This is a genomic window from uncultured Paraglaciecola sp. (assembly GCF_963977085.1).
Taxonomy (GTDB): Bacteria; Pseudomonadota; Gammaproteobacteria; order Enterobacterales; family Alteromonadaceae; genus Paraglaciecola.
In genome coordinates, this window is the sequence record NZ_CAXBNC010000010.1 from 1 (window position 1) to 57,671 (window position 57,671).

Annotated in this window: 56 protein-coding genes and 5 tRNA genes; 33 read left to right on the forward strand and 28 right to left on the reverse strand. The window is 39.8% G+C overall.

Going from position 1 to position 57,671, the window contains the following annotated elements:
* From AAC000_RS12815 to AAC000_RS12830, 4 genes are all read right to left on the reverse strand, one after another.
* Positions 1-75 (reverse strand) — tRNA-Gln (locus AAC000_RS12815).
* Positions 76-234: 159 nt separating this feature from the next.
* Positions 235-309, reverse strand: a tRNA-Gln gene (locus tag AAC000_RS12820).
* A gap of 15 nt (positions 310-324) precedes the next feature.
* A tRNA-Leu gene (locus AAC000_RS12825) sits at positions 325-409 on the reverse strand.
* A gap of 27 nt (positions 410-436) precedes the next feature.
* Positions 437-513 (reverse strand) — tRNA-Met (locus AAC000_RS12830).
* 343 nt (positions 514-856) lie between these two features.
* On the opposite strand from AAC000_RS12830, the gene AAC000_RS12835 reads away from it, so the two are divergent.
* The 5 genes from AAC000_RS12835 (at position 857) to AAC000_RS12855 (ending at position 4,607) form a co-directional block, all read left to right on the forward strand.
* The gene (locus tag AAC000_RS12835) at positions 857-1,315 is read left to right on the forward strand and encodes a DUF3465 domain-containing protein (protein WP_339723188.1); all 459 of its coding nucleotides are present in this window, start codon (positions 857-859) and stop codon (positions 1,313-1,315) included.
* Between the two features lie 99 nt (positions 1,316-1,414).
* Positions 1,415-1,681, forward strand: coding sequence for a hypothetical protein (locus AAC000_RS12840; RefSeq protein ID WP_339723189.1), 267 nt, complete (start codon positions 1,415-1,417; stop codon positions 1,679-1,681).
* A 267-nt stretch (positions 1,682-1,948) separates the two neighbouring features.
* Positions 1,949-2,299, forward strand: coding sequence for a DUF805 domain-containing protein (locus AAC000_RS12845; protein WP_339723190.1), 351 nt, complete (start codon positions 1,949-1,951; stop codon positions 2,297-2,299).
* A gap of 339 nt (positions 2,300-2,638) precedes the next feature.
* Positions 2,639-3,313, forward strand: a complete 675-nt coding sequence (locus tag AAC000_RS12850) for a hypothetical protein (protein ID WP_339723191.1) — start codon at positions 2,639-2,641, stop codon at positions 3,311-3,313.
* A 271-nt stretch (positions 3,314-3,584) separates the two neighbouring features.
* Positions 3,585-4,607: an alpha/beta hydrolase gene (locus AAC000_RS12855; protein ID WP_339723192.1), complete on the forward strand. Its 1,023-nt coding sequence runs from the start codon at positions 3,585-3,587 to the stop codon at positions 4,605-4,607.
* A 53-nt stretch (positions 4,608-4,660) separates the two neighbouring features.
* On the opposite strand, the gene ychF is transcribed toward AAC000_RS12855, so the two are convergent.
* From ychF to lolB, 7 genes are all read right to left on the reverse strand, one after another.
* Entirely contained in the window at positions 4,661-5,752 is a 1,092-nt protein-coding gene (gene ychF / locus AAC000_RS12860) for a redox-regulated ATPase YchF (RefSeq protein ID WP_339723193.1), read from the reverse strand.
* Positions 5,753-5,822: 70 nt separating this feature from the next.
* The gene (gene pth / locus AAC000_RS12865; RefSeq protein ID WP_339723194.1) at positions 5,823-6,422 is read right to left on the reverse strand and encodes an aminoacyl-tRNA hydrolase; all 600 of its coding nucleotides are present in this window, start codon (positions 6,420-6,422) and stop codon (positions 5,823-5,825) included.
* Positions 6,423-6,427: 5 nt separating this feature from the next.
* On the reverse strand, positions 6,428-7,075 hold the full coding sequence (locus AAC000_RS12870; protein ID WP_339723195.1) for a 50S ribosomal protein L25/general stress protein Ctc: 648 nt from the start codon (positions 7,073-7,075) through the stop codon (positions 6,428-6,430).
* A gap of 227 nt (positions 7,076-7,302) precedes the next feature.
* Positions 7,303-8,250, reverse strand: coding sequence for a ribose-phosphate pyrophosphokinase (locus tag AAC000_RS12875; protein WP_339723196.1), 948 nt, complete (start codon positions 8,248-8,250; stop codon positions 7,303-7,305).
* A 105-nt stretch (positions 8,251-8,355) separates the two neighbouring features.
* A tRNA-Gln gene (locus tag AAC000_RS12880) sits at positions 8,356-8,430 on the reverse strand.
* Between the two features lie 6 nt (positions 8,431-8,436).
* Complete coding sequence (gene ispE / locus AAC000_RS12885; RefSeq protein WP_339723197.1) at positions 8,437-9,306, reverse strand: 4-(cytidine 5'-diphospho)-2-C-methyl-D-erythritol kinase; 870 nt, start codon at positions 9,304-9,306, stop codon at positions 8,437-8,439.
* The gene (gene lolB / locus AAC000_RS12890) at positions 9,299-10,021 is read right to left on the reverse strand and encodes a lipoprotein insertase outer membrane protein LolB (protein ID WP_339723198.1); all 723 of its coding nucleotides are present in this window, start codon (positions 10,019-10,021) and stop codon (positions 9,299-9,301) included. Before lolB ends, ispE begins: the two co-directional genes overlap by 8 nt.
* Before the next feature lie 37 nt (positions 10,022-10,058).
* Between lolB and hemA the strand changes: the two genes are divergently transcribed.
* The 6 genes from hemA to AAC000_RS12920 all read left to right on the forward strand — a co-directional run bounded on the left by hemA (position 10,059) and on the right by AAC000_RS12920 (position 16,359).
* A complete protein-coding gene (hemA, locus tag AAC000_RS12895; protein WP_339723199.1) occupies positions 10,059-11,321 on the forward strand; it encodes a glutamyl-tRNA reductase in 1,263 nt (420 codons plus the stop codon).
* A gap of 30 nt (positions 11,322-11,351) precedes the next feature.
* Positions 11,352-12,437: a peptide chain release factor 1 gene (prfA, locus tag AAC000_RS12900; protein WP_339723200.1), complete on the forward strand. Its 1,086-nt coding sequence runs from the start codon at positions 11,352-11,354 to the stop codon at positions 12,435-12,437.
* A 21-nt stretch (positions 12,438-12,458) separates the two neighbouring features.
* Positions 12,459-13,310: a peptide chain release factor N(5)-glutamine methyltransferase gene (gene prmC / locus AAC000_RS12905; RefSeq protein ID WP_339723315.1), complete on the forward strand. Its 852-nt coding sequence runs from the start codon at positions 12,459-12,461 to the stop codon at positions 13,308-13,310.
* Positions 13,311-13,449: 139 nt separating this feature from the next.
* A complete protein-coding gene (locus AAC000_RS12910) occupies positions 13,450-14,997 on the forward strand; it encodes a DUF3369 domain-containing protein (RefSeq protein WP_339723201.1) in 1,548 nt (515 codons plus the stop codon).
* A gap of 33 nt (positions 14,998-15,030) precedes the next feature.
* Complete coding sequence (locus tag AAC000_RS12915; protein WP_339723202.1) at positions 15,031-15,405, forward strand: SirB2 family protein; 375 nt, start codon at positions 15,031-15,033, stop codon at positions 15,403-15,405.
* 135 nt (positions 15,406-15,540) lie between these two features.
* Positions 15,541-16,359: a tetratricopeptide repeat protein gene (locus AAC000_RS12920; protein ID WP_339723203.1), complete on the forward strand. Its 819-nt coding sequence runs from the start codon at positions 15,541-15,543 to the stop codon at positions 16,357-16,359.
* Positions 16,360-16,375: 16 nt separating this feature from the next.
* On the opposite strand, the gene bioA is transcribed toward AAC000_RS12920, so the two are convergent.
* Positions 16,376-17,650 (reverse strand): adenosylmethionine--8-amino-7-oxononanoate transaminase, encoded by a 1,275-nt coding sequence (gene bioA / locus AAC000_RS12925; RefSeq protein WP_339723316.1) that lies wholly within the window; start codon positions 17,648-17,650, stop codon positions 16,376-16,378.
* A 108-nt stretch (positions 17,651-17,758) separates the two neighbouring features.
* Here bioA and bioB point away from each other — a divergent pair, with 108 nt between their 5' ends.
* The 5 genes from bioB to AAC000_RS12950 all read left to right on the forward strand — a co-directional run bounded on the left by bioB (position 17,759) and on the right by AAC000_RS12950 (position 22,455).
* Entirely contained in the window at positions 17,759-18,868 is a 1,110-nt protein-coding gene (gene bioB, locus AAC000_RS12930; protein WP_339723204.1) for a biotin synthase BioB, read from the forward strand.
* Complete coding sequence (locus tag AAC000_RS12935; RefSeq protein ID WP_339723205.1) at positions 18,868-20,070, forward strand: 8-amino-7-oxononanoate synthase; 1,203 nt, start codon at positions 18,868-18,870, stop codon at positions 20,068-20,070. The genes bioB and AAC000_RS12935 overlap by 1 nt, the downstream gene beginning before the upstream one ends.
* Complete coding sequence (locus tag AAC000_RS12940; protein WP_339723206.1) at positions 20,067-20,891, forward strand: methyltransferase domain-containing protein; 825 nt, start codon at positions 20,067-20,069, stop codon at positions 20,889-20,891. The genes AAC000_RS12935 and AAC000_RS12940 overlap by 4 nt, the downstream gene beginning before the upstream one ends.
* A 27-nt stretch (positions 20,892-20,918) precedes the next feature.
* On the forward strand, positions 20,919-21,704 hold the full coding sequence (gene bioD / locus AAC000_RS12945) for a dethiobiotin synthase (protein WP_339723207.1): 786 nt from the start codon (positions 20,919-20,921) through the stop codon (positions 21,702-21,704).
* A gap of 307 nt (positions 21,705-22,011) precedes the next feature.
* Positions 22,012-22,455, forward strand: a complete 444-nt coding sequence (locus AAC000_RS12950) for a hypothetical protein (RefSeq protein ID WP_339723208.1) — start codon at positions 22,012-22,014, stop codon at positions 22,453-22,455.
* A gap of 95 nt (positions 22,456-22,550) precedes the next feature.
* Here the strand turns inward: AAC000_RS12950 and AAC000_RS12955 are convergent, their stop codons facing one another.
* The 4 genes from AAC000_RS12955 to pepE all read right to left on the reverse strand — a co-directional run bounded on the left by AAC000_RS12955 (position 22,551) and on the right by pepE (position 26,431).
* The gene (locus tag AAC000_RS12955) at positions 22,551-23,330 is read right to left on the reverse strand and encodes a hypothetical protein (RefSeq protein WP_339723209.1); all 780 of its coding nucleotides are present in this window, start codon (positions 23,328-23,330) and stop codon (positions 22,551-22,553) included.
* A gap of 133 nt (positions 23,331-23,463) precedes the next feature.
* The gene (locus AAC000_RS12960) at positions 23,464-23,838 is read right to left on the reverse strand and encodes a GntR family transcriptional regulator (RefSeq protein ID WP_339723210.1); all 375 of its coding nucleotides are present in this window, start codon (positions 23,836-23,838) and stop codon (positions 23,464-23,466) included.
* Positions 23,839-24,147: 309 nt separating this feature from the next.
* Complete coding sequence (locus AAC000_RS12965; protein WP_339723211.1) at positions 24,148-25,494, reverse strand: MATE family efflux transporter; 1,347 nt, start codon at positions 25,492-25,494, stop codon at positions 24,148-24,150.
* A gap of 250 nt (positions 25,495-25,744) precedes the next feature.
* The gene (pepE, locus tag AAC000_RS12970) at positions 25,745-26,431 is read right to left on the reverse strand and encodes a dipeptidase PepE (RefSeq protein ID WP_339723212.1); all 687 of its coding nucleotides are present in this window, start codon (positions 26,429-26,431) and stop codon (positions 25,745-25,747) included.
* A 141-nt stretch (positions 26,432-26,572) separates the two neighbouring features.
* Between pepE and AAC000_RS12975 the strand changes: the two genes are divergently transcribed.
* The 4 genes from AAC000_RS12975 (at position 26,573) to AAC000_RS12990 (ending at position 30,787) form a co-directional block, all read left to right on the forward strand.
* Positions 26,573-27,049 (forward strand): low molecular weight protein-tyrosine-phosphatase, encoded by a 477-nt coding sequence (locus AAC000_RS12975; RefSeq protein ID WP_339723213.1) that lies wholly within the window; start codon positions 26,573-26,575, stop codon positions 27,047-27,049.
* A 131-nt stretch (positions 27,050-27,180) separates the two neighbouring features.
* Positions 27,181-28,524 carry a 3-deoxy-7-phosphoheptulonate synthase class II gene (locus AAC000_RS12980; protein WP_339723214.1) on the forward strand — a complete coding sequence of 448 codons (1,344 nt, stop codon included), beginning with the start codon at positions 27,181-27,183 and terminating at the stop codon, positions 28,522-28,524.
* Between the two features lie 109 nt (positions 28,525-28,633).
* The gene (locus AAC000_RS12985; RefSeq protein WP_339723215.1) at positions 28,634-28,864 is read left to right on the forward strand and encodes a FeoA family protein; all 231 of its coding nucleotides are present in this window, start codon (positions 28,634-28,636) and stop codon (positions 28,862-28,864) included.
* Positions 28,865-28,972: 108 nt separating this feature from the next.
* Complete coding sequence (locus AAC000_RS12990; protein ID WP_339723216.1) at positions 28,973-30,787, forward strand: ferrous iron transporter B; 1,815 nt, start codon at positions 28,973-28,975, stop codon at positions 30,785-30,787.
* A gap of 1 nt (position 30,788) precedes the next feature.
* Here the strand turns inward: AAC000_RS12990 and AAC000_RS12995 are convergent, their stop codons facing one another.
* Positions 30,789-31,262 carry an NYN domain-containing protein gene (locus AAC000_RS12995; RefSeq protein WP_339723217.1) on the reverse strand — a complete coding sequence of 158 codons (474 nt, stop codon included), beginning with the start codon at positions 31,260-31,262 and terminating at the stop codon, positions 30,789-30,791.
* 449 nt (positions 31,263-31,711) lie between these two features.
* Between AAC000_RS12995 and AAC000_RS13000 the strand changes: the two genes are divergently transcribed.
* The gene (locus tag AAC000_RS13000; RefSeq protein WP_339723218.1) at positions 31,712-31,882 is read left to right on the forward strand and encodes a hypothetical protein; all 171 of its coding nucleotides are present in this window, start codon (positions 31,712-31,714) and stop codon (positions 31,880-31,882) included.
* Positions 31,883-32,095: 213 nt separating this feature from the next.
* Here the strand turns inward: AAC000_RS13000 and AAC000_RS13005 are convergent, their stop codons facing one another.
* The 4 genes from AAC000_RS13005 to AAC000_RS13020 form a co-directional block, all read right to left on the reverse strand.
* A complete protein-coding gene (locus AAC000_RS13005; RefSeq protein WP_339723219.1) occupies positions 32,096-33,682 on the reverse strand; it encodes an ABC-F family ATPase in 1,587 nt (528 codons plus the stop codon).
* A gap of 143 nt (positions 33,683-33,825) precedes the next feature.
* On the reverse strand, positions 33,826-35,916 hold the full coding sequence (locus AAC000_RS13010) for a DUF3488 and transglutaminase-like domain-containing protein (RefSeq protein WP_339723220.1): 2,091 nt from the start codon (positions 35,914-35,916) through the stop codon (positions 33,826-33,828).
* Between the two features lie 2 nt (positions 35,917-35,918).
* Positions 35,919-36,968 carry a DUF58 domain-containing protein gene (locus AAC000_RS13015; RefSeq protein WP_339723221.1) on the reverse strand — a complete coding sequence of 350 codons (1,050 nt, stop codon included), beginning with the start codon at positions 36,966-36,968 and terminating at the stop codon, positions 35,919-35,921.
* Between the two features lie 8 nt (positions 36,969-36,976).
* Positions 36,977-37,897: a MoxR family ATPase gene (locus AAC000_RS13020; RefSeq protein ID WP_339723222.1), complete on the reverse strand. Its 921-nt coding sequence runs from the start codon at positions 37,895-37,897 to the stop codon at positions 36,977-36,979.
* Positions 37,898-38,073: 176 nt separating this feature from the next.
* Here AAC000_RS13020 and AAC000_RS13025 point away from each other — a divergent pair, with 176 nt between their 5' ends.
* The 8 genes from AAC000_RS13025 to AAC000_RS13060 all read left to right on the forward strand — a co-directional run bounded on the left by AAC000_RS13025 (position 38,074) and on the right by AAC000_RS13060 (position 47,591).
* The gene (locus tag AAC000_RS13025) at positions 38,074-38,640 is read left to right on the forward strand and encodes a Negative modulator of initiation of replication (protein ID WP_339723223.1); all 567 of its coding nucleotides are present in this window, start codon (positions 38,074-38,076) and stop codon (positions 38,638-38,640) included.
* An 18-nt stretch (positions 38,641-38,658) separates the two neighbouring features.
* The gene (gene pgm / locus AAC000_RS13030) at positions 38,659-40,311 is read left to right on the forward strand and encodes a phosphoglucomutase (alpha-D-glucose-1,6-bisphosphate-dependent) (protein ID WP_339723224.1); all 1,653 of its coding nucleotides are present in this window, start codon (positions 38,659-38,661) and stop codon (positions 40,309-40,311) included.
* Positions 40,312-40,536: 225 nt separating this feature from the next.
* Positions 40,537-43,008 carry a glycogen/starch/alpha-glucan phosphorylase gene (locus tag AAC000_RS13035; RefSeq protein ID WP_339723225.1) on the forward strand — a complete coding sequence of 824 codons (2,472 nt, stop codon included), beginning with the start codon at positions 40,537-40,539 and terminating at the stop codon, positions 43,006-43,008.
* A gap of 242 nt (positions 43,009-43,250) precedes the next feature.
* On the forward strand, positions 43,251-44,558 hold the full coding sequence (locus AAC000_RS13040; RefSeq protein ID WP_339723226.1) for a bifunctional diguanylate cyclase/phosphodiesterase: 1,308 nt from the start codon (positions 43,251-43,253) through the stop codon (positions 44,556-44,558).
* Between the two features lie 108 nt (positions 44,559-44,666).
* Positions 44,667-45,734, forward strand: a complete 1,068-nt coding sequence (gene astE / locus AAC000_RS13045; RefSeq protein ID WP_339723227.1) for a succinylglutamate desuccinylase — start codon at positions 44,667-44,669, stop codon at positions 45,732-45,734.
* Positions 45,735-45,742: 8 nt separating this feature from the next.
* Positions 45,743-46,165, forward strand: a complete 423-nt coding sequence (locus AAC000_RS13050; protein ID WP_339723228.1) for an HIT family protein — start codon at positions 45,743-45,745, stop codon at positions 46,163-46,165.
* A complete protein-coding gene (locus AAC000_RS13055; protein WP_339723229.1) occupies positions 46,162-46,488 on the forward strand; it encodes a heavy metal-binding domain-containing protein in 327 nt (108 codons plus the stop codon). Before AAC000_RS13050 ends, AAC000_RS13055 begins: the two co-directional genes overlap by 4 nt.
* Before the next feature lie 434 nt (positions 46,489-46,922).
* The gene (locus AAC000_RS13060) at positions 46,923-47,591 is read left to right on the forward strand and encodes a hypothetical protein (RefSeq protein WP_339723230.1); all 669 of its coding nucleotides are present in this window, start codon (positions 46,923-46,925) and stop codon (positions 47,589-47,591) included.
* 34 nt (positions 47,592-47,625) lie between these two features.
* Here AAC000_RS13060 and AAC000_RS13065 read toward each other — a convergent pair whose 3' ends face one another.
* From AAC000_RS13065 to AAC000_RS13090, 6 genes are all read right to left on the reverse strand, one after another.
* Positions 47,626-48,429: a formyl transferase gene (locus tag AAC000_RS13065; RefSeq protein ID WP_339723231.1), complete on the reverse strand. Its 804-nt coding sequence runs from the start codon at positions 48,427-48,429 to the stop codon at positions 47,626-47,628.
* A gap of 31 nt (positions 48,430-48,460) precedes the next feature.
* On the reverse strand, positions 48,461-48,616 hold the full coding sequence (locus AAC000_RS13070; RefSeq protein WP_339723232.1) for a DUF2897 family protein: 156 nt from the start codon (positions 48,614-48,616) through the stop codon (positions 48,461-48,463).
* Positions 48,613-49,287 (reverse strand): M15 family metallopeptidase, encoded by a 675-nt coding sequence (locus tag AAC000_RS13075; RefSeq protein ID WP_339723233.1) that lies wholly within the window; start codon positions 49,285-49,287, stop codon positions 48,613-48,615. The genes AAC000_RS13070 and AAC000_RS13075 overlap by 4 nt, the downstream gene beginning before the upstream one ends.
* On the reverse strand, positions 49,284-50,411 hold the full coding sequence (gene dapE, locus AAC000_RS13080) for a succinyl-diaminopimelate desuccinylase (RefSeq protein WP_339723234.1): 1,128 nt from the start codon (positions 50,409-50,411) through the stop codon (positions 49,284-49,286). Before dapE ends, AAC000_RS13075 begins: the two co-directional genes overlap by 4 nt.
* A complete protein-coding gene (locus AAC000_RS13085; protein ID WP_339723235.1) occupies positions 50,408-50,755 on the reverse strand; it encodes an ArsC family reductase in 348 nt (115 codons plus the stop codon). The genes dapE and AAC000_RS13085 overlap by 4 nt, the downstream gene beginning before the upstream one ends.
* Before the next feature lie 105 nt (positions 50,756-50,860).
* Entirely contained in the window at positions 50,861-51,382 is a 522-nt protein-coding gene (locus AAC000_RS13090) for a PTS glucose transporter subunit IIA (RefSeq protein WP_339723236.1), read from the reverse strand.
* A gap of 490 nt (positions 51,383-51,872) precedes the next feature.
* Between AAC000_RS13090 and AAC000_RS13095 the strand changes: the two genes are divergently transcribed.
* A complete protein-coding gene (locus tag AAC000_RS13095; protein ID WP_339723237.1) occupies positions 51,873-52,940 on the forward strand; it encodes a patatin-like phospholipase family protein in 1,068 nt (355 codons plus the stop codon).
* Between the two features lie 60 nt (positions 52,941-53,000).
* On the opposite strand, the gene AAC000_RS13100 is transcribed toward AAC000_RS13095, so the two are convergent.
* The gene (locus AAC000_RS13100; RefSeq protein ID WP_339723238.1) at positions 53,001-54,662 is read right to left on the reverse strand and encodes a diguanylate cyclase; all 1,662 of its coding nucleotides are present in this window, start codon (positions 54,660-54,662) and stop codon (positions 53,001-53,003) included.
* A gap of 329 nt (positions 54,663-54,991) precedes the next feature.
* Here AAC000_RS13100 and AAC000_RS13105 point away from each other — a divergent pair, with 329 nt between their 5' ends.
* The 3 genes from AAC000_RS13105 (at position 54,992) to AAC000_RS13115 (ending at position 57,658) form a co-directional block, all read left to right on the forward strand.
* The gene (locus AAC000_RS13105; RefSeq protein ID WP_339723239.1) at positions 54,992-55,414 is read left to right on the forward strand and encodes a universal stress protein; all 423 of its coding nucleotides are present in this window, start codon (positions 54,992-54,994) and stop codon (positions 55,412-55,414) included.
* Between the two features lie 29 nt (positions 55,415-55,443).
* Positions 55,444-56,754 carry a glucose-1-phosphate adenylyltransferase gene (gene glgC / locus AAC000_RS13110; RefSeq protein ID WP_339723240.1) on the forward strand — a complete coding sequence of 437 codons (1,311 nt, stop codon included), beginning with the start codon at positions 55,444-55,446 and terminating at the stop codon, positions 56,752-56,754.
* A gap of 133 nt (positions 56,755-56,887) precedes the next feature.
* Positions 56,888-57,658, forward strand: a complete 771-nt coding sequence (locus AAC000_RS13115) for a helix-turn-helix domain-containing protein (RefSeq protein ID WP_339723241.1) — start codon at positions 56,888-56,890, stop codon at positions 57,656-57,658.
* Positions 57,659-57,671 lie beyond the last annotated feature (13 nt).

Below are 57,671 nucleotides of genomic sequence, written 5' to 3' on the forward strand. Positions count from 1 at the left end.
TGGCTGGGGTAGCTGGACTCGAACCAACGAATGACGGGATCAAAACCCGTTGCCTTACCACTTGGCTATACCCCAAGGGAAATAGATTGTTTTACAATTCATCTATAAAAAGTAATTGATTAATAAATACATTGATTCAATTAACTTTAAAAATTGGCTGGGGTAGCTGGACTCGAACCAAGGTATAACCAAGGATCAAAACCTGCACTCACAGCAAAAACTTATAATAAAAATTGGCTGGGGTAGCTGGACTCGAACCAACGAATGACGGGATCAAAACCCGTTGCCTTACCACTTGGCTATACCCCAACAATATCTTACAAATGGTGCGGAAGGAGAGACTCGAACTCTCACGCCGTGAAGCACTGGAACCTAAATCCAGCGTGTCTACCAATTCCACCACTCCCGCATACTTCTATCCTATACGAGATAAAAGTGGTGGCTACACCGGGATTCGAACCTGGGACCCCATCATTATGAGTGATGTGCTCTAACCAACTGAGCTATGTAGCCACTAAATCACTCCGTCTCCGAAGTGGCGCGTATTATGCTGATCTAGGTTTTTGCCGTCAACCGTTTTATGACAATAAAATGTCTGTTTGGTTAGATACTAAGCAAGTGACAGGAGAAATTGGCATCTTGTGAGGATATGATGGTGTTTTTGAGCCTAAATGTACTCGATAGTTAATGAGTAAACTAAATATATCTCCAATTGAAATCAATATACTTATCCCTGAGTAAACACAATAATGCTCAAATTAAGTGCATCTAGGTAGTAATTTTACTGGCTGTAAAAAAACTCTAAAATTCCCCTCACGATGCAAATAGCCTGTAACGCTAAATCAGAGTACATAGTATGAAAAAAATTTTAGTTATTTTATTGATCCTTGCTGCTTTTTATTATTGGTCAAGTGGTGAAACTAATACTGCCGCCATTGTTGAAAAGCCAACTCAAGATCTTGCCTATAGTAAAACCAATAGAATCAATGATGAGATTGAACTTGCTTATAAAAATCGCCAAAGTAATGTTCAAGTGAGTGGCACTGGTACCGTAATTAAATTGTTGCGTGATGATAATGAGGGAGCACGGCATCAAAAATTCATTTTGCGTTTATCATCAGGACAAACACTGCTGATTGCACATAACATCGATTTAGCGCCAAGGGTTAATTCAATTTCTAATGGCGATCAAGTTCAGTTTTACGGTGAGTATGAATGGAATAATAAAGGTGGTGTAGTGCATTGGACTCATCATGCTCCAAATGGTCATCACTATGGCGGTTGGTTAAAGCATAAAGGTAAAACATATCAATAATGTATTAGCCCGTAATATAAAAGGGTCAATGCTGACTGGGCCTAAAGCGTTAGGGTTTTGGGATTGATATAAATGTTATGCATAAACGGAATACAAAATATGATTAAACATTGGAAAGTGATAGGAAGATCATCTGTGATTGTTTCGGTATTAGCTTGCTTTGGAGTATCGATTACGGTGACTATTTTGGAATGGATAGAAAACCCTAATTCCATCTTTCATTCGGCTTCTGGTACAAACTGGTCATTTGTCACCGACACTTTTTTAAGCTGGTTTTGGCCTTTATTGATGGTGGCTTTGCCAATTTCAGTAGTGCTATCAATAATGTGGTTTAAATTGAAAAATACGAAAACCGCATCCAATTAGGTTTAGAATAACTTTTTGACTATTCTCATTATTTTCAAGATGTTACTTCAATTTCGAGTTGATTTTATCCCGAAAAAGAGAGAGATTTAATTGGAATAGGGTAAGTAAATAGCTCCCTTTTTTGGACGAGCCTATTTAGAAAATTTTTGTAGGTCATTAATAAACAATAAAAATTCACTGGAAAATTATAGATGACACTCAGTATTTTCCAGTTATATTAAGCCTTAGTTTTTATATTTATACACATAACAACAAGGAGAATCCAACTTGGATTATTTTATAGGACCATTAAAAAAATACGCAGAATTCACTGGTAGAACCAGAAGAAAAGAATATTGGATGTTTTTTCTCATTTACACGATTTTAATCATTCTACTTTCGGTTGTCGATGCTGTACTTGGTGCGGGATTTCTTTCTCTACTATTTTCACTTGCCATGTTGGTGCCGAGTATCAGTATTGCCGCTAGACGACTTCATGACACAGGGCGCAGTGGTTGGTGGCAGTTAATTTCTTTCATTCCTCTTATTGGTATTATTATTTTAATCGTATTTTTGGTGCAAGATAGCCATGACGATAATGAGTATGGAGCCAACCCTAAATCTGGCGAGTTAGCTTAAATCTATATAAGTTCATTAATCGAAAAGTGACGGTTGGCTGACTGTTGTGCTTAACACAGTTTAGTCAACTGGATTGCTTACTTGGGAGTCTGCCCAATCTATTCAGAAGGCGGACATTAATCACTAATGTTATGCATACAAATGTATGTTTAACGAAACCCATTTTAACCTAAATAGCCATCATTTAAGTCGCAAATACTGCAGTAAAATAGCGTGTCGGCATGAATGACACAATTTGAATTATTCATAATCAAACATTTACAAATTTGTTCAATGTTCAGGGCAGGCTTTCAGATACACTAGCGGCCTCTTATGTTTAACACCTTCAAGGAAATTGTTATGTTAAAAATCAGTCGTTGTTTACCTTTAGTGAGTTTATGTATACCACTTTTTCTTTTATCCGCATGCGGAGAGTCCGATAAAATTGCGGATGAAATATTAGAAGAACTTGAGACTGATTCTTACGCGGATATAGTGGTTGTTAATACGCTAGACCGTGCGGTCGCGGTACATGTCAAAAGTGAGCTTTTTAATCGTGATGTATTCAATTCTGACTTTAAACGACTAGAAGTGTTAGCTGAAGACCTAAGCGAAAACTATCGCTACGAATGGGTATCAGATAACGATAAAACCGACTTTGCTATCCAAGATGCTAATAATGGCGAAAATAGGGTAAGTAAAGAAGTGACCCTAGATGATAAAGAAGACTATTGGGTTGTGGCTTGGCAAGATGGACAGTCTCGAACAGTGGATATTTTCGAAAAAGAACAGGCGTCAGAAGCAGATAAATACAAAGTTAGAGTGTTTGCTGATGGTGCTTACACTATCGCCATTGCTGGCGCAGATTTAGCGGCTACTAGTCAAGGTGAAGTCAGTGGCGGTTATAGTCTCGCCAATTGTGATGATTTAACCATTGCAGATACTGATATTGATTTATGTACTTTGGGCACTGCAGGTAAATCTTACCTAGTGACTTACATTGAAAGTGGACAATACTTTGTGTCAGAAGAATAGCTAACTAGTCTTAAACTCGGTTTATTAGTGGTTTAAATCGAGTTTAAGTTTTTGATAGTAAGTATTTTTTGTTGAATATCCCGATAACATTCTTTGAACACTAGTCTGAAATGGGGGGCACTCGTTATAGCAAATAGTAGGGGGGCTAGGGCATAATAAATCTTACATGTTACGGATAACGCATCACTTAATGAAACATCCGTGGGATTAAACCTGCAAATTAGTTTTATCATTCGCTACACCACATTATTTTTACTAAAAAGGCTGAATTATGCTTGGATTTCGAAAAGTGACGATACTATTGGGCACTATATTGTTAACTTCCAATATTGCGGCACAGCAACCAGAAACAAATGTTCTAACAACCTATGACGCTGAGCTTAGTCACTATGTTTATAGCAACCAGGTTAAGTTTTATGATCTGCAATCTCAGGGGAAAACGCTCAAACTCGCTTATAGTTTTTTGCCTGGAAAAGCCAACAAACCTGTTGTTACCCTATTACATGGTAAAAACTTTATTGCCGACTATTGGGCAACAACAGCCAGTTTTTTACAAAAACTAGGCTACGGTGTACTGATGGTCGATCAAATTGGTTTTGGAAAGTCTTCTAAACCAACTGATTACCAGTATTCTTTTGCTGTTCTAGCCAGTCATACAAAAAGCTTACTTGATAGTCTGAATATTAAAAACACTATAGTATTGGGGCATTCCATGGGAGGGATGTTAGCGAGTCGTTTTGCTCTTATGTATCCCAATTCAACTATGCAGTTGATATTACTCAATCCTATAGGTCTTGAAAATTACTTACAATTTGTTGAGTACAAAGACACTGACTTCTTTTATCAGAGTGAACTAAAGAAGACAGCGCAAGGCGTGAAAAACTATCAACAAACATTTTACTACGATGGTCAATGGAATGAGCAATATGCGGCGCTAACTGACTTTATGATTGGGCAAATCAACGGCCCTGATAAAGCCTTAATAGCTTGGGTTAACGCTAAAACCTACGACATGATATTTACCCAACCAGTAGTAACAGAGTTTACTCAATTATCTATGCCAGTCAGTCTAATTCTAGGTACTAGAGATAGAACAGGGCCAGGCAGAAATTGGCAAAAACAAGGGAATGAATACGAACTTGGGCGTTATGACAAATTAGGGAAGAAAGTACTGAGTATTATTCCTAATGGAGCTTTGTACGAAATGCAGGGTTTAGGACATTTACCGCATATTGAGGATTTTACGCGATTTACTCAGGTATTAACTCAAGCGCTTGAACAAACTAGTCTTTAACTGAAAAATAGTGATTTCTCCAACACAATTGTGTTGGAGAAATCCAAAAAATATTAAACATTAAACCTAAAGTGGATCACATCACCATCTTTAACAATATAGTCCTTGCCTTCTAAACGCCACTTGCCGGCATCTTTGGCACCTTGTTCACCTTTAAATTCAATAAAATGCTCGTAGCTGATAATTTCAGCACGAATAAAGCCTTTTTCGAAGTCAGTATGAATGACACCAGCGGTTTGTGGCGCGGTAGAACCTTCTTTATAGGTCCAAGCGCGTACTTCTTGTACACCCGCAGTAAAATAGGTGTTTAAGGCAAGTAATTCGTAACCACATCGAATAACACGATTTAGGCCTGGTTCTTCCAAACCCATATCAGCCATAAATTCAGCTTTTTCTTCTTCGTCTAATTCGCCAATTTCAGCTTCGATTTCAGCACAAACGGCAACCACTACTGCGCCTTCAGCGGCAGCAATTTCACGTACTTTGTCTAAGTATGGATTATTTTCAAAACCATCGTCATTCACGTTGGCTATATACATGGTTGGTTTTAGGGTCAAAAAGTTCATGTAGCTAATGAGTTTTAATTCATCTTTGTCTAATTCTACTGAACGTAATAATTCGCCTTCATCCAAATGAGGTTTAATTTTTTCTAATACTTTAAGCTCAGCTTTGGCGTCACCGTCGCCACCTTTCGCTTTTTTAGCAACTCTGTGTAGTGCTTTTTCTGTTGTTTCTAAATCAGCCAGTGCCAACTCTGTATTGATGATTTCGATATCATCTTCAGGGCTGACTTTACCTGCTACATGGACAATGTTTTCATTGTCAAAACAACGTACTACATGGCCAATCGCATCGGTTTCACGAATATTCGCTAAAAACTTATTGCCTAAACCTTCGCCCTTAGAGGCGCCAGCGACCAAACCAGCAATATCAACAAATTCCATAGTAGTAGGAATAGTACGTTTAGGGTTTACTATTTCTGCCAACTTGTCTAAGCGTAAATCGGGTACAGGAACCACACCAGTATTGGGTTCAATAGTACAAAATGGGAAGTTAGCCGCTTCGATTCCGGCTTTGGTTAAGGCGTTGAAAAGTGTTGATTTGCCGACGTTTGGTAAACCGACTATGCCGCATTTAAAACCCATTCTGTTTTCCTCTTAATTTTATATAAATAAACTGACGTAGTGCGTCATAGTTAATATGTTTAATAAATTATTATTCTGCCTTGAACGCATGCAAGCGGTTCATGGCTTTTTTAAGATCGTCTTTGACTAATATTTCAAGGCAACGGGTTGCTTCATCAATAGCGTCTTCAATTTGCTGTTGTTCTTTTTGTGGCGCTTTGCCTAATACGTGACCAGTTACTCGGTTTTTATTGCCGGGATGGCCAATTCCAATTCGCAAACGCAGAAAATCTTTCTGGTTAGCCATGCTACTGACAATGTCTCGAATACCATTTTGACTGGAGCTACCACCAGTTTTAAATTTTGCTACACCTGGTGGCAAGTCTAATTCGTCAAAAGCGACTAATAAACTTGTTAATGGAATACGATAAAAATTTGCCATAGCTGCAACAGCTTGACCGCTTTTATTCATATAAGTCGTAGGAATGAGAAGTCTAATATCTTGTCCACCAATCGAGATTCGACCAGTGTAACCATAAAATTTACTTTCAAATTTTAAGGTGCAGTTGTACATTTTTGCGAGTGATTCGACGAACCACGAACCAGCATTATGGCGAGTATGCTGATATTCAGGGCCTGGATTACCCAGGCCCGCAATTAGGCTGATTTGCGCTAATTGTTTATCAGTCAAGCAACTTATTCCGCAGGTGCTTCTTCTTCAGCTGCATCACCTTCGCTTTCATCTTCAGCTTTAGGACCTTTAGCTAGTTTAACTGTTACAACGGCTAAGTCATGATCTTCTTCGCCTTTGTTTAGCTCAACTAAAGTGACGCCTTTAGGTAATACTAAATCGGTCAAGTGAAGAGTTTGATCTAGTTCAACGTTTAACAAATCAACTTCGATGTACTCAGGCAAGTCGCCAGGTAAACAACTTACTTCAACATCAACCATGTGATGTTCAGCGTGGCCACCATTTAACTTGATAGAATCAGCTTTTTCTTCATTAATGAAGTGTAAAGGTACATTGGTGTGAAGTGCTACTTTTGCGTCAATACGCAAAAAGTCAACATGCATAACAAGTGGTTTAAAAGCATGACGTTGCATGTCTTTAACCAATACTTCTGTTTTCTTTTTACCAATATTCAAAGTAAGAACGTGAGAGTAAAAAGCTTCGAAGCCTTGGGCTTGGAAAAGTTTGTTATGATCAAGGGTCAAAGAAACGGCTTCTTTACCCGCTCCATATAAGACTGCAGGTACTTTACCGGCGTGACGTAGGCGGCGGCTCGCACCTTTCCCTAAATCAGTACGGACTTCTGCGTCTAGTGCGAAAATTCCATCAGACATGTGGTAACTCCAAAAATAATAGTAAGTGTGTGTAAATTTTTGCGACCAAAATTTACGTTAGTGTTGCAAGTTTCTCTATCAACAGACAGCAAAAATACAACATCCCCAAAAAAGGGCGGCGAATATTAACACTGGAGCGAATGGGAAACAACGACTATACACTTTAATTTAGTAATAAAAAAAGCGGCTAAAGGTAGCCGCTTTTCTATTATTTATAATGACTTACTCTAATATTCAAACATCGCAGAGATAGACTCTTCATTACTTACTCTACGAATCGCTTCAGCAAGCATGTTAGATAGAGTCAGTTGTTTAACTTTAGGTATGGCTTTAATTTCTTCACAAAGAGGTATGCTGTCGGTAATGATAATTTCATCAATGACAGAATCACGTAAATTCTGTGCGGCATTGCCAGAGAATATAGCGTGTGTGGCGTAGGCATAAACATTTCTAGCGCCATGGGCTTTTAATGCTTCTGCGGCTTTCGCCAATGTGCCGCCAGTGTCAATCATGTCATCTACAATGATGCAATCTCTGTCCTGAACATCACCAATAATATGCATAACCTGGGCAACATTAGCCTTAGGGCGACGTTTATCAATAATCGCCAAGTCAGTGTCGTTCATCAACTTAGCTAAAGCACGAGCACGTACTACACCACCAATATCAGGAGACACAACCACTGGATTATGGAAATCACGTTGACGCATATCGTCTAATAAAATGGGGGTACCAAAAGCGTTATCTACTGGTACATCGAAGAAACCTTGAATTTGTTCTGCGTGTAAGTCGATGGTTAGTACCCGATCTACGCCTACATTTGACAAAAAGTCTGCAACAACTTTAGCTGTAATAGGCACACGCGCTGAACGTACTCGTCTATCTTGTCTTGCATAACCAAAGTAGGGAATAACCGCAGTAATACGTCCTGCTGATGCGCGACGAAAGGCATCGATCATGACAATCAATTCCATTAAATTATCATTGGTTGGCGCACAAGTGGATTGGATAATGAATACATCTGAGCCACGCACGTTCTCGTGAATTTCTACACTGATTTCTCCATCACTAAAACGCCCAACACTTGCATGTCCTAGTTTGGTATAAAGCCTATCTGCTACTTTTTGGGCCAATTCAGGTACTGCATTTCCAGAGAAAATCTTCATATCCGGCACGGTAATATCCTCGGTGCTTATTAATTGGCTGGGGCAGCTGAGTTGAACCGAAAACTAGGTTAAGGTTCAAAATCATACTTTCTCAGCATAGGCTTCTTTCAAAAATGGCTGGGGTAGCTGGACTCGAACCAACGAATGACGGGATCAAAACCCGTTGCCTTACCACTTGGCTATACCCCAATTAACTTAGTTAAACTGTGCTTTGATCTGACTGTGTAACAGAGATGTATTTACACCATTTGCAACAAAACTTGTACTGCCTTCTGGCAATAAAGCTTGAACATCTAACGCTTGCTGATGATGCTCAAATATTGCAAATACACATGCGCCTGTACCGGTCATTCTCGACGGCGCGTATTCTAACAACCAGTGTAATGCTTTTGCAACATTCGGATAGCGATCACAAACTATTTGTTGGCAATCATTGTGGGTGTTTGCAAAACTATAATCCCTAAAATTAATTTTTGCTGTATTTCTGGGCAGTTCAGCCAATGAAAAAATTTCGGCTGTGGATACATGGCTTTGAGGAAATAAAACTAAATAAGTTTGTGCTGCTAAGTTTACAGGTTGCAGTTTTTCGCCTACACCTTCGGCAAAGGCTGTTTTCCCTTGAATAAAAATAGGTACGTCTGCACCTAAGCTAAGTCCCAGCGTCGCTAACTCGGCTTTAGAAAGTTGACAATTCCATAATTGGTTTAGTACTAACAGTGTGGTGGCTGCATTTGATGAGCCACCACCTATACCGCCACCCATAGGTAAACGTTTTCTAAGATAAATTTTGCAACCAAGATCTTTAGATTGGGAAGCTGGCACACTTTGTTTTAATAGTAATGCCGCTTTAACTATCAAATTTTCTGCATCGGCCACACCCAAAATAGGGTCGGCCAAAGTGATTTTCCCCGAAGTATTGATATCGAATGCTAGCTCATCACCATAATCTAAGATTTGAAATAGACTTTGTAATTGATGGTAGCCATTTTCGTAACGGCCGTTAATGTGTAAAAATAAATTCAGTTTGGCAGGACTTGGCCACCAAGTCTGCAGGGGGTTATTCATGTATATCCCATGTATTAACTCGAATTAACAGCTGACTGTTATCTAAACTATTATTTAAAACCACTTTATGGGGTAACCAACTATCACCTACTAATTTATAGTTGTCGTAATTAATTAACCAATTTTGGCAATTATTGCAGCTTGGTTGCAATTGGTTAACCCAGCCTTGATCACTTATTATGACCTGATCATTGTGCTGATGTTGTCCTTTTACCCACAAACGTAATTTTTCTACTGGTATTTGCCAGCCTGTGACACGCCAAATTAACTGATTTGCATCAGTATCTTGATAAGTTTCATCATCAGCAATTAGCGTGACACCTTCATCATTACCCTGCATCTTTACAAGAGACGTACCAATAATAGAAGTCATATTGAGTTGATATTGTTGTGGTGACTGTTGCCACCTAAAGTTGGCACTTTGTTTCTTTTCAGGGCCTTTGAAGCCTAATCTACCTTTAATAGTCCAGTTATCTAGCCGTTTTAGTGACAGCTGGTGTGTAGTTGAATTTAAACTCACAATAGGAGCGGGGGGGGTAGCACAACCAACCAGAAATAAAATAAGGGCAAGGGAAAATGAGGCTTTTTTAATAGGGAGTTGGCTAACTAACACAGTTTGAATAACACTCGTCAAAAAATAAATCGATTGAGTCAATAGGAACATACAAGTGACATCGCTTTCAATAGTTTTACCTTTTGCGTACAATGCCGCCACTTAATTGGCCCTTTGTTGTAGTTTATCTAATCACTCCATGACCCTAATTGCTTTTGGTATTAATCACAAAACCGCTCCGATAGCATTGCGTGAAAAAATTGCATTTTCACCCGATGCAATAGTGCAGGCGTTGGCATCTTTGCGGCAAGTCACGGGTGCGAGCGAATCTGTGATTTTGTCAACCTGCAATAGAACTGAAGTTTATGCCCAGCTTGATGATAAACAGACAACGAATATTGCCAATTGGTTAGCTGATTTTCATGGCGTGCAATCAAAAGAGTTACAAGAAAACAGTTATCTTTATACCGAGCAGCAAGCAGCCAATCATATAATGCGAGTGGCCTGTGGATTAGATTCTATGATGTTAGGGGAGCCGCAAATTTTAGGGCAAGTAAAACAAGCTTTTACTGATGCTAGAAATTCTGGGGTGATAAAGGGCCACTTTGAAAGACTGTTTCAACATACGTTTTCAGTGGCTAAAAGGGTGCGCAACGAAACAGATATTGGCGCCAATGCCGTGTCTGTTGCTTATGCATCGGTACAATTAGCTAAACATATATTTTCATCTTTGGAAAAAAGCCGAGTGTTGTTGATCGGTGCAGGTGAAACCATAGAACTTGTGGCCAAACACCTCTACGAACAGAATGTTAAATCACTCACTGTGGCAAACCGTACCTTGGCTCGTGCTCAGCAAATTGCCGATCCCCTAAACGCTTCTGTATTAACCTTGGCGCAAATTCCTCAGCATTTAAAAGAGGCTGATATCGTTATCAGTTCAACTGCCAGTCAGCTCCCCATCTTGGGTAAAGGGTTAGTACAAAGTGCGTTAAAAGAGCGTAAACATAAACCCATGTTTTTTGTGGATTTAGCGGTACCTCGTGATGTTGAAGCAGAGGTAGGAGAGTTAGATGACGCCTATCTTTATACAGTGGATGATTTGCAGCAAATAGTAGAAAAAAACTTAGCCAATCGACAAGATGCAGCAGCACTTGCGGATGAAATGGTAGAACAACAAGTACAACAATTTATGCGTTGGCAACAAAGCCAATCATCAATTGATATTTTAAAAGGATTTCGCGATCAAAGTGCGATGCAGCGAGATACTTTAGTGAGTAAAGCGCTAAACCAACTAGCGGACGGCAAAGATGCTGAGCAAGTGGTCATAGAACTTGCTAACAAATTAACCAATAGTCTTATTCATGCCCCCACCAAAGCGTTAAAAAATGCGGCCAGTGAACAAGATTCACAACAGCTTGCATTACTAATTGATGCATTAGACTTAAAAAAATCAGATAATTAGCGACTAAGTTAGTCTGCGTACAGGAATATAATGAAAGAATCGGTTCAACGAAAACTAGAAGCCTTGGACGAGCGTTATGAAGAGGTGCAAGCCCTATTAGGTGAAGCTGATGTTATTGCGGATCAAGAAAGATACAGAGGCTTAACGAAAGAATACTCGCAGTTAGAAAATGTCGTGAAGTGTTTTCGTGATTTCCAGTTGGCTCAACAAGATTTTGAGTCCGCGCAAGAAATGATGCAAGAAGACGACGCTGAGATGCGTGAAATGGCGCAAGAAGAATATAAAACAGCCAAACAAAAAATTGAAGTGTTTACTCAAGAGCTGCAAATATTATTGCTGCCTAAAGATCCTAACGATGAAAGTAACTGTTTTGTAGAGATACGCGCAGGGGCAGGGGGTGATGAGGCGGCTATTTTTGCTGGTGATTTGTTCCGTATGTACAGTCGTTATGCTGAAAAACAGGGCTGGAAAGTTGAACTTGTGACGGCTAATGATGGTGAGCATGGTGGCTATAAAGTGGTGATTGCCAATATTATTGGTGACGGCTCTTATGGGGTAATGAAGTTTGAGTCAGGTGGACATCGTGTACAACGCGTGCCTGATACTGAGTCACAAGGGCGTATTCATACCTCAGCATGTACTGTGGTGGTAATGCCTGAAATACCAGAATCTGAAGCCATTGAAATCAATAAGGCAGATTTGAAAATTGATACTTTTAGAGCCTCTGGGGCCGGTGGACAACACGTCAATAAAACTGACTCGGCTATTCGTATTACCCATAATCCTACAGGCATAGTGGTTGAGTGTCAGGATGAACGTTCACAACACAAAAATCGCGCCAAAGCCATGGCTATATTACAGTCTCGTTTGACTCAATTAGAAGAAGATAAACGCCAAGCAGAAGAAACCTCTACGCGCCGAAACTTAGTGGCAAGTGGAGATCGCTCAGAACGTATTCGCACCTATAATTTTCCACAGGGGCGGGTCACAGATCATCGAATTAATCTAACTTTGTATTGTTTAGATGACGTCATTGCGGGTGACTTAAATGCGGTGCTAGAGCCTATCAGACAAGAACATCAAGCTGATTTGTTATCCTCCCTTTCTGACGAATAGATTGTCTTGGATTATCCATTGTTGACTATTGAGCAAGCATTGTCTTGGTCTAAAGCCAAGCTCAGTGCCGATGGTGTAAGCGATGATGGTTTACATGATTCAGCGGCTGTTGACAGCAAAGTATTGTTGGCAGCCTGTTTACACAAAGAATTGGTTTATTTGCATACTTGGCCTGAAAAAGTGCTAGATAAATTGCAGTTGCAAGAGTTTCAAGAGTACGTTGAGCAAAGATCTTTAGGTCATCCCGTTGCCCATATTATTGGTTATAGGGATTTTTGGACATTGCGTTTAAAGGTCACTGCAGCCACGTTGATCCCTCGACCTGAAACTGAACGCTTAGTTGAAATTGCGCTTGACCTAAATTTACCTGAGAAAACCAAAGTGTTGGATTTAGGCACGGGAACTGGCGCTATTGCTTTAGCGCTAGCGAGTGAACATCCTAGTTGGCTGATTACAGGCTTAGATAAAAGTGCCGAAGCGATCGCATTGGCTAAAGACAACGCCATCTTGCATAACCTTGAAAGTGTTGAATTTATTCAAAGTGATTGGTTTTCTGCCGTTTCACGTCAACAATTCGATCTTATTGTCACAAACCCACCCTATATCGAAGAAAATAACCAATATTTGCGACTTGGAGATGTGCGTTTTGAACCTAGTAGCGCGTTAACCGCGGGGGCTGATGGCCTTGATGATATTCGTTTAATTGTTGCTCAAAGTAAGGAGTATCTGGCTGGTAACGCTTGGCTGGTAATTGAACACGGTTACCAACAAAGTGCTCAAGTGGCGGGTATACTTAAAGAACATGGTTTTAAAAAAATTCGCAATGAATGCGATCTAAATGGCTTGCCCCGTATTTCCTTAGGATGCATGTAAATTTTATTAATATTTTATAGTGGATTTTTTTGTCCTTTGGTTGTTGTTTTCATCAATTAGTTATAACTTAACACACAATTTTAGCAGCTTAGTCTTAGCTTAAGCTTGTTACCAAGTCATTGATTTAAAGGAATGTGTAATGTCTGACGAAATTTTGTTTGCCGAAGATACAGAAGATGAAGTTCAGTGGCATGGCAAATGGAAAGTGCTAATCGTAGATGACGAGCCTGAAGTCCATGCAGTGACTAAACTAGCCTTAGGCGATTTTGTTTTTCAAGATAAAGACCTTGAATTCATTAGTGCCTTCGATGGTGAAGAAGCGAAAAAAATGTTTCTTGAACACGATGATATTGCAGTGGTACTGCTTGATGTGGTTATGGAAACCGATGATGCAGGCCTAAAAGTAGCTGAATTTATTAGAAATGATGCGGATAATCACTTTACTCGCATAATATTACGCACCGGCCAACCCGGCCAAGCACCAGAACGTGATGTGATCATTAATTACGATATTAATGATTACAAATCTAAAACTGAATTGACTGCGCAAAAACTCTTCACCGTGGTTATATCTGCACTGCGCTCATACCGCGATATCATTGTTATTGAGGAAAATAGGCAAGGATTGGAGAAAATAATTTCTGCATCTGCGGACCTTTTCAGTATCCATTCCTTAGAGAGTTTTATTGAAGGCATAGTTCAGCAATTGGCTTCCTTATTAGGGGGAACAAAAGACACAGCTTATTTAACTTCAGCAGTGGTGGGTCCTAAACCGATAGAACAATATAACTGTTCGGAGTTGTATGTATTTACCGGTAGAGGCGAATATGAAAACAAAGAAGGTAATCGACTTGAAGAAGTGATTGGTGGCCGCGAATTAATTTCATGCCAGCAAGCCTACGCCAATAAAACCATGGTCTGTGAAGATGAATATTTAGTGGTTTATTGTGATAGTAAAATTAAGAAAGGGTCGTTGCTTTATATGTCGGGTTTGCCGAGAAAATTGACAGCAACCGATAAACATTTAATCGAAATATTTTCCCAGAATGTACAAATCGCATTCGATAACGTGTTGTTAAATAAAGATATTGAAGATACTCAAAAGGAAATTATTGAGCGTTTAGCTGATTCATTGGAAGAAAATTTTGGTAGTGAAAACCACACCAAACGCATGATAAAAATTTGTGAGGTGTTGGGCCGAGCTGCCAAGTTATCCAAAGACGAGTTAAAGACCTTGTGTTTAGCTGTGCCACTACACGACATTGGGAAACTTAGAGTTTCAGATAGTATCATGTTGAAACCGGGAAGCCTTGATGAGGATGAAATGCGTAAAGTGCGTAATCACGCAGAGATAGGTTACAACTTATTAAGAGAGTCTAATCGCCCACTTATCAAAGCGGCTGCACTTATTGCTCGCGACCACCACGAATATTGGAATGGTAAAGGTTACCCAAGAGGTAAATCTGGTGAAGGCATTCATATATTTTGTAGGATCGCCAGCCTAGCTGATGCCTTTGATGCGATGCGAACTAAGCGCAGTTATAAAGAAGCATGGCCGCTAGAAAAAGTAATGGAAGTGATTGTTGCCGAAAAAGGCCAACAATTTGATCCAAAAATGGTGGAACTATTGCAAGAAAATATCGACGAGATAGAAGATATTATGCAAAGTTTGAGCTGCGAAAACTAATTGGTAATCCCCTAAAATTAAGGTGTATTTAGAATGTACGAAATGATTAAACATACTCATTTAACTGCCATTGCATTAAGTGTAGTGTTGTTTTTGTTGCGATTCATACTTAACGCAATGCAATCTCCTATGCTGCAAAAGAAATGGCTCAAAATTCTTCCACATATTGTCGATACTTTACTACTGGTTACTGCCGCCACATTATGCGTCATGCTCAAGCAATACCCTTTTGTCGATGCATGGGTCACTGAAAAATTATTAGCCTTGGTGATGTACATATTTATGGTGACTTTAGCCTTAAAGCTTGGCCGTAACGGGTTTATGCGCGGCATAGGTTTGGTAGGAGCAGTAAGCTGGATTGCTTATGCAGGCATGGTTGCCGTCAGTAAACAGCCAATTTTCTTTTAGATTAAGCTTCGCTGCATTAATAGTATGAATTAACAGCGACTTAGATTTATTTTATGAAATTAGCGGCAATTACAGTAAAGGTTACCCCACTTAAACCGATAAAAAGGAGTGAGTATATTTAGTGGGGTAAAATGAGTGAAAGAGTTAAAACAGGCTATCTATAAGGGGGATTATTTGATGGCCAGTTTGCAGTTGGCTAAGGTGTTCGAGCCTAACAACTGTCTGCCAGACAATTATTTAAACAAGGTAGACTTGTGGGTTGAGCAAGCCAAAGCCTTCATTAGTTCAGCTAATTCCGACGCAAATAATTTTAAACAATTTATCCACTTCTTTTATGTTGAGCTTGCTTTTAGTGGCGATGAGAAGAACTATTTTACCTGTCAGTACAGTTTGTTAGATCACGTCCTTGATTTTCGAACAGGTATCCCTGTAAGCCTTGCTATTGTGTTCCAATCCATGGGGAAGTCACTTGGTTTTGATGTATGTGGGGTAAACTTCCCAGGACATTTTTTAATTAAATGTCGATTTAGTGATCATCCTAATATTTATTTAGATCCCTTAAATGGTAAACAACTGAGTCGCCATGATTTAGAGGCCCTGTATTTTTCTATTTTGCATGAAATAGAAGATGAAAAAATGCCTGAAGAAGCCTTGGATGAAGCAAGTTGTGACGAGACTATTGTTAGATTATTGCATAATTTGAAAGCTTCATACATTAACGAAAAATGTTATTCAAATGCACTGACTGCAGTCGAGTTATTGGTGAATTTGTGTCCCAATGATCCTTATGAAAGAAGGGATAGAGGGTTTTTATTACATCAATTGGATTGTACTCAAGTGGCTATTGCTGATTATCAATATTTTATCCGTAAGTGCCCTAAAGATCCTGCCACACAGCTTCTTCAAGCCCAATTACAGCAATTGAGTGAACAGGCCCCTGCGGTTTTTCATTAGTAGGATATTTCACGTCCTATTTTAGGACGTGGTAAATGGCTTGAGTCAATTGTGTCAGTTGTGGTGGCGCAATAATATAGGGGGGCATGATATACACTAGTTTACCGAATGGTCGGATCCATACACCTTGCTTCACTAAGGCTTTTTGTAACTCAGCCACGTTAACAGCAGACTTGCATTCTACAACACCAATAGCGCCCAGTACTCTCACATCCGCGACTGCTTCTAAATCCATGCACTGTGCTAATTCAGTTCGAAGTTGTTTTTCAATCTGAGATACTTGTGTTTGCCAAACATTTTGTTGAATGATTTTTAAGCTTGCATTGGCGACAGCGCAGGCAAGGGCATTGCCCATAAATGTTGGGCCATGCATAAACACGCCAGGCTCACCTTGGCATACTCCTTGGGCCACATCTTCAGAACAAATTGTGGCAGCCAATGTCATATAGCCCCCAGTTAAAGCTTTACCTAAACACATAATATCGGGGCTGATATCGGCATGTTCACAAGCAAATAATTTGCCGGTACGGCCAAAACCCGTGGCAATTTCATCACAAATTAACAGTAGGTTGTAATCGTCACAAAGTTGCCTGCAACGTTTTAAATATTCTGGGTGGTAAATGCGCATTCCGCCGGCATTTTGCACTATGGGCTCAATGATAAGAGCTGCTAATTCATTGTGATGAGCCTGAATAAGTTGCTCTAGTGGTTTGATGTCGTCTTCATTCCACTGTTTGTCAAAGCGAGTTTGTGGAGCCGGTGCAAAGATTTGTTGCGCTAAGGCGTCTGTAAATAAGCTGTGCATGCCATTTATTGGATCACATACAGACATTGCCGCAAATGTATCACCATGATATCCGTTACGTGGTGTGATAAATCTGTGTTTATTGGTGTTGCCTTGACACGCCCAATATTGCAAAGCCATTTTCATTGCCACTTCAACTGAAACAGATCCTGAATCAGCCAGAAAAACGCGGTCAAGGCCTTGGGGTGTGATATTCACTAAAGTTCGACAGAGATCAATGGCTGGCTGATGAGTTAGCCCACCAAACATTACATGGGCAAATTCATCCACTTGATTTTTTATGGCTTGATTTAGTTCGGGATGGTTATAACCATGAATAGCTGTCCACCAAGATGCTACGCCGTCCACCAGTTTTTCACCTGACGCTAAGTGGATATATACCCCTTCTGCTCGTTTTACTTCGTAGCAGGGAAGAGGATTAATTGCAGAGGTATAAGGATGCCAAATGTGTTGTTGATCAAAGAGTAAATTTTGATTGGTCAAAATGTGTTCGCTTGTAAAGTTTTGAGTTTAAATTAAGTTGACAATGCTGCCCTGCGCCATAGACTAAGCGCCTTGAATCATTTAGTAAAGTCTGAAATAAAAGGTTGTGCCATGTCTTTAAATTCTGAGCCTCTAAGCTCTTCGTCATCACTCAATCACGCTAGCATTCGTCATGACTGGACTATTGAAGAGGTGAACTCCCTTTTTAATCTGCCGTTTAACGACTTGATGTTTCAAGCACAAACAATACACAGACAATATTTTGATCCCAATCAAGTGCAAGTGAGCACTTTGTTGTCGATTAAAACCGGCGCATGCCCTGAAGATTGTAAGTATTGTCCGCAAAGTGCACGTTATGATACAGGCCTAGAAAAAGAACGCTTAATGGAAGTTGAAAAGGTCATTCAGCGCGCCAAAGAAGCTAAACAAGCTGGCTCTACACGTTTTTGTATGGGAGCCGCATGGCGTAATCCACGTGAAAGAGACATGCCTTATGTTACCGAGATGGTCAAAGAAGTGAAAAAGCTGGGTTTAGAAACCTGTATGACCTTAGGTATGTTAACCCGTGACCAAGCGTTGGCATTGAAACAAGCAGGCCTTGATTATTACAATCATAACCTCGATACCTCTCCAGAATTTTATGGCGATATTATTACCACTCGCACTTATCAAGACAGGTTAGACACCTTAGACAACGTCCGAGGCGCGGGCATGAATGTCTGCTCTGGCGGCATAGTCGGTATGGGTGAAACCGCTTCTGACCGCTCAGGTCTATTAATGCAATTGGCTAACCTTGAACATCATCCAGAAAGTGTGCCTATTAATATGTTAGTCAAAGTGAAAGGCACACCTATGGAGAATGTAGAAGACTTAGATTATTTCGAGTTTATTCGTACTATCGCTATTGCTAGGATCATGATGCCAAAATCCTATGTACGTTTATCTGCTGGTCGGGAAGCGATGAATGAACAAATGCAAGCCATGTGTTTTATGGCGGGGGCAAATTCAATCTTTTATGGCTGCAAGTTGTTAACCACTTCAAACCCTGAAACACATGAAGATGTGATGTTATTTAAAAAGTTGGGGATCAATTCAGCGCAAACCCGAGATTATTCTGATGAAGCACATGAAGCGGCATTGTTAGAAGAAATTGAAGACAAAACCACTGAAAATTTATTTTATGATGCCTCCAGTAAACAAGCTGAAACTGTTGCAGGCTAATGGCATTTGACTTTATCGCTGCGGCCTTAGATAAGCGCCGCAGCGAAGGACTGTTTCGTTCGCGCAAAACCGTAGATTCAGCCGCAGGCCCAATGATTGAAATTGGCGGGCAGCACTATATTAATTTTTCCAGCAACGATTATTTAGCGATGCGTCGTTCTAGCGTGGTAATGCAAGCGTGGGTTGATGGTGTGAGTGAGTATGGTGGCGGCAGTGGTGCGTCACCTTTAGTTACGGGTTATACCAATGCGCATCAGGCTTTAGAAGATTATTTGGCAACAGAACTTAAGCGAGACAAAGTCTTATTGTTTAATTCAGGTTTTGCTGCCAATCAAGCTGTGTGCCAAGCATTGTTTGGTCATAAACACAGTGATCAGCAAGATCTGATTATTGCCGACAAGCTGATGCATGCTTCTTTTATCGAAGGAGCGCAAGGATCTTTGGCTAAGTTATCTCGCTTTAAACATAACGATCTGAAGCACTTGCAAATATTGTTAGATACTATTAATGCACCCCAAGCACAAAATACTATAGTGGCCACCGAAGGCGTCTTTAGTATGGATGGCGATCAAGCTCCCTTACCTGAAATAGTGGCTATGAGTCACCATGCCAACGCCTGGTTGATGGTTGATGATGCCCATGGATTTGGTACCTTAGGCGAAAATGGTAGGGGCGTGATAGAAGCCCATAATCTGTCGCAACAACAAGTGCCTATATTGATGGCTACTTTTGGAAAAGCGATAGGCACAGCGGGCGCATTTGTGGCTGGTAGCCATGATTTCATCGACTATTTGATTAACTTTGCCAAGCATTATATCTACAGCACGGCTATGCCAGCCGCACAGGCTTATGCCACCTTAATGAGCTTACAAGCTAAACTAGGTAACGAGCGTCGCAGTATTCTTGCCCAGCGAATTGCGCTGTTTAAATCATTGGCCAAGCAAGCCGGATTACCACTATTACCCTCCAACTCGGCAATCCAACCTTTACTTATTGGTGATGCGCAAAAAGCGTCTTTAGCAAGTGACAAACTTAAGGCCTTGGGACTATGGGTGACGGCAATACGCTACCCTACAGTGCCTAAACATACTGATAGATTGCGTATTACCCTTACAGCGGCTCACGAACCCCGGGACATTGAAGCCTTAATTGATGCGTTACAGATTGTATTGCAAAAAGATAACGAGGTACTTGGGGGATGACTAATACTTCTATTGCTAGTCGTAATAAAATTCGCATCGCCCAGCAATTTAGTCGTGCTGCTAACACTTATAATTCAGCCGCGGATGTACAGTTGGATATAGCCTTTGACGCATTGGCGTATCTACCTTCCCATTATCAAAATGGCCTAGATATTGGCTGTGGAACAGGGCGAATTAGTCAACAACTTAGTACAAGATGCGATAGGTTAATCGCCATGGACTTAGCCTTTGGCATGTTGGCATACGCTCAAAAAAATAATGTTGTAGCCGACCCATCTATTTGTTGGTTACAAGGTGACGCAGATTGTTTGCCATTGGCGGATGATTCAGTTGATATGCTGTTTTCGTCTATGGCTTTGCAATGGGCTGACAATCAGCAAAAAGTCATGGCCGAAATCACCCGAGTTTTGGCAGCAGGTTCAAATGCTATATTGGCCATTATGTGTGATGGGTCATTTAAGCAACTAAATGATACTTGGTTAAATATCGACAATCATCGTCATGTGAATAACTTTGCCACAGCCCAGTCTTGGTGTGATGCGGCAAGATCACAAGGGTTGCAGGTGAATATGCAAGAAAAACGGTATGTGACTTGGCACCAGGATATTAGGAAATTATTATCTTCAATCAAGTCCATTGGTGCAAATGTAGTGTTAAAAAGTCAAAATTTAGAGCCAACGGACGCTAGGCTTCATCAAGGTAAAAACCTCCTCAACCGGGAGACCTTGCAACATCTTGAAACCTATTATCAGCAAAAATACGCTGAAAATAGGCAACTTCCTCTGACATATCAGGTCTGCTTTTTACACTGCAGTAAATAATTTCAATTCGTAGTTAAATAGGATTCCATGGGACATTTATCAGTTAAACGTCGTGCTTTTTTTGTAACCGGTACAGATACCGAAGTGGGTAAAACCTTTGTCAGTGAAGCATTACTCATATTACTCAATAAAAAAGGTTTGTTAACCTGTGGTTATAAACCTATCGCGGCAGGTTGCGAGCGGACACCTGAAGGCTTACGTAATGAAGATGCCTTAGCCTTGCAACAGCATTCCAGTATTGATTTACATTATGATGAAGTGAACCCTATTGCTTTTGAAGCGGCGATTGCGCCGCACTTAGCGGCGCAAAATTTAAGTGCAGACACCACCTCTCAGCCTATCTCTATTGATACCGTGCGTGAAGGGTTTAATTGTATATTTCAGAAACATCCTGATGTGATAATTGTAGAGGGCGCGGGGGGCTGGCGTTTACCATTAGGTATCGATTATGAAGGTCAACCAAGATACTTATCAGAGTTTGTAGTGGAACAAAATCTGTCGGTCATTTTAGTTGTGGGTATGCGTTTAGGGTGTTTGAATCATGCCGTATTAACAGCCGAATGCATTCGCAACGACGGCTTAAAAATAGCGGGCTGGGTCGCCAACCAAATGGAGCCCGATATGCCCTATTTAGATGAAAATGTTGATAGTTTAAAAAGCCTATTGGATGCGCCGTTTCTTGGCTTGGTGCCAAGAGTAAACACAGCAGAACAAGCTAGCGCCTACCTTGATTTGTCTGCCATTGATATTATAAATAGTGAGAAAGGGTCATTCGATTTATTTGGTTTAATGGTAAAATCTGATTTTGTTTAGTCTCTTTGCACATTCAGTGGTTTGTATTTCCTTTTATTTCTCCATGGCACTCAATTTCTGCCTTCTTTGTGCGCCAAAAATAATTCAGTATACAAAATAATCAAGACCATTGAAGACTAATCAATTGCCAAAAAAAAAGCCTGATGGGCATCAGGCTTAAAAATGAGAACACACATAAAAACTATACAATCAGACGACTAATATCAGCATAAGTTCAATTGTTTGCTTATAATTTTTCAAAAGGCATAGTTGTATCGCTTCAGGAGCGTTTTAACGCTGATTAATACAATTTTAATTATGGACTTTTGTGGTTAAAGCAAGACGTTACATTTTTAGAGGTCAATCTGATTTTATGGACATAGTTATACGCAATATCGCAAATGAATTTGTCGTAGTTGATCCAGATAAAAAGGCTACAGTTGAACCCGTTGATCCAATGCTTTATCAGAGAATCGAAAAAAATTATGAGGGTTTTAAATCTCATGAGCTGATTTCATCTTATGAATTTAGCTGTGATTGGAATACATGGGAAATTCACCCCCATGGCGACGAAATTGTTCTCTTGTTATCAGGAGAAATAACGTTAATTCTACAGCTTAATGGCGGACAAAAATCAGTTACTTTAACGGAGTTAGGTTCTTACATAATTGTACCCAAAGGTATATGGCATACTGCGAAAACGATAGTTCCAAGTAAACTTTTATTTATTACCCCAGGTGAGGGGACCTTAAATAAAGATGTACCAGAATAAAAATATTTGTCGCCAATAACACCTAAATCACAAAACACTTGGCCGTGATCAACCGCGATTAATGAATGCATGTTGCTAGCTATGACTTTTAATTTCTAATTGTTATTCGGAATAGTATTCTTGTACACCTCAAAGTTAACCTCTTTAGGTGTGGTAAGTTTAAGCATGGCACCGGTGCTAAGTAACACTACACTTTGCCAATATAAGCTATTTATTAAGGGCTCCCAATTGTCAATTGAATAATGCTCTGCACATCGATTAATAATAAAAAACATGCTCACCAGAATACTTACTGAGGTATAAGAACGAAATACTGCACTGATCATTGTGTGTCTATCTTTTGGGGATTGATGTGGATCTAACTTTTTGCCTCGTAGTAACACATAACCTAGTCCAACAAATAACCCGTTACACAACAGCATAGAACCAACTAATACCAATATATCTGAAGAAATATTGAAATCATTAAGACTTAACATGACAAAAATACAAACAAAAAACATAGCGACAGCTGACAATAATCGAGCTGCAGAAAGATAGTTAAATACACTTCTAGGGCTAAGGTCTGCATGGCGTTTGGTTTGCACATCCAGGTTGCGCATTAACTTAAATTGTTTAATAGCTGATACTTCTAGCATCAAGAAGGGAATAGCTTGCAGCATGCCGTAGGCAAAGGGCAAAGCATCCAAATTTTTTAGTTGAATATTTCCAAGTTGCATAGCAATAACAACACTTATCAAAATGGCTAATCCAATAATCAGTAACCCCCTATTAAGTAACTTATAGAGTATTTTACCTTCAAGAGTTTTTTCATAACCTTTGGGGTATAACTTAGCGTACTTATCTGCTGGGTAATGTTTAAATATGTAATCCATACGGCTCAAAATTCTTTTTGGGTAGTGATAAGAAATCAAGCATATTTGGCTAAAAAAAGCGCTGAAAAATATTAATTCTATCCACATGTTTAAGTCCTCTTTAAATCTTTTTTGTCTAATTATTTAGGCAATATCATTTGTCATTTAATACATTGCTGAAAGTGATCCGCATTTCGGAATCTGTCACTCCGGCCGCTTTCATCTTTTCAATAAACTCTTCAAATTGGCTGGTCATCCATGCCTTAAGATCAATCTGACAGTTATCTTTTGCATCTGGGTGTACAAAAGTACCTCGGTAACCTCTACTTTGAATGACTGCATCCCTTTCTAATAACTTGTATGCCTTGGAGACCGTTTTACTGTTTACGTCCAAGTCATTAGCCAATTGCCTAATAGAAGGCAATGGATCACCAGGTTTCACTTTATCTGCAGCCACGGCTTGCTTAATTTGTGCAACTAGCTGAGAAAAAATTGGCATAGGATCATCTATATCAATGGTTATTTGCATAAAACTGATATGCTCCAGTTGTTCCGTGTGTTGTTATGGTACATGTGGTGTTTGGTTTGTGCAAACTTTATTCGATATTTATTATTTGCAAGTGTTTAAAATGACTTAGATCAAGGCTAACTTTGGAGATATATTGTCGCTATGGTGAATGGCACTAATCCACAACCTATTGAAGATATCTAATTGATTTTATATTGAGGGATTGACGGGCGACCTAGATTGATCGACATGAGTGTTATGTTTATAGACCTAGCAGTCATGGTAATTGAGTTAGGGTCATGCCGTCACTGTTCGCTCATTTGTTTAAAGTTAAACTTCTAATTGCCCCTTTGTTGTCCATTTTTCTCCTTGCCAACGCGCAATCATAATAAGCCCTCTTGCCCACTCATCTAAACCAATTGCAATCCAAATGCCCACTAGCCCCCAAGCCCAATAAATGCCTAAAAGATAGGCCGACAACACGCCTATTCCCCACATAGCAAGTATGCCCACCTTAACAGGGAAAAACACATCGCCAGCGCCTTTTAATGCGGCAATCACAATGAGATTAATGGCTCGGCCCGACTCTAAAAACAAAGACACTATCAACAAAAGTGCGATGAGTTGTTGGGTTTGGTAATCGTTACTGAAAATTGCCGCAATAGGGTGTCGCGCGATTATCATGGCTAAGGTCACACTAAAGGAGATGGCGACACCTAACATCCAGTATTTGTGTACATTTGATTTGAGCTCTGCAAAGCGCCCTTGGCCTACATAAAAGCTACTTAAAATTTGTGCGCCATTGCCTAAAGACAATGAAAATACAAACATAAACCTAGCCGCTGTTTGCACAATGGCGGCGGCAGCCAATGCCACGGTTCCAAGCTGGGCTACAAAAAACATAATGGTTATTTGCGCCATATTATAAGAAATACTTTCGCCAGCATTAGGTAAACCAATTTTTAATATTTGCTTCAATTTGATTAGTTCAGGTTTAAAAATCGCTGTAAAACTAAGTGGGATTTTATGATATTTAATGACATACCAGCACATAAGGGCGCTAATTATTTGACTAATCACAGTGGCAAAAGCCACCCCAACCACTCCTGTTTGCGGCAAATCAAAAGGTGGATATAACGCAAAATAGTTACCCACTAAATTAATCAACCCTGCTATTACTTGGATCACCATGGGGGACTTGGTGTAGCCGTAGGCTCTTAATATACTTGAAAACATAATGCTCAGTGACATGCCAATGGAAAACCCGCCTAAAATAACGGCGTACTGAATGGCAAATTTTTCTACATCAGGAGCGAGATTAAAGGTGTGTATAAAAGTTGGACTTCCAAGAAGAAAAACAAGGCCAATTAGAATAGAAAGGGCTAACGACATCAGTAGACTGTTTTGTGAATAGTGTTGCGCTTGTAGTGTCTTGTTTGCGCCTAAATGCTGACCAATCAACACTGCGCCACCAGACGACACAATGCTATAACTTAATATTAAGAAAAAGATAAAATGGCCGGTTAGCCCCACAGCTGCAACTGCCGCTTGGGAATACTGAGTGAGCATAAACACATCTATCGACATCAAGCTCATTCGCATTAACTGTTCGACGAATATTGGCCACACTAAGGTTTTAATATTCATTCTTTGAGCGATTGAGACAATTTTCGACATTGACCCCCCAGGTCAGATAAAAACGCGATTATAGCCTGTTAACCTGAAATAAATGCTGTAAAACGTAAAGTCGTAATGCTGTAGCGAAATATTTCAATCAGGTGGCACCAAGGTGACGGCTGACTATGGTTTTTGGCTAAAATTGAATATAAAAGAAAAACCAATAACTGTTATCTCAGGGACCTTTAGTTGCCGCTATACAGGACTCTGACTTGAAGTAGACTCTGGAAAAGGCTATTTGCCCCCTAAATTAAAGTGTTAAATACTGACTCAAATCCTTATTGGGCTCAATCACGCTTTGGGACACACCTTCAAACACCACTCCATCTAATTGACCTTTCATAACCAAGGTATCACCTTGTAATAACAATGCACTGCCTTCACGAATACCAATAACAGGCATCTTAGGATTTAAAATACAAAATTCTTGAATACGTTGGGCACGAGTTTCACCGTTGTGGCCGGGTGCTTGGTAGTCAGTGTAGTGTGGGTTGATTTGAAAAGGCACAAAATTTAAGGCGTCGAAACTAGGTGGTTGCACTATAGGCATGTCGTTAGTGGTGCGAATACTACGACCACAGATATTTGCGCCTGCGCTCCAGCCTACATAAGGTGTGCCTTGGTTGATCTGCTTCTTTACTGCTGCTATCAAGTCTTGTTGGTATAGTTCGTTTAGCAAATTAAAGGTGTTGCCTCCTCCCACCACTATGGCTTGGGCGTTTTCTAAAGCCTTTGATGCGTTGGAAAATTGATGGATGCCAATTACGTTATAATTGGGGAGGGCGCTTTGCACTTTTGCTGTGTAGTCGTCCCAGCTGATTGAGACACCAGCAAAGGGAATAAATACAAGTTCTTTGATTGTCAGTAAGTGTTGATTAAGCATGGGGATAGCATGCTCTAGATAATCTTCATTACCCACACGAGAGCTGCTCAACATAAGCACACTTAGATTCATTTTTAAATTATTCCGTATTACCACTAGACGCACAATTATAGACAGATAGAATAGTTTGCATAGGGGCTATTGATCTTTCATATCCCCCAAGAGCAACCCACTAATCATAATTTAGGTCACATCATGTCTGCTAACACTCTCTCGGTACTTTTTGTTTGTTTGGGTAATATTTGTCGTTCACCTAGTGCTGAAGCCGTGTTTAAGAAAAAAGCCGCAGACCAAGGGGTTATAATTGAAATTGACTCGGCTGGTACTGCGGGTTATCACAAAGGGGCGGCACCTGATAAACGTGCTCAAGCTGTGGGCGAGGAAAGAGGTTACAGTTTTAAAGGATTAAAATGTCGCAAAGTGGTTGAGCAAGACTTTGAAAAATTTGATTATGTTTTGGGTATGGATAACGAAAACGTGGCTAATCTATTGGAAATATGTCCTGAAGAGTTGCAACACAAAGTGGCGTTATTTTTAAGTTTTGGTCAATCTAAAGAACAAGAAGTACCAGACCCTTATTATGGTGGTAAAGGTGGGTTTGAATATGTGCTAGATTTAATTGAACAAGGCGCAGATGATTTTGTGCAACATCTTAAATCCACGCAACCATAAGTTATCCCTATATAGTTTAAGAATAAATGCGTTTGTGATTGAAATTTTAGGTTATTCCCTCTAAATTCTCGTCCCAGTTTGTCGGTTTGTTTTTTAATCGACTACCTTATACCCATTAAAAAGGAAAAATCGTGAGTCATTGGCAACCAGATAGTTGGCGTTCAAAGCCCATTTTGCAACAACCTACCTATGAAGATAAACAACACCTCAAACAGGTTGAAGACACCCTAGGCAGTTATCCTCCTTTAGTATTTGCTGCTGAAACTCGTGATCTCTATAAACAATTGGGCAATGTTGCAGAAGGTAATGGGTTTTTGTTGCAGGGCGGTGATTGCGCGGAATCTTTTGACGAGTTTAATGCTCCCAAAATTCGCGATACGTTCAAAGTTATATTGCAAATGGCTATTGTGTTGACCTATGCGGGTCGTTGCCCAGTTACTAAAGTTGCACGTATGGCAGGTCAATATGCTAAACCTCGTTCTGGAGATTTTGAAACCATTGATGGGGTATCGTTACCTAGCTACCGTGGCGATATTATTAACAGCTTTGAATTTACTGAAGCGTCTCGTAAACCTGATCCGCAGCGTATGATTGAAGCTTATCACCGTGGTGCGTCGACTCTAAATTTATTACGTGCCTTTGCACAAGGTGGTTTAGCTGATTTACATGAAGTTAATCGCTGGAATATGGCGTTTGTAGAAAACAATCCTTTAAAAGAACGTTACCATGATCTAGCGCTACGTATTCAAGACTCATTAGAGTTTATGAATGTCATGGGCATTAATTCAATCAACACTCCTACCTTACATGAAACTAGTTTGTATACCTCTCATGAAGCTTTGTTACTGAACTATGAACAGGCTTTGACTCGAGTGGATACACTGACAGGCAATTGGTACAACTGTTCAGCGCATATGTTATGGATTGGTGAGCGTACTCGTCAACTAGATCATGCACACTTAGAGTTTTTCCGGGGAATTCACAATCCAATTGGTGTCAAAGTCGGGCCGAGTATGCAAGAAGATGAATTAATTCAGCTGATTGACGCGCTCAACCCAAATAATGACGCAGGTCGACTGACATTGATAACCCGTATGGGGGCAGACAATCTAGAACAGAATTTACCTAAACTTTTACGTAGAGTTAAACAAGAAGGCCGTAAAGTCGTGTGGAGCTCCGATCCCATGCATGGCAATACGTTTAAGGCTTCAAGTGGTTATAAAACGCGGAATTTCGATGCTATTTTGCGTGAAATTCAGCAGTTTTTTGCAGCTCATAAAGCAGAAGGAACTCACGCTGGTGGAATTCACTTAGAAATGACAGGACAACATGTAACTGAGTGTACTGGTGGCGCATATCAAATAAGTGATGATGATTTAGCAGAAGCCTATAAAACCCAATGTGACCCAAGACTAAATGCTGATCAGGTGTTAGAAATGGCGTTTTTAGTTGCCGATCATTTGCGCCTCGCATAAATCGACTAAAAAAATGTGCTGCTTTGCAATCTGTTGGGTTGCACTGCGGCTGTTTAAAATGATATAAATGATAATTATTTGTATTTGCGCTAATTAGTCTGGTAGTTGTATGACCCTCTGGGAAATTAAAAATAAACAATCTGCTTTAATTGATAGTCTCGATCCCAATCTAGTGCCTGCAGTATTTGAACGTTTAAATGAAATGGGCTTTGCAGCAGGGCAGGCTATACAATGTTTACGTCGTAGTCCGCTGAAAGGCCCCTTAGTATTGCAGGTGGGTGATTGTGTTTATTCTTTAGAGCAAAGTATTGCCAACCGAATCACTATTAGTGTGGCTTAATACTTTGTTTGATGTATTGAGACGTCAGCTATTAGTCCTTAGTTAATTCTACTTCTGTGTCGCTTTTACGCCAATCACCCTGCACCCATTTAATTTGAAAGGCACCCAATGAAAAACATTATCTTGGTTGGCAAACCCAATTCTGGTAAGAGCTTACTGTTTAATCAGCTTACAGGTATGCGCCAAAAAGTGGCGAACTTCCCTGGGGTGACTGTTGAATTAAAAAGTGGTCAATTCGACGAATTTCGATTGATTGACTATCCAGGTACTTACTCACTTAAAAGTTTGTCAAAAGACGAAGAGTTAGCCATCGAAAAGTTACATGATGCGATGCACAATGAAGATACATCGATAATAGTGTGTAATTTAGATGCGACTCGTTTAGAACGCAGTTTAGTGTTTGGATTACAAGTCAGGGATTTAGCCTTTGAACACAATAAAGGTGTGATTTTTGCGCTGAATATGATTGACGAAGTGCAGCGGTTTGGGCATCAAATCGATACTAATAAATTAGCTGCTGACCTGGGTTGTAAGGTGTTTGCCTTATCAGCGAAAACTTTAATTGGCCTGCATGAATTTAAGTTAGGTCTAATTGACGCAGCTAAACATCCACAAGATTTTGTACCGAATAAAACCAAAGATAGTCACACACCTGTATTAGAGATTAGCCGAAAACTGTCTGCCCGATATGGCATTAAAGCCGATGTGGTCTTGAAGCAACAAAACAGAATTGATGACTTTTTGTTAAACAGTGTGTTTGGTGGCTTAATATTCTTAAGCATTATGTTTTTATTGTTTCAAAGTATATTTACTTGGGCCAGTCCATTAATGGATGGTGTTGAAATGATAATGACTGAATTGGCTAGTTTGAGTAGTCAGGTTTTGCCTGAGGGTGTAGTCAACGACTTTGTTAGTGACGCTATGTTTGGTGGTGTGGGGTCGTTTTTGGTTTTTGTACCACAGATAATGGTACTTACCTTAATCATTGGGCTACTTGAAGACAGTGGTTATTTAGCCAGAGCAGCCTTAATTTGCCATAAGCCGTTAAGTTACTTTGGGTTATCTGGAAGGAGTTTTATTCCCTATTTGTCGGGACATGCCTGTGCAATTCCCGCCATAATGGCAGCGCGCACCATTGAATCACCTCGTAAACGTCTTATCACTATGATGACTATACCATTAATGTCATGTTCCGCTCGGTTACCGGTTTATGCTTTATTAATAGCGGTACTGATTCCCGATACTCAGTATTTAGGTGGGCTGATAAACTTACAGGGTATTACCTTCTTTATTTTGTATTTTATTGGGATCGCCACAGCGTTAATGGTGAGCACTTTATTAACTAAGCTCACTGATTTAGATAAAGATAAAGCAGAAATGCCCTTTATATTAGAGCTGCCGACTTATCGATTGCCCCATTGGAAACCCCTAATTCATCGTATTTTAACCAGTGCTAAACAGTTTATTAGGCGAGCTGCGCCCGTTATTTTTATGGTGTCTGTGGTTATTTGGGTTCTAGGGTACTTTCCACAAAATGGAGATTTACAGTCTTCTTATTTGGCTGCATTAGGCCAGTGGATTGAACCAATATTTGCTCCTTTGGGGTTAGATTGGCGTTATGGTGTGGCGATATTAGTTTCATTTTTAGCTCGAGAGGTGTTTGTTGGTGCTCTTGGTACATTATTTGGAATTGAAGGTGCAGATGAGAATATAGCCGGATTAGCGGCTAATATTCAGGCAGATGGACTCACCTTAGGTGCCGGAATTGGGTTGATGTTATTTTATGTAGTGGCGCTGCAATGTGTTGCTACAGTTGCCACCATTAAAGGTGAAACGGGTAGTGGAAAAATAGCTTGGGGGTTATTTGCTGGTTACGGTTTATTAGCCTATTTTATTGCTTGGCTCGCTGTTAGCCTTATCTAGTTTACAGCAACAATTCTGATTCAATTTTGAAGAACTCATCCGCCGCATTGACTAAAGATGTGGCGGTAAGTTGTGGGACACCATAAACTTGGGTTTTACAGGCATATTTCTCTCTTACTTTTTTTAGCAATAAGTCAAAATCGCCGTCACCGGATAATAATATTATGGTATCAGCAGTCTCGGCGGCTTCTAATACGTCAATGGCAATACCTACATCCCAGTCGCCTTTAGCTGAGCCATCACTGCGCTGAATATAGGGTTTCAGTTTAATCTGAAAACCAATATGTTTAAGTGCGCTTTGAAATTTTTGTTGTTGTTCATCCCCCTTATCAATAGCGTAAGCATTCGCCATGATAATGTCGCCTTGATGATTAATGTGTTGCCAAAACCTACGATAGTTAAATTGTCGAGAATACGCTTGTCTGGTGGTGTAGTAGATGTTTTGTACGTCAACAAAAATGGCGATTTTTTCCAAAATTAGACTCTCATTATAAATAAACGCCTTAATGGTACCATTATTCAGGTGTTAGCAGCTATGAACTGGCAGTTGACCATTTAGTCAAATTAATAGTTGATTGTTTATACAAAGCCAAGTATATTGCCCCATGGTCTGTTGAATCTCTCTCAACATAAACCGCGAATGTTATGTCTTTCCTTGATCCAGTCAGCCAACATTAAAAACGTAATCTTTAGGTACCAGCTTATGGGTAATATCCTACTGAATTGCAATAACAAGCTGAATTATCGTACGACGAATTAGTGAGTATTAAACATCGTAGCAAACAATATTTGCAGATGTCTCAACAAGAAGAAACTTAAGGTTTTAGTAGTATCGTCAAAACTGTAATGAGCTTATTTTTAGTTTTGATTATTGATGTGTTCATTTTATGAAACAGAAAATAGTCATATTTAATGAGTTTAATTATGTCTTATACATATAACGGAACGCAGATTTCGGTAATGTGCCCAGTGCACAACATCTCTGTGAATAAATACAAAGTGGCGTTTGCCGACCAATGTGGCCAAAAAATGGGCACCTTCGCAAATACCTCTGAAGCAAAACAATTTGTTTCTTGGTTACTTAATATTAAGTAACCAAGACAGCTACAAGCCTCGTACTTCGAGGGGTTAGCTAAAAACAAAAAAAGATTAGGGCATCATTTTTAACAAATGATGCCCTTTTTTTTGTCACTAAAAGCTAATCTGGAAAAATATCCTAGAAACTAGAAACTAGAAACTAGAAACTAGAAGCTAGAAGCTAGAAGCTAGAAGCTAGAAGCTAGAAGCTAGAAGCTAGGGGCTTAGAGCTTATACCCCTTGGCTTGCTAGGTAGCTCTCATAGTCACCTTTAAAATCAACTATACCATCTGGTTTCATGTCGATGATCCGCGTGGCTACAGAGGATACAAACTCTCTATCGTGGCTAACAAACAGTAGGGTGCCTTTGTAGTTCTCTAATGCTAAGTTCAAAGACTCAATAGACTCCATATCTAAGTGATTGGTGGGTTCATCCATTACCAAAATATTGGGTTTCTGCAGCATCAATTTGCCAAACAACATACGCCCTTGTTCACCACCTGAAATGACTTTGACTGATTTGGTTATGTCGCTTTGCGAAAACAACAAGCGACCCAATGTACCACGCATGATTTGCTCGTCATCCCCCTCTTGGGCCCACTGATACATCCAATCCATCAAGGTTTTATCCTCTTCAAAATCAGCCGCGTGATCCTGTGCATAATACCCAATATTGCTATTTTCAGACCATTTTACGCTGCCAGCGGTTAAGTCAGTGTCGCCCACTAAACATTTAAGTAGGGTAGTTTTACCGACGCCGTTGGGACCAATAATGGCGACTCTTTCACCTACCTCTATCATTAGATCCAAATTCTTATACAGTTCTTCGTCATAACTTTTGGCTAAACCTTCTACTTCCAAAGCTAAGCGATGGAGTTTTTTGCTTTCTTCAAAACGAATAAATGGACTTTGACGGCTAGAGGGTTTTACTTCATCCAATTGAATTTTATCTATCTGCCGAGCCCGAGAAGTGGCTTGTTTGGATTTGGATGCGTTGGCTGAGAAACGACTAACGAATGCTTTTAGCTCAGATATTTGCGCTTTTTTCTTGGCATTGTCTGACAACAAACGTTCCCGAGACTGTGTGGCGGCTGTCATATATTCATCGTAGTTACCAGGAAATAAACGAATTTCGCCGTAATCGATGTCTGCCATGTGAGTACAAACTGAATTTAAGAAATGCCTATCATGGGAAATAATAATCATGGTGCAGTTACGTTCGTTAAGCACGGTTTCCAACCAACGGATAGTATTAATATCCAAGTTGTTGGTAGGCTCATCTAGTAACATAATGTCTGGATCAGAAAATAATACTTGAGCCAATAATACTCGGAGTTTCCATCCTGGGGCAATTTCGCTCATTGGACCAAAATGTTGTTCTACTGGAATGCCCACACCAATCAGCAGTTCACCGGCTCTAGATTCAGCGGTATAACCATCCATCTCGGCAAATTCAGATTCTAAATCGGCTACTCTAATGCCGTCTTCTTCAGTCATATCGGGATTGGCATAAATAGCATCCCTTTCTTCTTTTACTTTCCAAAGCTCGCCGTGACCCATTACAACAGTATCAATAACGCTGTATTCTTCGTAAGCAAACTGGTCTTGTTTTAGTTTACCTATTCGTTCACCTGGGTCCACAGAAACGTTGCCACCAGAAGGCTCTAAGTCACCACCAATAATTTTCATAAAGGTTGACTTACCACAACCATTTGCGCCAATCAGGCCATATTTATTGCCGTTGCCGAATTTGGCTGAGACATTTTCAAATAAAGGCTTTTCGCCAAATTGGATGGTAATATTTGCAGTTGTTAGCAAGGTCGGTTCCCCAGTTTTAATTTTCGGATATCATTTGCCATAGAGCTGATTAGATAAACCAATACATATGGCGAAAAATTCGGCGCGGATTATGCCATAAAAATTGCTTTATCGCTAAGGGAGCCTAAGTTCTTTTTGATGCTTTATACTTGGTATTTAAGCAATCCCGTTTTTAATTGGGTTAAATGTCGACGCATCATGCGATGACACTGCTTAACATTCAGTACAGAGGCCCCAATATTGTCGATGTTCTGATAGGATAATCGCAAGTAGAGTTGTGTGATATGAGTAAAAGGCTCACTGACCATAGTTGGGTAATGATCCGAAATTTGTTGATTAAATGCACTGGGTCCTTGCCATGTGGCCCGTGTGGTGCCTGCTTTGTCAATGGCACTCAGTGCCTTTAAATACAAACGTTGTGTTGTGCTGACACGATTTTGTAGCCAATGAGGAAGAAAAAACAAACTCAATAACAACCCAATAGTGAATACTATTCCCAATCCAAACATAGCTAAGCGCTCTGGAGTGAGTTTACCTAAAATCGATCTAAATAAATCCCGTTGCCTTTCACTATTAAAGCCTAATACCCAGCGGCTCCAGTTATAGTCTAAGTCTGCCAAAAACAGGCGTATATTGTTGAGCCAAGCTATATTGGTGAGTTTGGCTAAGGCGAAGGGAGAGTCTGCTAAAAAACTGCCTTCTTCAAGCATGGCCTGTCTTAAACCAAATTCTATTCTATCAGGGGATACCAGAGCGGTTGGGTCAATTCGTTGCCAACCTGTTTTATCACTCCATGTTTCTACCCAAGCGTGGGCATCGTATTGGTAGATACTCAAATAGGGCAATTCACCGGTGTTTTGTACTGATTCACCGCCTTGGTAACCTGTGACTATACGTGCCGGAATACCACCTAATCGCAATGTATAGGCTAAAGCACTTGCATAATGGCTACAAAACCCTGCTTGATTATCAAATAAAAAGCGATCCACTGGATCAACCAACATCACTTCTGGCCGCAAGGTATAAATAAAAGGATTATCTATAAAATGCCTTAATAGTGCCTCTACAAACTCATGGTTATCTTGGTACTGTGAACGTAAACCACTGACCCATTCTTGAGTTCTTTGGTTACCTTTTTCAGGTACGGCTAGATTAATCTTTTTGTCAGCTAGGGTAAGGGGTTGGTGGCTTAAAGCGTCAGGGTAAGAGCGCACTGTGTACTGATACTTGCTGGCTAGGGGTTGTTGACTAAAGAGTAGGAAATCACCGCTTTGCAAAATATTTCTGCTGCTTTGAGTGGGTGCTGGTACCGCTATGTCTAATGCATATAACCAAGGTTGAAAGGTAGGTTCGGCAATGACGTCATAATTAAAATAAGCTCCACTCAACTTAGGATTAAATTGTTGTTTTGTTTTTAATTGAAGTTCGCGCATTTTCTGACGATAGCTGTGAACTTTCCATGTTTTTCCATTAAAGTCTTCCATCACTATGGCTCGCCAATAGCGTTGTTGGGCAACAGGTGGCATGTCTTCGAAGGTGGCGCGAAATGCCAATTCGCTGGATTGTGAAAGCGCAGCGATATCCCCAGGGGTAATTTGTTCTGATAATCCTGTTTGCGCACCCTTGGCCTTAGGGGTGTGCCATAATGGTGAAAGTTGAGGCAGCACCAAAAACATCACTAAGCCTATTGGCAACGCTTGTAAGCTGAGTATTGATATGGTTTTTAAATGATTTTCAATGCTGATGGAAGGGGCATGATAACAAGCCAAGCTGACCAATAATGTCAAACTCATCAAGGCGTAAAATAAGCTAAACCCCATCGACTGGTTAAAAATAAATCCGCAGCCAATCAAAAAAAACAAACTAATGACCAACTGATAGACATCTTTTTGACTGCGCATTTGCATTAATTTTAAGGCACAAGCGAGTATCAATAAATTCACCATACCAAATAACAAACCAGCACTTAATGCTGAGTAAATTAAACCGAGTATACTTAGCAGTGCTAATAAGTTTAAGGTGCGAATAGAGGGTAAGTGTTTGTAATAATAAAAGTAAATCGCGCCTCTTATGACAGCGCCACAGACAACTAATAATAATATCCAAGTGAGAACTGATGAATAAAGGCTAAAACTGACTAAGACTAAAGTGGCCGCCAATAACAACAATGCAATATTCCTAGCGGACTGCATTGGGCTTTGCCCCTTAGTTTCTAGTTTTTGTTTTTTAAACATCTTTAGTTGTAACCATTAGGGAAGTTAGCTAAGGCTTCTAAACACGCCCGTCTGTGACCATTGCCACTATTAGGCGCAATACATTGGGAGCCTAAATCTAACCCAAAGGTTTGCTGCTTACGGCTTAATTCAATGACTTGGTAACACAACTTGCTAAGATCTGTTTCTAAGGCCGTGGCGGATTCATGGTTGGGGTGAGACAAATTATGCAGCGTGTAGTCGGTGGATAGTTTAAGCCAACCTATGTGATTACCTACTGCAGAAAATTGTTTGCTTACCATGCCTCGTCCCTTAGCCAGTTGTTTCCAGGCAACATGGTTTAAAGGTTCGCCTACTTGGTAGGTTTTTAAATGAGAAAAGTCATCGTGTCCGGATTGTTCGTTGGCTATTTCAGCGCTTTTTTTAGCGCTATTTTGTTCACTCATATGCAGTTGTATCTCACAAGGTAAGGGTTTGGGAAAAACCGTAATCTGGTGACTAAAAGCCAAATGTGTCCAACACCGGTATAAACCCAATGGATAAAAGCTTGCAACTGTGACTCTAGGTAAGGTCAATTTCCCTCGCTGTAGACATTTCTGGCTTAAATTAATTGGATTGGAAAATGCATCGGCGTCAATTTGTGTATTAGTGTGGGAATGACGGGTTTTAGTGCCGTTTGTGGGGTTTTGCTTTGTGGCTTGAAACTTAAAGTGAAGTACGCCATGTGCAGTAAAACCACCATTGGTATTGGCATTCAACCAAAGAGGGATAGGTAAGTTGTCATCAACAAAAACTTCAGGGCATTTGCCAATTTGTAAATCAATTCGGGCAAAGTTGATATAACTGGCCAATAAGTTGACTAAAAAAATCGCGCATAAAAAATAACACAGCAACAACATCAAATTATTTTGATAGTTAGTACCCAGTAAAAACAACAACACACACAAAGACAAATATAACAGCCCAAATTTAGCTGGGAAAATAAAAATGTTTTTATGGTTTAGCTGATGCTGCGCTGCCGCAGGAATGCGTTTATTTAACCATTTGTTCCAGTAGCCGTTGAGTATTGTCATAGTCTTGCCTATGCTGCGATTGGATCTATGGCTTCTAACAATGTTCTACTTAAACTACCTTGTGTACTGAAGTCGCTAGAAGCACTGCGTAGTCTATGTTCAGCCACGGCCGGAAGTACCGCTTGCACATCTTCTGGAATTAAAAAATCTCTATTATTAATAAATGCCCATGCTTTAGCTGAGCTTAACAATGCCTTAGTTGCCCGCGGTGATAATGGGTTGGCAAATTGGTTGCTTTCGCGACTAAAGGTGACCAAACGCAAAATATAATTCAGTAATTCATCAGATGCATGAACCAGACTGGCTTTCTCTTGTAATTCTATAAATTCAGCTATGTCCATTACCGTTTCTACAACATGTTGAACACTGCCCACTTGTGTTTTTAACATGCTTTTTTCTGCTTCTTTATCGGGGTATCCCAACTGAATACGCATTAAAAATCGGTCCAATTGCGACTCAGGGAGTGGGTAGGTACCTGATTGATGTGATGGGTTTTGGGTGCCTATTACAAAAAACGGTGAAGGCAGGGCGCGCGTTTCGCCATCTAGACTGACTTGCCTTTCTTCCATAGCTTCAAGCAGTGCACTTTGGGTCTTAGGGCTGGCGCGATTAATCTCATCAGCCAGCACAAGTTGATTAAAAATAGGCCCTGGGTGGAAACGAAAGCTTTGTTCGTTATTGTCAAAAATATTGATGCCTAACATGTCTGCGGGTAATAAATCTGATGTGAACTGAATACGAGAATATTCTAACCCCAGTACTTTTGCCAAGGTATGTGACAAAGTCGTTTTGCCCATTCCGGGTAAGTCTTCAATTAACAAATGGCCGTTTGCCAACAAACAGGTTAGTGCTAATTTAACCTGTGATTGTTTGCCTATTAGCACCTCACAAGATTGTTCTATGGCCTTGGCCAATTTGTTATGCAGCATAGAGTAATAGTATCCGAAGAATTGATAACGTTGGGCGAATCAATATTTTAGCGCAAATTAGCGTGATTTTTGGTGGTTTAGCTAATACTTGCGTATGAAATGGAATTAATCGATGATTTGATTGTGGCAATAAGTATAATCTAGTCACATGTGTACCGTTTAAAATAATAAATTTCATGAAAAGTATTCAAATAGAAGACGATCTTTACCACTTTATTGCCTCACAAACTCAAGATATCGGTGAAAGTGCCTCGGATATCTTACGCCGACTCGTGATGCCTGAATCGCTACTTAACAACAGCAACGAAAGTAATGCAGATGCGGTTACCCCTATTAATGCGGTTCCAATTGCAGTGGGGGAACTGCAAAGTACTGAGCAAGATTGTGAGTCGTCTGCAGTGTTTAGTGAACTTGAAGGTCAACAGTTGCAAGCTATCCCTAAAATTGTCGAAAGGTGGTTGCTGGTGTTATCGATTATTCACAAACACAATACTCAGCAATTTGCCAAAGTGTTAGGCATGAGTGGACGCAATAGAACTTATTTCGCAACAGATAAGGACACTTTGTTGGGGACTGGCAGCAGTACTAACCCTAAAAATGTACCTGGATCCGATTATTGGGTGATCACCAATAACAACACTGTTAAGAAAATTAATATGCTTAAAGAAGTCGCTGAGCAAGTTGGCTTTAACTCAACCGAAATAGAACAACTGATTACAATATTTGCCCCTGAACATATTTAACAAAATATAAGGATCTTTATGGCTCTTCATCCAGAAGCAGGAAAACCCGCAAGTAAGGAACAGTTGGTCAACGTAGCTAAATTGACTAGCGCCTATTACACCAATCAACCCACAAAAGGGGATAGTACTCAAGCTGTGTCTTTTGGCACGTCTGGGCATCGAGGTAGTGCATTGTTAAATACCTTTAACGATAACCATATAGCTGCAATCAGTCAGGCTTTAGCTGAGTTTAGACAAGAACAAGGTATCACCGGACCTTTGTATATGGGCATGGATACTCATGCCTTATCTGAAGCTGCGTTTTCAACGGCTGTTGAAGTTTTGGCTGCCAATGGTGTGTCATTAGTGGTACAAGAAAATCGTGGTTATACACCAACTCCAGTCATATCCCATGCGATTTTGCAGCACAATGTGGATTCGCCAAAAGATCAAGCAGATGGGGTGGTGATCACACCTTCACATAATCCTCCGGAAGACGGTGGTTTTAAATACAACCCTCCTCATGGTGGACCAGCAGACAGTGACGTGACTAATCTTATTCAGCAGCGCGCCAATGACATTATCAGTAATGATATGGCTGACGTAAAACGCATGAGTTTAGTGGCCGCCTATGATTCTGCTTTTGTAACAGAAATTGATTTTGCGGAAGACTATATTGCTCAGCTTGATCAAGTGATTGATATGCAAGCGATTGCCAAAGCTGGTTTGGTCTTAGGCACTGACCCACTAGGTGGTGCAGGCTTAGCTTATTGGGACAGAATTGCTGAGCGTTATGGATTAAACATTGAAGTAGTGAATCGTAATGTTGATCAACAATTTGGTTTTATGCGCCGTGATAAAGACGGAAAAATCCGTATGGATTGTTCGTCACCATACGCCATGGCAGGCTTGATAGACTTAAAGGATAAGTTTGATGTGGCATTCGGTAATGATCCTGATTTTGACCGACATGGCATAGTGACCCCTAAAGGCGGCTTAATGAATCCTAATCATTATTTAGCCGTAGCTATTCAATACTTGTATCAACATCGAACAGACTGGCCACAGAATATTAAAGTGGGTAAAACATTGGTCTCTAGTAGTATGATTGACCGCGTAGTGAAAAGTCTAGGTCGTGAATTGGCAGAAATGCCGGTAGGCTTCAAATGGTTTGTACAAGGACTTTTGAACAGTGAAATTGGTTTTGCTGGTGAAGAAAGTGCAGGAGGCATATTTTTGCGTCGTAACGGCAAACCTTGGGCAACCGACAAAGATGGGATCATCCTATGTTTACTGGCTGCAGAAATTATAGCTGTAACTGGGAAAGATCCTAGCGAGCATTATCAAGCACTAACTGAACAGTTTTCTTCACCTGTTTATACCCGCATTGATGTGGCAGCCAATCACGCTCAAAAGCAAGTATTAAGTAAAATGGATAAAAGTGTTATTCAATCTACTCAGCTCGCTGGTGAAACCATTACCAATATTCAAACCCATGCTCCAGGTAACAATGCTGCCATTGGTGGAGTGAAAGTGAGTACCGAAAATGGATGGTTTGCAGCTCGTCCATCAGGAACTGAAGAAATCTACAAAATATATGCTGAAAGCTTTAATGGCGCTGATCATCTTGATTTATTAGTAAAAGAAGCCCAAGCGCTGGTGGAACAAGTATTTAAAACCGCAAATGTTTAATTAACTAAGTTGTAGTGTTAATGAACTGTAAAAAACATACGTATTTTTATGTGAATACGTATGTTTATGTGTTTATTTAACATTTATTTAACAAACTCTCGCAAAAAATCCTGCTAAAACTACCTTATAAATTTTATCTGTAATTTTATTACGTCATTTAAATTCCGATTTTGTAGATATACATCAGCGTAAGTGGTCTGTAATAAAGCAAATTTGAGGTGTGATATGAGTGCGAAAAAGTCGGTTTCTAAAACGTCTTCCTTACCAAAAACAGCCATTAAAGATGCAATTGTAAGACATTTACATTGTTCTTTAGGCACCGATGAGAATAAAGCAAATAACCATGCGTGGTGGAAAGCGACGTGTGCATCCGTTCAGGAACATGTTTTAGAACAACTCCGTAAAACTCAGAAATCCCACTACTTAAATGACACTAGAGCAGTCCATTATTTTTCAGCCGAATTTTTAATGGGGCGATTGATGTCTAATAACCTACATAATTTAGGTTTATTCGAACAAACAGATCAAGCCCTAAAAGAACTGGGTGTTAACCTTAGCGATATTATGGAAGAAGAACCCGATATGGCATTGGGTAACGGTGGATTGGGACGTTTAGCAGCGTGTTTTATCGACTCGCTAGCAACGCTTGATTTACCCGCTGTAGGTTATGGATTGCATTATGAACATGGTTTGTTCCGTCAAGAAATCAAAAATGGAAAACAAATAGAACGTCCAGATAGCTGGCGTGATTATGGTAATCCATGGGAAATATGTCGCCCAGAGTCAATTCAAGAAATTCCTTTGTATGGCTATGTTGAAACCAAATATGGTGAGAATGGCGGAATTAAGAAAGAATGGCATCCAGGTTTAATTGTTAAAGGTTTACCTTGGGATATTCCAGTAGTCGGTTATGGCGGTAAAACTGTGAATGTGTTGCGTTTATGGCAAAGCCAAGCGTCTGACTACTTTAACTGGGATGTTTTTAATGCCGGTGGATATGTGGATGCCCAAAAAGAAAATGTTCAAGCTGAAACTATTTCCAAAGTGTTGTACCCCAATGATGAAACTGAAGCCGGTAAAGAGTTGCGATTAATTCAACAGTATTTCTTCAGTGCCTGTTCTCTCAAAGATATTATCCGACGTTACAAAAGAGCCCATGGAAATGATTGGAGTCGTTTTTCGAATCAAGTGGTGATTCAACTCAATGACACTCATCCGGCTATTGCCATACCTGAATTAATGCGAATTCTATTAGACAGAGCCGAGCTTGATTGGGATAACGCATGGGATATATGCAGTAAAAGCTTTGCCTATACCAATCATACTTTATTACCAGAAGCCCTTGAAAAATGGCCTGCACGTATGTTTGAAAAGATTCTGCCAAGGCACCTGGAAATCATCTACGAAATCAATCACCGCTTCATGAGCGAAGTAGAGAAAGTATGGCCAGGTAACAATGTCATTAAACAGAAGTTGTCGATTATAGAAGAAGGCAACGAAAAGATGATACGTATGGGGAATTTGTCGGTCATTGGCTCTTTCAAAGTCAACGGTGTCGCTGAAATCCATTCCGCCTTAGTAAAGAAAAACTTGTTCCCCGAATTTCACAAAATGTGGCCAGAAAAGTTAACCAATGTGACCAATGGCATTACACCACGTCGTTGGTTAAAGGCATGTAATCCTAAGTTATCTGCGTTAATTGATGAAAAGGTGGGTGACGACTGGCCATTACATTTAGAAAAGTTAGAACAGCTGAGCCAGTTTGCTGACAATGCTAAGTTTCAAAAACAATTCATGAAAATTAAACATGAAAACAAAGTAGCACTGGCAAAAGAGGTGATGGCACTGACGGGAATAGACATTAATCCTAAAGCTATCTTTGATGTTCAAATTAAACGACTGCATGAGTATAAACGTCAACACCTTAACCTGTTGCATATCATGGCTTTATATCGCCGCTTATTGGAAGATCCCAGTTACGATATGCAACCAAGGGTGTTTTTATTCGGAGCAAAAGCAGCGCCTGGTTATAAGTTAGCCAAAGACATTATTTATGCAATCAACCAAGTAGCTGAAAAAGTGAATAATGATAAGCGAGTAAATGGCAAAATTAAGGTAGTGTTTTTACCGAATTATCGTGTCAGTTTGGCTGAAAAAATGATCCCAGCTGCGGATATTTCTGAACAAATTTCTACCGCTGGTTTAGAAGCTTCAGGTACAGGTAATATGAAATTATCCCTAAACGGAGCCTTAACAGTAGGTACATTAGACGGCGCAAATATCGAGATTGCCGAAGAAGTGGGTGACGAAAATATTTTCATATTTGGGCTAAACGTCGAAGAAGTTCAAGAGCTGGATCGAGTTGGCTACACCCCTTACAACTATTATTATAATAATAAAGAAATCAAAGCCGTTTTAGATTGGCTTGAAACAGATTATTTTACACCGGGTAAACCTGGTGCCTTAGCTTCAATTAAGCATAGTTTGTTGGAGGGCGGAGATCCTTATAAAGTCTTGGCTGACTTTGAATCTTATTCTGAAGCACAAAAAAGAGCGGATAAGGCATACTGTGATAAAGCTGCTTGGGCAAAAATGGCAATCTTGAATACAGCCCGCATGGGCAAGTTTACTTCTGACCGCTCCATAAAAGATTATGTGGAAAATATTTGGCGATTGCAGCCATGTGCAGTAGATTAAATTATGACCATATAACTGAATATTTATACTAGCGTCTAATCTCGAGGTTTGACTGCTTAAGTGAATATTTTGTATAAGTAGAGCTCAAACAAAAGTTTGAGCTTTTTTATTTTTAAATATGTGTAATAATTTACTCAAGATTTTTGGATTTATTCCGATAATATATTATTAACGTTAAAAAGGATTTTAACTGGAGCCTAAATACATCTAATCCTGTATCACTAGTAAGGCAATATTTTTTAATGCAACATGAGTCATTAATTACCATCCCCAATAGGTATGTCTTTTTGGGGGAAATAGAGCAGCTTCTTAAAGTAGATACAGAGCAATCTATATTACTCATTGATATTGTGCGTTTTTCTGATGTCAGTAGTAGTTTTGGTTATGAATATGGCGACAAAGTATTATTAGAAATTGCCAATCGTATTGCATTTTTATTTAACGATAACGCCATTTTTGGTCGAATTGGTGGTGATGTATTTGGTTTGATTTTGTCTGGTGCTCACCAACAGAATCAATTATATGATTTTTACACTCATTTAGTTCAACATTTCAAAATTCCTATTCAATGTGATGATCATGCTTTTATTGCGGACTTCAATGTGGGGTCGGCAACCAATCCGAAGAATAATATTGATATCAATCACTTCTTTTCCTTAGCCGAAACGGCGTTAAAGCAAGCAAAAGATAATAAATTTGATAATTTTCAGTATGCGCAAAATTTAACTAATAACACCTCTGGCAGAGCCCTGGCCCTAAAAGCTGATATCACCCGAGCGTTAGATCAAAATGAGTTAGAAATATACTTTCAACCTAAAATTGAACTAAATACCTTAAGTATCATTGGTGCAGAGTGTTTGTTGCGTTGGAATCATCCGTTAGACGGTTTGATTTTTCCAGGGGCACTGATTGAAGCTGCTGAATCATATAATATGATGAATGAATTGGGTTATTGGGTATTAGAGCAAGCGTTCATCAGTGCTGAATTCCTCAATAGTTTGGGGTTACGCTTAAAAATTGCGGTAAATATGTCGCCATCACAATTATATGATTTGAAGTTTGCTAACAACCTCAGAAAAATGGCGAACAAACATCAGGTGGAGTTATCCCAGTTTGAATTAGAATTGACAGAAGATGTTGCTTTATCAAATTCAATTTTAGTGAAAAAACAACTGTCTCAAATTCGTTCACTGGGCGCGTCAATTGCCATCGATGATTTTGGTAAGGGTTATTCTAACTTGGCCTATCTACGTGATATTGAGATTGACAGCATTAAAATTGATAAGTCGTTTATTATGCAGATTGATGAAAGTCCTGTTAATCGAGCCATAGTTGAAGCAAGTAAGTTGATTGCTGAAGCCGCTAATTGTGAATTGATTGCTGAGGGTATCGAAAGTATTCAACACCTACATATTCTCCGTGAAATTGGGGTTTTATCTGGCCAAGGTTTTTTGTTTTCCAAAGCGATCCCTATCAATGAGTTTGTTGATCTGGCCAGCAAGGACTTGGCAGTGGGCACATCCTTTGTACGCCAACATCACCGAGCTTAACTTTGTTGATAGCGGCTATATTCTCAGTGTAAAAGTAGAGAGTTAAGCTGCGGATTAGCGTAATATTACGCCTTTAGAAATCAATTCTGAGGTCATTACTCACTCATTATGCAAAATACAGCCACAGCGTCCATTCAAAATACTATTCAAACGTTAAAACAGCAGGGTAATTTTCTTGCGTTATCACGCACGCAAGCTCCACTCTTTAAGGATTCTTTTCAGTTTTTTATCGATGCTCATACGCGAGTCAATGTATTGGCCGAAGGCATCATAAGCTTCGAAACTATTGCTGTTAGTGATAAAGATATCGTGATTTCGTGCGCAGTACACGGAAACGAAACTGCGCCAATAGAAATTTGCGACGACTTAGTCAAAAAGATTTTAACGGGTAAAATAGTACTTAAACAGCGAGTATTATTTTTATTTGGTAATTTGCCCGCCATGGATATTGCCGAACGTTTTGTTGAAGAAAATATGAATCGTTTGTTTAGTGGCGAACATCAAAATTTAGCTGCTGGACAAAAGATGAATGACGAAAGACGCCGCGCAAAACAATTAGAGGACGTGGTTAAAAACTTTTACCTAGGAGTGGATGCAGAGCAGGGCAGGACACGTTTTCATTATGATTTACATACCGCCATTCGCGCCTCTAAAAATGACAAATTTGCTGTTTACCCTTTTCAAAATGGCAAAGCCTGGGACAAACATCAATTACAAATTTTGTTAGCTTGTGGTGTGAATACCATTTTATTGTCTGGCAGTCCCACTACTACTTTTAGTTACTACTCAGCTAACGAATTTAATGCCAATGCCTTTACAGTTGAATTGGGTAAAGTCATGGCATTTGGTCAAAATGATATGGGTAACTTTAGTGGCGTAGTTGAAACCTTAACTGCGTTGATATGTGGCGATGATTTAAAGCTTAAACCTTATCGTGCTGATGACTTTTTGATTTATGAGGTCAATCAAGTCATCAATAAACAACAGGCTGATTTTGCATTGAATTTTGCACTAGATGCACCTAACTTCAGTGATTTTCCGAAAAATCATTTATTAGCCTCTGAAAGTGGTTGTGAATATCGCGCTCAGTTCGAAGGAGAAGCAATAGTCTTTCCTAACGCTAATGTTGAAATTGGCCAAAGAGCCTTGTTAACTGTTATACCGACTGAAATTTAAGGCGCCTTATGTCTACTTTTGTATTACATCCTCAATTAGAAAAAGACAGTGAATTGGTGACAGAGTTACCGCTTTGTAGCGTAAGGTTGATAAAGGATGCCAACTATCCATGGCTAATTTTGGTGCCACATGTTGCTGATATCAAAGACGTGATTGATTTGAGCGAGGATCAGCAACAAAAGTTATGGCAAGAATCGGCATTAGTCAGTCGCGCACTTAAACATTTGTTTACACCTGATAAGTTGAATATTGCAGCGCTGGGTAATATGGTGCCTCAGTTACATTTACACCATATTGTGCGTTACCAAGATGACGTTAGTTGGCCTAACCCCATTTGGGGGCAGGTGCCGTTTAAGGCTTATTCTAATGTTCAGTTGGCCGAACAAGTTAACTTAATTAAAACTGAAATTGAAACAAGGAAAGACAGATGATAGTAACCACAACGAATCAATTAGAAGGTAAAAAAATTGAACAATATTTAGGTATTGTTGTAGGTGAAGCTGTAATGGGCGCTAATTTGTTTAAAGATATTTTTGCTTCCATACGTGACATTGTCGGTGGGCGTTCAGGCGCTTACGAAGATGAACTCACAAAAGCTCGAAAAATTGGCTTTCAAGAATTAGAACATGAAGCCCGCTCTATTGGTGCCAATGCCATTATTGGTGTTGATATTGATTATGAGGTGGTAGGTAAGGGCGGTAGCATGTTGATGGTGAGTATTAGTGGGACTGCTATACGATATGTTGATCTTTAGGCTGAGAATGCTGTTGTGTTGTTTAATTGGCAGGAGCTGTGCGTCTAAGCAATACAGTTTCACGGGACTAATAAACATCAAAAATAATTGGCGAACCTAGATGGGTGTGTGGGCAAAAGACATGAGCCTCGGCTTCATCGATTTTAATCTTAGGTGGCTTCACCGTTGAATTTCAGCCTTGCACATCAGATCACCCCGCAAATATAGAATTCTATGCAGTAATCAATATCATTGAGTTTCATAGCTCTGAAGGTTGCCATTAATCAGTGTGATTTTTTACTATTTTAGTCGAATTGTGTCTACAAACTGTCGGAATTTTTTACAAAAAAATATTGGCTAAAAAATAAATCTATATAAAACAGAATGTTATAAAACGGCATTAAAGGTGCTTGTTTTTTGAACGATTTTTGGTTTTTAATATAGAGGAAATAATTATGATTCGAATTTCATCCATTTTGATCACTATCTTATGCCTATTGTTGGGCAGCTATTCATTAAAAAGCCAGGCAACCTTAATAGGCGGTGTTGATTTTCCACAAGGAGAGGTTTCATTTGCTGATAGCGTTCACTCTTTTACCCCCAATATTTCTGGCGGTGAACCAGGTGATATATTTTTGGGTGCGGATAATGCGTTAGGTATACCGGATTTCGCTGGGGAGTCCTGCTTAACACAAGCCGATTGCACCTTTGTTTCATTAGGTAGTGGAGGGTCTATTGTTTTGCAGTTTGTTGATAACTTACTAACAGGGAGTGACTCTTCAGCACTCGATCTTTGGATTTTTGAAATTGGTGGAGATATTGAAGATACTTTTGTTGATATTAGTGTCGATGCTGTGAATTGGCTGTCTGTAGGCGCAGTGGGTGGTTCTACTTCAGGGATCGATATAGATTCATTCGGATTTGATTCGAGTTTCGTTTTCTCTTATGTCAGGTTAACAGATGATAGCAGTAAGGATGCTCAATCCGGTACTACTGTTGGTGCTGATATTGATGCTGTTGGCGCAATAACCACAGTTAGAGCCGTAGATGTACCTTCTCCTTCTGTTACCGGCCTATTAATTGTGACAGTTCTTTTGTTATTAGGAATGCGCAAACGAATTTAATCTTTGTCCTCAAAACAAACATATATTACTGGCCTTAGTAATATTGTTGTGCAATATCAATAACATCTTGATATTCATATAGTTTGAGGCCTTTGCGTTTAAAGTCTTTGAGTTCATGTTCAGAGGGAAACGAAAAGTAGTTTCCCTCTGAATGTGCATTATAACTTTTACATTTACCTGTTATTTCTATGCTAATTATGGCATTCACTATATCCTTTACCCCCTTATTGTAGAGCGACAAAGTGTTGTATAGATATGACCGCTGATAATCCAAAGCTTGTTTACTTATGCTGATGATTTCGCCGCTGTCTATGCCACTATCATTAATATAATGTAGGGTCGAGCCGTATTCTGTATCGTTTTGTTGCATGGCTCGAAAGGTTGCCATTACGCCACGGTAATTGGGCAGTTTGCCAGAGTGTAAATTTATTACGCCAAATTTTGGAATGCTAATAACGGCTGATTGCAAGATCAGTCCAAAGCGAATTGAAACGATAAGGTCAGGCGAAAAGGTTTTTACCCTTTTAATTCCCGCCATGCAGTTGATTGAGTGTATTTCTGATACCTCTATTCCGAGCTTTTTGAATCCAACAAAACTTTGAAATTTGGGGGACTTTAATGGCGGATTTTTTTGTAGGGCAGGGAAAAGTATTTGGTTAAATAAGTCTTGTTCAAAAAAGGCTAAATCTAATAAAGGTTGAGGTTTGCTTTTGTTATTTTTGCCCACAGATGATGACAGTAATATTTGAAATTCATGTGTCCCTGAAATGGTTTGAAATAGCGTGTTCAAGGCTAAATTGCTAGCAATATCTTTGTTGGCTAAAAGCAAAATTTTCATGGAAAACTAACTCTAATTATTTAGGAAAGTATCACTCATCTTTGTCTTCAAAACGGTCATATGATGCATTGTTATCTTTGTTGGGCTTAGGTAATTTTTGATTAGCACTTTGTTTTAGCAATAATATATTGCCAATAATCAGACCTAAGACTAAAACGATAATGGCCACTACTATCCAAATGTTCATGTTGATCCTTTGTTCAAAACAAAGCGCTGATAAATTTCAGGCATGTTAACCACAATACTCTCTAATCCTAAAATATTCGAGTTTCTCAGATTATTTAGTAAGCCTTGTTCATTTAATTGCTCAAGCATTTTGTCAGCGCTGGCGCGAAAGCTAAGATGCCAAGGCTCCCGAGCAATGCCACCAGTATATTCTGCATAGGGTCTGCTAAAGCCAAAGTGTATGGCGTGTTCGTTCAACCAGTTGTTAAGCTGGCTACAAGGACCTTGATCGTATTCACTGCAAACCAACTGAAAGTTATGCTGGCTTTGTTCTACTGAATTTTTGTCATACACGTCTAAGTCAGTGCCCCAATGGTGGCGACTGGCACCGGGTAATGCCGACCAAGTGAGGATCGCCAGTAGCTTTTCTTGCTCGGATAGGGTGGTGGCATCTAAGGGCGTTTCATTTGCGTCTAGTAACCTTGCTTTACCAGACCATTTGTTGTTCCAAATTTGTAATTGCCGGTCAAATCCTCGATAACTGCTGACAATTTGCAGATCTACCTTATCTTGAGCGGCTGCCTTTTGCATACGCTGAAATGCATCACATACCTCAGGTAAGAGTCGAAAACCGTTTTGGCATTCGACTAATGGGCTTTCATCTTTCCCTAAGATATGTGCTTGGGTGATCACGCTAGCAGCCGTTGTAAGATATCTTGGTAAATATCAGCCAGTGTATCGAGATCGTCCATTTTTACACATTCATCAATTTTGTGGATGGTGGCATTCACAGGACCAAGCTCAATTACTTGGGCTCCAGTTGGCGCGATAAAACGCCCGTCAGAGGTGCCACCGGCTGTAGACAATATGGTTTCTCGACCGGTGCAATGTTTGATGGCTTGTTGTGTGGCTTCTACTAGTTTGCCTGAATCAGTTAAAAAAGGTTGGCCATTAAAGGTCCACTCAATATCGTAATCTAGCTTATGAGCATCTAACACTTGAAGGGTTCTGGCAATTAACTGTTGATCAGTGACTTCGGTAGAAAATCTAAAGTTAAAGCAGACTTTTAATTCGCCAGGTATCACATTGCCAGCACCTGTGCCTCCATTAATATTGGATATTTGAAAACTAGTGGCCGGAAAAAATGCGTTGCCTTTGTCCCATTGAGTATTCGCTAGTTCTGCTAATGCAAGTGTTGATTCGTGAATGGGGTTTCTGGCTAAGTGCGGGTAGGCGACATGACCCTGAATACCTTTGACAAGTAAGTCGCCAGTTAGTGAACCTCTGCGGCCATTTTTGACTATATCACCCACTAAGTCAGTACTAGAGGGTTCACCCACTAGGCACCAAGTGATTTTTTCGTTACGGGCTACTAGGGTATCAATCACCTTAGTGGTGCCATTAATAAAGGGTCCTTCTTCATCACTAGTGATTAGAAAAGCAATGGAGCCTTTATGTTGCGGGTTGGCTTTTATAAAATTTTCTGTGGCCACTAACATGGCAGCCAAACTGCCTTTCATGTCTGCGGCACCACGACCATGAATATAGCCGTCTTTTTCTGTGGCTTCAAAAGGTGGCGTTTGCCAGTTTTGTTCTGGGCCAGAAGGTACTACGTCTGTGTGTCCGGCAAAACAAAATACTGGCCCCTCAGTACCTTTGCGTGCCCAGATGTTTTTAGTGTCAGCAAAGGTGAGGTCTTCTATTTCAAAACCTAAAGGTGTCAGGATGTCGGCCATCAAGTCCTGACAACCTGCGTCTTCAGGGGTAACAGATTTTCGGTTGATCAGCTCTTTAGTGAGGTCAAGGGTGCGGCTCATGAGAATACCTCAGCGTATTGGTCGGCTTTAAACCCGATAAAATAGTGGTCGTTATGGATAAGTATGGGGCGTTTTATCATGGCTGGAAATTCAAGCATCAGTGCCAAAGCCGCTGTTTTATCCACACCTTGTTTTTGCTCTTCACTTAATTGTCGAAAAGTAGTGCCACGTTTATTGAGCATTAATTCCCAGCCCAAGGCTTGCTCTGCCTGATTTAACCAGTTTGAATCGAGACCATCTTGTCGGTAATCATGGAAGTTAAAATCAATATTATTTTCAGTTAACCAAGCGCGTGCTTTTTTGATGGTATCGCAGTTTTTAATGCCGTAAAGAGTGGTGGTCATGGCGTCCTATTTATACATTTGAAATTGAATCCGGTAACTATAGCGATAAAGAGATAGGCAGGTAAAGCAAACAACTGATGCTTTTAGTTCAGTGTTATTCCTAAATTATATGTAAACCGTTAGCATTTTATCTTCCACTGCAATGACCTGAAAATAGTGTCCTTGCAGGCCTTTTATTTTATCGCTGTTGAGTAGGGTAACGGGGCATAAAATACTGGGAAGTGTTTTTTTCATCTTAACCAAATTAAACTCTGCGAGAATTTGCCCTTGTTGAAATTGCTCTCCTTGTTTAACAACTCTCTTAAAGCCTTCCCCCATCATAAGGTGGGAATCAATGCCTAACTGGATTTGTAGTTGTAGGCCATTTTTGGCCTTTAACCTTAATTGATTAGCCATTTCAGGAAAATGAAGCATGGAGCCAGCAAATGGGGCGAGTACTTGGTAGCCAGAAGGGACGATGGCAATGCCTTCACCAAACATGCGTGCCGTAAAAAGTGCATGAGGCACGTCATCCAAAGGCACTATTTTACCAGATAGCGGACTTAACATGTCTATGGCTTTGTTATGTGTAGGTAGCGAGTTGGCGGCTACTAGGCGATTAAATAAGCCCATTTTAGTTGTATTCAATTAAGTGACCTGAAAGTATGGATTTGCATAATTGGTTATTCTAAGTATGGCCTAATATTTAGCACCATTTCTGTTTGGGATAGCAAAACAGTCTGCTTTAATGATGTCAAGCTTAGGTTATCCACCGTTCCTGTGGATAACTCTGTTCAGTTCTGTTTATATGTTGCTTAAGGTGCTGATATATATAGATAAAAAAGGTGTGGTTGTAAAACGTTCGATAGCCAAATGCTTGCTTGAAATTACATCATTTGTGCCGAATTTATGGTGATTAAAGCAGTGAAGTGAATAATGTTATGCAATATTTCCCAAAGTAGTGAGTTATCTCGCTCTGATTTAGGTGAATCTTGTGTACAAGTTGTTAAACTCTGCCGCTGCGTTTTTACTCGCCGCTAAGGCACATGAGTCTTTTTAAAGACAATATAGTGGTAAAATCGGCACACTGTACTGTGAAAGTACATTTAATTATCATGACAGTTATAGAAGGATGAATATGCAGGTTTTGGACGTTTATGCTGGGAAAAATGCCCTTGCACGTATTAAACAAGAGGGTTTTAGTGCAGATTTATTTGATTATATGTTAGGGGCATCTGGAGGACCAAAGTGGTTTGTATTAGCGGGATTGGATCGCTATATTTTCCCAGAATTTTTTGCAGGGCGCTGTAAACCACTTAATATTATTGGTTCATCTGCCGGTGCATTTCGTTTTGCCTGTTTTGCTCAAAAAGATCCCTTGTCCGCCATTAATCGTTTAGCTGATCGTTATTCTCATACTGTTTATTCTGATAAACCCACAGCAAAAGAAATTACTGAAAAAGGTACAGCGCTGCTGGACTATGTATTAGGTGAAAATGGAGCTACGGAGATAATTAACAACTCTATAGTGAAAGCGCACTTTATCGTGGCAAAGTGTAAGGGGTTAACACAATTTGAAGCCAAACCAATACAAATGACAGGTCTTATCGCCAGCGCGAGTGCTAATGTAATAAAACGTAAATGGTTAGAAAAGTTTTATCAGCGCTATTTATTTTCGTCACCTAACTCAGATTTGGTGCTTTATGATCCCAATAAAATGCCTTCTTATTCAGTGACTCTCTCAACAGAAAACTTACCTCAAGCTTTAATGGCTTCGGGATCGATTCCCATTGTGATTGAAGGGGTGAGAGACATAATCGGCGCGCCAAAAGGTATGTATAGAGACGGAGGTATAATTGATTATCATTTTGACTTAACCTTTGGGCCGCAAAAAGGGTTAGTGCTTTATCCTCACTTTTATTCAAAGCCTGTACCTGGATGGTTTGATAAGTCCCTTAAAAAGCGCCTGCCTCATGCAGGTAGTTACGATGACGTGGTGATGCTGGTCCCCTCTGATGAATTTGTTGCGAGTTTACCTTTTGGTAAAATACCTGATAGAAAAGATTTTGAGACTATGCCAGCTGCACAACGGATTAAATATTGGCAAAGCGTTATTTCACAAAGTGACCAGCTTGGACAAGCGTTCAAGGATATGTATGATAATCAAACAATTATCGACAAAATAAAGCCAATTGAGTTCGTTTAATACAGAGGGCCATAGTTAACGAGTTGGCCCTAACATAAACGTAAAGTGTGATGAGACTGATTATGCATCCACACAAATTCGGCTTCTGCCAGCTTTTTTTGCTTTATATAATGCTGCATCGGCTGAGGATATAAATTCACTGAGCTTTTCGTGACGAGTGGAGCTGGCTAAACCTGCACTAAAACTACTTTGAAAGAAGGTGTCAGCAACGGTGAAATTTATCTGCAAAAAGGCGCTTAAAATGTGGTTCATTTTAGTTTCGATAATGCTTGGGTTTGTATCACTAAACACCACCATAAACTCTTCGCCGCCATAGCGACCTACATAATCTGTGTCTCGAACTGATTGCAGCAACAATTGTCCTAACGCAATCAGTACCTTATCTCCGGCTATATGACCATATTTGTCATTGACTTGTTTAAAATGATCTAAATCAATCATCACCACAACAGTAGGATTTTGTTGCCGCGAAGACAGCCTCAGTGCGTGTGCCGCGGCATCCATAATTTGACCATGATTGAGGACACCCGTTAGGCTATCTCTAGAGGCAAGGTAGCGGATTTCCTGACCTCGTTGAATACGACTATCCACTTGCTGTACTATTAAATTAGGTGGCGTATTTTTGGGAATGACATCGTCGGCGCCGCATTCTAAGACCGCAAGTTTGGTATTAATATCTTCATCTGCAGTAAGAAAAATAATAGGTACATAGTCATATTTTGATTGCTGACGGAGTATACGCGCAATTTCTAAGCCACTGATATTAGGCATGTGCATGTCTAACAAAAACACATCAGGATGAAAGGATTCCAGTTCAGCCATTATCATCTCAGGTTGATTTATTGCCAGCACTTCTACATGTTCATCTTCAAGTAATGTTTTATAAAAAATGCCTACAGAAGCTTGGTCATCTAATAATAGAATTCTGTAGGGTCTGATCAAATCAAGTTTGAAGTTTTTGCGAATTTTCGACACTAAAGTAGTGATATTAAGGGGTTTTAACAGGAATTCATTTACTCTGGCTCTTACGGCTGCCAGTCTATTTTCAAATGAACTTGAAGAGGATAAAACAAAGACATCTGTACCAATGGCTCTGAGCTTGCCAGCATAAGCGAACATCTGTGCCAATGAGGACGTTGTGTTATCAATATCAATCAGCACCAAATTGAATGTTTGTAGTGCTAAGACTTCTTCAAGCTTTTCGATTGACTTAAAATGACTAATTGCAAACCCAAAGCCAGCTAACAATTTAGTATGTACGGCAGTGGTTTCATTATCATCAATTAAGGCAATCTTAATATCTCGATAAGATTGAGTGGTGATGTCTATATTGTTTTTCAGTGGTTCCCGTAGTTCACCAAGAACCTCTGGAGCTGTTTTGAGTACCAACAAAGGATTAGGATTGATTCTTGACGCTTCAATCATCGAATTCATATGCCGATCGATAAACGGAATGATACTCTTAAATTGATTGATTTTTTCTTCGCAGGGGGCAACTTCTTCTTCAATCATACCGAGCCTGTCGCTCAGTGTGATAAAATTAAGAGTACCACTAGAGCCTTTAAGGCTATGTACTTCAAACCTAAATTGTTTAATCGCTTCAATAGAATGTGATGATCTGGCTTCTGACCATAATTCAATCAACACCGCAATTTTTTCTTCAAACTCAGCAATAAATGTAATACGAAATTCTGCAAGTTTTTGTTCCAATTTAGAACTCATTGGTACCCTTTTAGTTTCTTAGTGACAAAGTCTTAATTTTATACCCAAGACCGCAGTATAACTTACTGATTTATAGCCTAAATGTACAGAAAATTATCTCTGCATAAAGGTATAAATAAGGCGTGTTGTCGGTGCTTGTAAATTGACTTGATAATGCATTTTTTAAGGTGAAAGAAAATTAACATCAACATCTAACAATCATAAGTTGTGGTCAATATAATTTGCCAAATTTATAAGTCTATTTGATGCAGATCAAGGTGTGTCGCCAAATATGCGGTTTAATTATGACAGGTTGAGTCAATAAAATTTCATCTATGGAGAAATTGTATATGCAAAACTATCAAAATATTTTAGTGCCGTTAGATATCTATTCTGATCATAAAATAGTCCTAGAACGCGCCCTTACTTTAGCTCAAAAACCTTCTCAGCTTAACCTCGTTTATGTCACGTTTCCTCACGTCTATTTTGAATCCTATGGGGTAGGGGTTGGTGCTGATTATGTTAATGATAATCAAAAAAATGCTAAAGAGACCTTGTTAAAACTTGCCAAAAAGCATCATATTCCTGAGAGTCAAATACATGCACCAATCGGGTCCCCGGTTGATGAAATTCACCAGTTATCAGAACGTATTAAGGCAGATTTGATTGTGTTGGGTACCCATGGTCAGAGTGGTTTAAAGTTACTGTTAGGCTCAACAGCGAATGGCGTATTGCATGGCGTGAAGTGTGATGTATTAGCAATCAAAATTTAAACTGAAAAACCTAACCGTAGGTAGTCTTTATGATCCATTCCAATTCCCGTTATGTTAGTCAAATAACGAGAGATACTTTAGCCTTGATACTTGCCGGAGGCAAAGGTAGTCGGCTATGTGAACTCACACAATATCAAGCTAAACCTGCGATTCATTTTGGCGGTAAATTCAGAGTGATTGATTTTCCTTTGTCGAATTGTATTAACTCAGGGATCAGGCAAATCGGCGTCATGACTCAGTACAAAGCCTATTCATTGATCCGACATCTGTCTCGGGGGTGGGGGCATTTAAACCGTGACTTAGGGGAGTACGTAGAGTTATTACCGGCTTCTCAGCAATATTCTTCAAACTGGTATGAAGGCACCGCTGATGCGCTGTATCAAAATATTGAGTTTATTCGAGAGCATGGGCCTAAATATGTGATTGTGTTGGCTGGCGATCATATTTACAAAATGGATTATGGTGACATGTTAGTCCAACATGTTGAAAGTGGTGCAGACATGACAGTTTCTTGTATCGAAATGCCAGTTCTAGATGCGGCGGGAACGTTTGGCGTTATGTGTGTGGATAAACACAATCGGATCACCAATTTTGATGAAAAGCCTGAAAACCCTTGCCCATTAAAAGATAAACCTGACCACACTTTGGCTTCTATGGGGAATTACGTTTTTAATACCGAATTTCTTATTCAGCAATTGATAGCGGATGCTAAAAGACTAGAGTCACAGCATGATTTTGGCCGAGATATCATTCCTGCCGCAATCGATAATAATCAAGTCATGGCCTTTAGATTTCGTTCTGGTGATGGAAATACAGCGCCTTATTGGCGAGATGTAGGCACCTTAGATGCGTTTTGGCAGGCTAATATGGATCTTGTTGCTATTACCCCAGAATTAAATATCTATGATCAAGATTGGCCCATCTGGACACACCAAAAACAATCACCGCCAGCAAAATTTATTTTTAATGATGATGATGGCCGTCGAGGCTACGCTGTGGATTCAACTGTGTCAGGTGGTTGTATCATTTCTGGCGCTAAGATTAATCAATCTTTGTTGTTCTCTGATGTGCATGTTCACTCATTTAGTCAAATTGAACAATCGGTGATCCTGCCCCAAGTGAATATTGCTAAACATGTTACGATTAAACGTGCAATTATTGATGCGGGTTGCCAAATACCCGAGGGCATGACCATTGGCGTCAACAAACAACAGGACATAGCCCGAGGTTTTCGTATTAGCCGGGATGGCATAGTATTGGTAACCAAAGACATGCTTAGCAAAGATAATAGTCAGCTGGATTTTTTAAGTAATGATGTGCCGCTTAGAAATACTGTTTAGCAGCAAAACTAGGTATTTTCCGAAGTAAATTACGCAGAAAAACGACTATCTCCCCCTCTACCTAATATCTACTATTTAACCTTGATCTATATCAATGTCTATTAGACTTTGACTGACCTTCGAGGATTATGAAATGCCTATCAATACAACTCAGCCGTCTGTACTTTGCCAACACTGCGCTATGTCTGGCATGTGTTTTAGTCAAGGCGAAAGAAATAATGCAGAGCCCAAAATAAGGTCACATAAAGTTTACCAAAAGGCGAATGTACTGTTTTCCGCAGGTCAGACTTTCGATGCGATTTACATCTTACGAAGTGGCTCAGCAAAATCTTCTATTTTAGCCAATAGTGGTCATGAACAAATAAGCAGCTTTTATTTTCCTGGTGATTTGATTGGTTTAGATGGTTTTGACAATGGTTCACATGCGCAATCAATCAAGTTCTTGGAAACCAGTAGTGTGTGTCGTATTAGTCTTGGAGAATTGGATAAGGCTATGGCAAGTTCAGCAAGTATTAGACACAATATTTTACAGGGCATGAGTCATGCGCTTAACGATGAAGATAAATTTTTACTGAGTTTGAATCATATGAACTCAGCGCAAAGGTTAGGCTCATTTTTATTGGACTTGTCTTCGCGGTTTGAACAAAGGGGATTATCTGGCAATGTGTTTGATTTGAGCATGACACGAGTAGATATCGCTAATTATTTAGGTATGGCGATTGAAACTGTAAGTCGTTTGCTTACGCAATTACACAATGAACAGATTATTGAAGTTGAAAAACGGCGAGTCAGTATTATGGATCGTGACAAACTCAGTGAGAGTTTGTTGCAAGAGCGTGAACCGCATATTTTGTTTGCAGAAAAAGTTCGCCAATCTAACAATATACAGGTGAAAGTGGCGTAAGTATTTTCGGACA

What these genes read in the sequence shown, in the direction of transcription:
- pgm (WP_339723224.1), top strand. Translation starts at nt 38,659, where the DNA reads ATGGCTCTTCATCCAGAAGCAGGAAAACCCGCAAGTAAGGAACAGTTG.
- AAC000_RS13085 (WP_339723235.1), bottom strand. Translation starts at nt 50,755, where the DNA reads ATGACCACCACTCTTTACGGCATTAAAAACTGCGATACCATCAAAAAA.
- prfA (WP_339723200.1), top strand. Translation starts at nt 11,352, where the DNA reads ATGAAAGAATCGGTTCAACGAAAACTAGAAGCCTTGGACGAGCGTTAT.
- AAC000_RS12990 (WP_339723216.1), top strand. Translation starts at nt 28,973, where the DNA reads ATGAAAAACATTATCTTGGTTGGCAAACCCAATTCTGGTAAGAGCTTA.
- AAC000_RS12850 (WP_339723191.1), top strand. Translation starts at nt 2,639, where the DNA reads ATGTTAAAAATCAGTCGTTGTTTACCTTTAGTGAGTTTATGTATACCA.
- AAC000_RS12965 (WP_339723211.1), bottom strand. Translation starts at nt 25,494, where the DNA reads ATGTCGAAAATTGTCTCAATCGCTCAAAGAATGAATATTAAAACCTTA.
- AAC000_RS12915 (WP_339723202.1), top strand. Translation starts at nt 15,031, where the DNA reads ATGTACGAAATGATTAAACATACTCATTTAACTGCCATTGCATTAAGT.
- AAC000_RS12975 (WP_339723213.1), top strand. Translation starts at nt 26,573, where the DNA reads ATGTCTGCTAACACTCTCTCGGTACTTTTTGTTTGTTTGGGTAATATT.
- AAC000_RS13070 (WP_339723232.1), bottom strand. Translation starts at nt 48,616, where the DNA reads ATGAACATTTGGATAGTAGTGGCCATTATCGTTTTAGTCTTAGGTCTG.
- glgC (WP_339723240.1), top strand. Translation starts at nt 55,444, where the DNA reads ATGATCCATTCCAATTCCCGTTATGTTAGTCAAATAACGAGAGATACT.
- AAC000_RS13040 (WP_339723226.1), top strand. Translation starts at nt 43,251, where the DNA reads ATGCAACATGAGTCATTAATTACCATCCCCAATAGGTATGTCTTTTTG.
- bioD (WP_339723207.1), top strand. Translation starts at nt 20,919, where the DNA reads ATGGGACATTTATCAGTTAAACGTCGTGCTTTTTTTGTAACCGGTACA.
- AAC000_RS13035 (WP_339723225.1), top strand. Translation starts at nt 40,537, where the DNA reads ATGAGTGCGAAAAAGTCGGTTTCTAAAACGTCTTCCTTACCAAAAACA.
- AAC000_RS12940 (WP_339723206.1), top strand. Translation starts at nt 20,067, where the DNA reads ATGACTAATACTTCTATTGCTAGTCGTAATAAAATTCGCATCGCCCAG.
- AAC000_RS12840 (WP_339723189.1), top strand. Translation starts at nt 1,415, where the DNA reads ATGATTAAACATTGGAAAGTGATAGGAAGATCATCTGTGATTGTTTCG.
- AAC000_RS13105 (WP_339723239.1), top strand. Translation starts at nt 54,992, where the DNA reads ATGCAAAACTATCAAAATATTTTAGTGCCGTTAGATATCTATTCTGAT.
- AAC000_RS12855 (WP_339723192.1), top strand. Translation starts at nt 3,585, where the DNA reads ATGCTTGGATTTCGAAAAGTGACGATACTATTGGGCACTATATTGTTA.
- AAC000_RS12910 (WP_339723201.1), top strand. Translation starts at nt 13,450, where the DNA reads ATGTCTGACGAAATTTTGTTTGCCGAAGATACAGAAGATGAAGTTCAG.
- AAC000_RS12835 (WP_339723188.1), top strand. Translation starts at nt 857, where the DNA reads ATGAAAAAAATTTTAGTTATTTTATTGATCCTTGCTGCTTTTTATTAT.
- AAC000_RS13055 (WP_339723229.1), top strand. Translation starts at nt 46,162, where the DNA reads ATGATAGTAACCACAACGAATCAATTAGAAGGTAAAAAAATTGAACAA.
- AAC000_RS13065 (WP_339723231.1), bottom strand. Translation starts at nt 48,429, where the DNA reads ATGAAAATTTTGCTTTTAGCCAACAAAGATATTGCTAGCAATTTAGCC.
- hemA (WP_339723199.1), top strand. Translation starts at nt 10,059, where the DNA reads ATGACCCTAATTGCTTTTGGTATTAATCACAAAACCGCTCCGATAGCA.
- AAC000_RS13050 (WP_339723228.1), top strand. Translation starts at nt 45,743, where the DNA reads ATGTCTACTTTTGTATTACATCCTCAATTAGAAAAAGACAGTGAATTG.
- AAC000_RS13000 (WP_339723218.1), top strand. Translation starts at nt 31,712, where the DNA reads ATGTCTTATACATATAACGGAACGCAGATTTCGGTAATGTGCCCAGTG.
- AAC000_RS13100 (WP_339723238.1), bottom strand. Translation starts at nt 54,662, where the DNA reads ATGAGTTCTAAATTGGAACAAAAACTTGCAGAATTTCGTATTACATTT.
- AAC000_RS12955 (WP_339723209.1), bottom strand. Translation starts at nt 23,330, where the DNA reads ATGGATTACATATTTAAACATTACCCAGCAGATAAGTACGCTAAGTTA.
- ispE (WP_339723197.1), bottom strand. Translation starts at nt 9,306, where the DNA reads ATGAATAACCCCCTGCAGACTTGGTGGCCAAGTCCTGCCAAACTGAAT.
- AAC000_RS12870 (WP_339723195.1), bottom strand. Translation starts at nt 7,075, where the DNA reads ATGTCTGATGGAATTTTCGCACTAGACGCAGAAGTCCGTACTGATTTA.
- AAC000_RS13025 (WP_339723223.1), top strand. Translation starts at nt 38,074, where the DNA reads ATGAAAAGTATTCAAATAGAAGACGATCTTTACCACTTTATTGCCTCA.
- AAC000_RS12960 (WP_339723210.1), bottom strand. Translation starts at nt 23,838, where the DNA reads ATGCAAATAACCATTGATATAGATGATCCTATGCCAATTTTTTCTCAG.
- AAC000_RS13020 (WP_339723222.1), bottom strand. Translation starts at nt 37,897, where the DNA reads ATGCTGCATAACAAATTGGCCAAGGCCATAGAACAATCTTGTGAGGTG.
- AAC000_RS13015 (WP_339723221.1), bottom strand. Translation starts at nt 36,968, where the DNA reads ATGACAATACTCAACGGCTACTGGAACAAATGGTTAAATAAACGCATT.
- AAC000_RS13060 (WP_339723230.1), top strand. Translation starts at nt 46,923, where the DNA reads ATGATTCGAATTTCATCCATTTTGATCACTATCTTATGCCTATTGTTG.
- AAC000_RS13115 (WP_339723241.1), top strand. Translation starts at nt 56,888, where the DNA reads ATGCCTATCAATACAACTCAGCCGTCTGTACTTTGCCAACACTGCGCT.
- bioB (WP_339723204.1), top strand. Translation starts at nt 17,759, where the DNA reads ATGTCTTTAAATTCTGAGCCTCTAAGCTCTTCGTCATCACTCAATCAC.
- astE (WP_339723227.1), top strand. Translation starts at nt 44,667, where the DNA reads ATGCAAAATACAGCCACAGCGTCCATTCAAAATACTATTCAAACGTTA.
- AAC000_RS12935 (WP_339723205.1), top strand. Translation starts at nt 18,868, where the DNA reads ATGGCATTTGACTTTATCGCTGCGGCCTTAGATAAGCGCCGCAGCGAA.
- AAC000_RS13010 (WP_339723220.1), bottom strand. Translation starts at nt 35,916, where the DNA reads ATGTTTAAAAAACAAAAACTAGAAACTAAGGGGCAAAGCCCAATGCAG.
- dapE (WP_339723234.1), bottom strand. Translation starts at nt 50,411, where the DNA reads ATGAGCCGCACCCTTGACCTCACTAAAGAGCTGATCAACCGAAAATCT.
- ychF (WP_339723193.1), bottom strand. Translation starts at nt 5,752, where the DNA reads ATGGGTTTTAAATGCGGCATAGTCGGTTTACCAAACGTCGGCAAATCA.
- AAC000_RS12985 (WP_339723215.1), top strand. Translation starts at nt 28,634, where the DNA reads ATGACCCTCTGGGAAATTAAAAATAAACAATCTGCTTTAATTGATAGT.
- pepE (WP_339723212.1), bottom strand. Translation starts at nt 26,431, where the DNA reads ATGTTGAGCAGCTCTCGTGTGGGTAATGAAGATTATCTAGAGCATGCT.
- AAC000_RS13095 (WP_339723237.1), top strand. Translation starts at nt 51,873, where the DNA reads ATGCAGGTTTTGGACGTTTATGCTGGGAAAAATGCCCTTGCACGTATT.